Here is a 56,432-nt window from a genome sequence, read left to right as displayed (position 1 = left end):
CCGCAATTCTCGGAAATACACTTTTGGGCTGGAGACAGGACAGCGGCAACGATATCATCATAGCACGCCTGCAAACAAGGCTTGTTAATTACATCAGGGACGACGCTACAGGCGCTATAATCAGCGGCAGTGAAGTCAAGGAAAAGTTTATGACCTATGAGTGGACTCTCACACGTACTACAGGAGTTATGACTGCTTCATCAACCGGAGTAACCGCTCAGACCTGTCCCCACTGCGGCGCTCAGGTCAATATCAATCAGACTGCCGAATGTCCGTACTGCGGCTGTATAATCACAACAGATACCTTCGATTGGGCTATAAGCAATATCACCGCCCTTTCTCAGCAGACGAAATGAACGGACATTTGCTGATATGCGATAATTCGCCCGGTCTCGGAAGGCTGCTCTCACGCAGATTTATGAATATGGGTATCATGGCGGAGTGCTGCAAAAGCTCTCTGTCAAGCATAAAAAGCAGGATATCCGAAGGAAAAATATGCGGTATCATATTATTTGCCTTCCGACCTGACGAAAAGCTGCTGGATCTAATAAGACAACTGTCCGAAAGCGGTATATCCGTATTCGCAGGACTTTACACCTCGTCCGCTTCTGTACACGACTGCTTTCGCAGAGCCGGTGCTGAAAAATGCTTCATTATGCCTTATCCCGTAAGCAGCCTGTGCTTCGCGGTAATGCTTTATGCAGACAAAGGCAAAAGCCTGCTTTCACGGCTGGAGCTGCTTATAGAGGAGCTGGGCTTTCCGCGGAGGCTAAGCGGATTTTACTACCTTGCAAAGGCTGCCGAAATAGCGCTGGATTCTCCTGAAAGGCTATGGGGCGGCATGAACGGCATATATGAGGAGATAGCGCAGACCTACTCGACCAAGGCTTCTCTTGTGGAAAGAGCTATGCGCAACCTCGCCGACCACGCATTCAAAAGCGGTGCTTCGGCACGGCTGACAGAACACAGGCTTACGGAAAAGCCCACCAATACCGAGCTTATATGCGCTCTGTGCGACCTTTTCAGCCGTCTGTGACCGATATACTGCTCTTTTATAAAGCTGTATATCAAAATCAACTCACAAATTCAAAAATCAGCAATTTTTGATTGACATTTTCACCGATCTGAGTTATAATTATCTTAATAAAATGTTTAATACGGAAGGAAGGTATTAACAAAATGGCTAACGAAAAAAATCCTAAAGTTCTTATAGTTGACGATGACAAGAACATCTGCGATCTTCTCAGACTTTATCTCGAAAAAGACGGATACAGCGTCCTTCTTTGTCACGACGGCGACGATGCTGTTGTAAAATTCAAGGCTCTCAGCCCTGATATGGTGCTTCTTGATATAATGCTCCCCGGTAAGGACGGATGGCAGGTATGCCGCGAGATCAGAAAGATCTCCAACGTTCCGATCATTATGATAACCGCTAAGGGCGAGACTATCGACAAGGTCATCGGTCTTGAGCTTGGTGCTGACGATTATATCGTAAAGCCATTCGACGCTAAGGAAGTTATTGCCCGTATCAACGCCGTTACACGCCGCGTAGGAACAGGTATGGCTGAGCCCGAGCAGAAGGAAGTGCATTACGATAAGCTCTCTGTAAATATGGACAGCTATGAGCTGAAAGTAAACGGAAAGAATATAGACACTCCTCCTAAGGAGCTTGAACTTCTTTATTACCTTGCTTCCAATCCGAACAGAGTTTATACCCGTGACCAGCTTCTTGACGAAGTATGGGGCTTTGAATACTACGGCGACTCCCGTACCATAGACGTTCATATCAAGCGTCTGCGTGAAAAGCTTGAAGGCGTTTCAGATAAGTGGACCCTCAAGACTGTATGGGGCGTAGGCTATAAATTCGAGGCTGACGAAGAAGAATAAGTTCTCATTAATTTCAGAACAACAAGGGGACTGTCTGTCCCCTTATTTTGTATAGGGGTGATCCTGCTTGAAAACCAAAAAAAGCTCTTATGACAAGCTTTTTATATTCCTGATTTTTATAGTCCTGTCAGTAAATATCGTTATCGGCGTTATTATTATAACTATAAGCTCATGGATCTATAAGTCATCAAAGCTTGACGAGCTTCAGTCTATCGGCGATCTCTTTATAAGCTGTATGCAGGATAATTATGCCGAGACACGCGATACGCGTTCAGATCTTATCAAAACCCTTCATAAGAAGTTTTCAAGCAAATACCACCTGATGATATACATCTACGACGAAAACGGCAACTGCGTACTGTCTGATGCCGATTATAAGGAAACGCCAAAAAAGGTACTCAAAAAAAGCGACAGGATATCCGAAGCCGAAATGAACAGCCTCGACGCAAATGATTTCCTTGATCTTGAAACAAAGAATATCGCCGCAAATGAACCTTATATGCTGTACGGAAGCTGCTTTCTCCTGAAAGGAAACGGCGATCTTGTGCCTATGCATATGTACGCAAAGATATACAGCAAGTCCGACGGCGTTAATTCCTTTGCTATGAAAATAGCTTTATTCTATACCCTCATATGTGCCCTCAGTGTATCCATACAGCTCCTTCTCATAAAGAGAAGGCTCAATAAGCTTGACGAGTATGAAAGAATATTCTGTAGAATATCCGAGCAGTACGCAAGACGCGACTTCTCAGAGACTATCCCTACAAATGTCCCGTTTACCTCGTCTGAGATAGCTGACTACGTCAATGCTGTAGCAGCCGATGTTGCAAAGAGCGAAGAAACAAGTAAGACATTTATCGCCAATGTATCCCATGAGCTGAGAACTCCTATCACAACTATAGGCGGATTTGTTGACGGTATCCTTGACGGTACTATCTCAAAGGGCAGACAGAACGAATACCTTGTGCTTGTTTCAAAGGAGATAAAGCGTCTGCGAATACTCATCTCCTCAATGCTCAATATGTCAAGATTTGAAACAGGCTCTCTCAGACCGAATTTCCGTGACGTAAACCTGACAGAGATCGTTATTCAGACAGTTCTCATGTTCGAGAAAAAGATCGAGGACAAAAATCTTGAAGTAGAGGGTCTCGGAAGCGAAAGAATGACCTGTGAGGTCGATGCAGACCTTCTCCAGCAGGTAATATACAATCTTGTGGAAAATGCGGTAAAATTCATAAACAACGGCGGTACACTTTCATTCCGCTTTGAGCGTTCCGTAAACGGTATGTGTACCATAGGTATAAAGAATACGGGCGAGGGTCTGAAAAATGACGAGATAACGCAGGTATTCGACCGCTTCTACAAGACAGACTCTTCACGAGGCAAGGATACTACAGGTCTTGGTCTCGGACTTGCAATTTCACGTAAGATAGTTCATCTCCACCACGGTCATATAGTTGTAAAGAGCGTGTACGGAGAATATACCGAGTTTCTTATTCAGCTGCCTGAAAAGCAGCCAAAAGCGAAAGGATAAACAATGGACGAAAGAGATAATTTCTACCGCGATCCCTCCGAAAATGACAGGCAGCAATATACCCCTCAGCATGAAAAGCCTGCCGATGAAAGCGGAGCAAACGGTATCCGGAATACAGAGCAGCATGGTGTATTCACCAGCAGCACTCCCCCGCCCCAGTATCAGAACCGTTTTAATCAGCCAAACGGCTATTCTCAGCCGCAGAACAACTACAATAACGGCTATCAGGGCGGCTATGGTCAGCAGCAGAACGGCTATTACGGTCAGCAGCAATACGGACAGCCGCAGAGACCTGTGTACGATAAGTTCATGTATGAACCTATCGGCTTCGAGGAACTGGAACACGGTCAGAACAACGGCAGCCCTGACGGTACAGAAACTTTCCAGAAAAGACCTAAGGGACAGTCTGCTGTGCTCATAATGTTCGTAATACTCATTATAATCGCAGCCCTGCTGGCTGTATTCGGCATAGTCTATGATATCATCAACAGCGAGAAGGTCGTTGATAAAATAGGCTCTCCAAAGCCTATAGTCCTGTATAAGGAGTCAAAGCCAAAGGGTGCTCTCGATGAGGAAAAATACAAGGACGAAAACGGCAGATATACTCCCGAAGGCGCAGCTGCCCTCGTAAAGCCTTCTATCGTGAAGATATATACCTATAAGGATTACGGCAACTTTACTTCAAAACACCCTATGGGTACAGGCTCGGGCATAGTTCTCAACGAGGACGGCTATATTGCTACAAATGCCCATGTTCTCGAAGCAGACGGCTATCACGTTGTTGAAACGGTGGACGGTGATACCTACGCCGCAAAGGTAATCGGCAGAGACTCAAAGACGGATATCGCTGTTGTAAAGGTAGAGGCTGACGGGCTGAAACCTGCTACTCTTGGCAACTCAGATGAAGCTGTTGTAGGTGAGCAGGTCATTGCTATCGGTAACCCTGCAAACCTTGCAAGCACTGTTACCGACGGTATCGTTTCAGCTGTAAACCGTAAAATAAGCAGCGATACAGGCGGCTTTGAAATGGACTGCATACAGACAAACGCCGATATAAGCCCCGGCAACTCGGGCGGCGCTCTTGTTAATATGTACGGTCAGGTCATCGGCATTACTTCTTCAAAGTATGTAAGTGCCGAATTTGAAGGTCTCGGCTTTGCTATCACTATCAATGAAGCTTCCCCTGTTATTGAGGAGCTTATCAAAAACGGCTATGTGGGCGGACGCTTCAAAATAGGCATACAGCTCTATGATATGAGCTCTGAGGGCAATATCAAGAAAATTCAGGAAGAGCTCGGCTTTGATCTTCCCAAGGACTTCAAGGGCGTTTATATCCTGAAGATCGAAAAGGACTATGATATTGCAAATACAGCCCTCAAACCGGGCGATTTCATCACTGCTATTAACGGCACAAATGTGACCACCTATCACGAGCTTTACGACGCTATAAAGAGCCAGTACAAGGTCGGCGACAAAGTCCCTGCTACCTGTGCTCACCTCGATAAAGACGGCGAAATAACCTATTATGACATCGAATTCAAGCTGGTAGAGGATACCTCGGGAAATTATTGATCCCACAGCTTTTCGGGGCGCTTTGAATTTACACCTGCAACTCCTCCTGCTGCACCGAAAACGGTCAGCAGAAGGAGTTTTTTTATGCCTGTATGTTGACCGAGTATCATTATCCCTGCTGCTGATATTATAACGTACAGGAAAACTCCGCAGAGAGTACCGCAGATAAGTCCCTTTCTGCGCCTGTATTTGCCGCAGATATACGCGGCTGTATATGCCCCCGCGGCAAGACTCGCCCCTGCAAAGGCTTTTGTCAAACCTGTATCCTTCATCAAAAAGTACATTGCCGACGCAGAAAAAAATGCTGCTGCCCCCATACACACAGCTCCAGCCATAACAGATATAAGCATACTGAATATCCAGCTTGACCACAAGCTTTTCCTTTGTCTGCGCATAAAAAACCTCCGCTGTAGAATTATTAATAATTCTATGCGGAGGTATTATCTTTTATTCTTCGTCGTTCTTCTTTTTCTTTGACTTTTTATCGTCGTCGTCAACTACCGCAGCAGCCTCAACTGTTGATGATGTCTTTCCTGCTGCCTTAGCTTCCTTTAAACGCTCAGCAGCGGAAACATTCTCTGTGATAGCCCAGTTCTTTATTCTGAGCTTGTGCTTTGCACCGCCTGTCTCAATAACAACTGTATCCTCGCCTACGCTTACAACGATACCAACGATACCGCCGCCTGTAACTACCTCATCGCCTACCTGAAGGCTCTGCTGCATTTCCTTGAGCTCTCTGTCGCGCTTTTTCTGAGGTCTGATAGCCACAAAATAAAGCAGAACGAACATTACAAGGAGCATGAGAGGCATTGTGAGGAGGCTTCCTGCACTTGGCTGCTGTGCGTTAGCAGCATTTGTTGTTTTCTCTGCTTCCTCAGCGAAAGCAGTCATAGCTGTATATCCAGCCATTGCAGCTGTTGAAACAGCAGCTGTAACAGAAGCTATTAACTTGTTGATCTTCATATACTTATTCTCCAATCGTTTTGATTTGTATTTCATACGCTCTATATTATATCATATCCACGATTTTTTTGCAAGTACTTTAAGGCGATTTTTCGTATTTTTTTATCATATGTATACAGAAAAGCCGCTCCCTTTACGGGAACGGCTCTTGTATCTTTGATATCTGCGATCAAACGAGCTTGATGATAGCCATTTCAGCAGCGTCACCACGGCGAGGACCGATCTTTACGATCTGTGTGTAACCACCGTTCTTATCAGCATACTTTGGAGCGATCTCGTCGAAAACCTTCTTCGCAACGGACTCCTTAGTGATGTATGAATATACCTGACGCTTGGAGTGCAGATCATCATTTTTACCGATAGTGATCATTTTTTCTGCAACTGCACGTACTTCCTTAGCTCTTGTTACGGTAGTTTCGATCTGACCGTTCTCAAGCAGGAAAGTTACCATGCCTCTGAGCATAGCCTTTCTATGATCAGATGTTCTGCCCAGCTTTCTTGTACCCGGCATTGTATTCACTCCTTTTTATAGTTGTGCGCTTTACGCACATTTTAAGATTTATTCCTCTTCTGATGAGAGATCAAAGCCCAGTGACTGGAGCTTTTCCTTAACCTCATCGAAGGACTTCTTTCCAAGGTTTCTAACCTTCATCATTTCTTCCTCTGACTTATTGATCAAGTCATCCACGGTATTGATTCCTGCACGCTTCAGACAATTGAATGAACGTACAGATAAGTCAAGATCCTCAATGGTCATCTCAAGGATTTTTTCCTTACCCTTCTCGTCCTTTTCAACAAGGACCTCAGCAAGTCCAGCCTCTTCTGAGAGGTCGATGAACAGCTTCAGATGCTCGTTGAGGAGATTGGCTGCCTGTGATAATGCTTCCTTAGCTGAGATAGTACCGTCGGTCCATACCTCCATTGTAAGCTTATCATAGTCTGTGACCTGACCGAGTCGTGTATCCTCTACGGTATAATTGACTTTAAGAACAGGAGTATAGATGCTGTCTACAGCGATAACATCAACTGGGAGGTTGATCTGCTTTTTGTTTCTTTCTGCTGAAACATAGCCTCTGCCTCTGTCGATAGTGATCTCCATATAGAGCTTAGCGTCCTTGCCAAGTGTTGCGATATGCATACCGGGATCCAGGATATTTACCTCTGAATCTGTCTTTATATCACCGGCAGTGATCTCACATTCGCCCTCTGCCTCTATATATACTGTCTTTGGGCCTTCTCCGTAAAGTTTTGCCGTCAGTCCTTTAATACTGAGGATTATTTCCGTAACGTCTTCTTTTACGCCCGGAATAGTTGACAACTCATGGTGAACTGTACCATCCTTGCCGGAAAGCTTTACAGATGTTACAGCCACACCAGGAAGTGAGGAGAGCAGCACACGCCTGAGGCTGTTTCCAAGTGTAATACCGTATCCACGCTCCAGCGGTGCTAAAACGAATTTGCCGTATTTGCCGTCACTTTTAAGCTCGACAATATCAATATCAGGCTTATTAATTTTTTCCAGCATAAAAACCCTCCTATTTCGCAATTAATGTTAATTTCGTAAACTGATTCTTCAAGCAGATCCTCTGTCGGATTACTTGGAGTACAGCTCGACGATGAGGTGAGTAGCTACCTCGTAGTCAATATCCTCAGCTGAGGGAAGACGATTAACTGTAGCAGAGAAATCGTCCTTATTAGCTGTGAGCCATACAGGAACGAGTCTGTCCTTAGTTTCCTCTACTGTAGCCTTGAACTTTTCAGAAGTTCTGTCTTTCTCCTTGAGAGCGATCACATCGCCAACCTTAACTCTATAGGAAGGAATGTTTACTTTCTTGCCGTTTACTGTATAGTGGCTGTGTACAACGAGCTGTCTTGCTTCTCTTCTTGTGAGAGCGAGGCCCATTCTGTATACAACACTGTCAAGTCTGGATTCGAGAACAGTGATAAGGTTATCACCGGCTTTACCCTCCATCTTTTCAGCGATTGAGAAGTAATGTCTGAAAGGCTTCTCAAGTACGCCGTAGATAAACTTCAGCTTCTGCTTTTCCTTGAGCTGGAGTCCGTATTCAGAGATCTTCTTTCTGTTGTTTGCGTTCTTGAAACGGATTGACTCCTTCTTGGAAACGCCCATTACAGCAGGGCTGATGCCCAGATATCTGCACTTTTTAAGAATTGGTTCTTTCTGTACTGCCATTTTAATACACCTCCAATTTGATCAGACACGACGTCTCTTAGGCGGACGGCAGCCATTGTGCGGGATAGGTGTTACGTCCTTGATCATTCTTACCTCAAGGCCTACTGTCTGAAGTGCTCTGATAGCTGCTTCACGACCTGCACCGGGTCCCTTTACGTATACTTCTACATTCTTGAGTCCGTGCTCCATAGCAGCCTTTGCAGCTGTTTCAGCAGCTGTCTGTGCTGCGAAAGGAGTTGACTTCTTTGAGCCTCTGAAACCGAGCTCGCCTGCGCTTGCCCATGAAATTGCGTTTCCGGCTGTATCTGTAATAGTTACGATCGTATTATTGAAAGTGGACTGAATATGAACTGCGCCGCTTTCGATATTCTTACGTTCTCTACGTCTTCTGATAGTAGTAACTTTTTTACCTTTCTGCTGTGCCAAAGCTCATAACCTCCTTACTTCTTCTTGTTTGCGATAGTCTTTACAGGACCCTTACGAGTTCTTGCGTTTGTCTTTGTTCTCTGTCCTCTTACAGGGAGACCCTTACGATGACGAACGCCTCTGTAGCAGCCTATTTCAACAAGTCTCTTGATGTTAAGAGCAACTTCACGGCGGAGGTCACCCTCAACTGTGTAATGCTCGTCTATATAGTCACGAAGCTTAGCTACGTCCTCCTCAGCAAGATCCTTAACTCTTACGTCAGGATCAACGCCTGTTGCTGCGAGGATATTTGTTGCAGTCTGACGACCGATTCCGTAGATATAAGTGAGACCGATTTCGATTCTCTTATTCTTTGGAAGGTCAACACCGGCTATTCTTGCCATATTATAATTGCACCTCCATTAATGCGTAGGGCTATCAACCCTGACGCTGCTTATGCTTTGGGTTTTCGCAGATCACCATGATTCTGCCTTTACGTTTGATAACCTTGCACTTTTCGCAAATAGGTTTTACTGAAGGTCTGACTTTCATTGAAAATACCTCCTTTAGCGGATAACGGATATACTTGATATCCTGTATTCTTACTTAACGCGCCAGGTAATACGACCCTTTGAAAGATCATAGGGTGACATTTCAAGCTTTACCTTGTCGCCTGGAACTATTCTGATATAATTCATTCTGAGCTTACCCGAAACGTGAGATAATACCTCATGTCCGTTCTCAAGCTGAACCTTGAACATTGCATTTGGCAGAGCGTCAGTTACAACGCCCTCAACCTCGATTACATCTTCTTTTGACACTTGCATAACCTCCTTTACTCAGCTTCGCTGAACTGTTTCAGCGCATTCCTGAGTTTTTTATCAGTTATATCGTTTAGATCGATCATACTGTCTGTAATGCGGATATGTTTTATATTCTTACGCTTGGGCTTGTCGAGCTTTCTGCTCTTGCCGTCTGCGATAAAGCAATATTTTTCATCAAAGTCTGTGACTGCGAAATATCCTCCGCCGTCCCGACCTGCCTCCGCTCTTACAACAGAGCCTTTAAGCAGCTTCACTGTTATTCCCTCCGTCAGGGCTGTGTCAGAATGACGGGACCGTCAGGAGTTATTGCGATCATATGCTCAAAATGAGCTGAAAGTGAACCACTTTTTGTAACGACTGTCCAGTTGTCTTTCATAACTTTGACATCGTCGCCCTTGACATTTATCATGGGCTCTATGCAGATAGTCATTCCCGCTACCAGTCTGGGTCCGTGACCTGCCTTACCCCAATTCGGTACTTCGGGTGATTCGTGAACTTCTCTGCCGATTCCGTGGCCGCAGTAATTTCTTACGATTCCGTAGCCTCGTGAAGCACAATACTCTTCTACAGCATGAGAAATATCTCCGACCCTTGCGCCAACCTGAGCCTTAGCGATACCTTCATACAGGCTCGCCTCTGTAACCTCAAGCAATGCCTTAGCTTCATCAGAAATTTTACCCACAGGGAAGGTCCAGCAGCTGTCTCCATTGAAGCCCTTGTACGCTGCTCCCGTGTCGATGCTTACTATATCGCCTTCTTTTAATCTGTGGCTTGCTTTAGGGATACCGTGGATTATCTCCTCATTTACTGAGATACAAGCATTCCCTGGAAATCCGTAAAGACCTTTAAAGCAGGATTTGCTGTCGTGACGGGCAAAATACTCGCCAACCAGCTTATCAACATCGAGTGTTGACATTCCCGGCTTTAATCTTTCGCCCGCATACCATATTGCGCCGCAGGTAATCTTACCTGCTTCACGCATTATGGCGAGTTCGGACTTTGATTTTATTGTTATGCTCATTACTTCTCTACCCCTACTGCTGCCAGTGTGAGCTTTGAAGTTTCAGCGACCTCTTCCTGACCGATAACAGTAACAAGCTTGCCCTGCTTCTCGTAATAGTCCTTGAGAGGAGCTGTTTTTTCGTGATAAGTTGCGAGTCTGTCGAGAACGACTTCCGGCTGATCGTCCTTACGAACGATAGTCTTGTCACCGCACTTATCGCAAACACCCTCGACCTTAGTAGGCTTGTATTCAACGTGGTAAGAAGCTCCGCAGCCCTGGCAGACTCTTCTGCCCGAAACTCTCTGCTTGATCGTTTCGTCGGGAACGTGGATCTCGATTACCTTGTCGATCTGGATGTTCATTTTATCAAGAGCTTCTGCCTGAGGTACCGTTCTTGGGAAACCGTCGAGGATAAAACCGTTCTTGCAGTCGTCCTCAGCTATTCTCTCCTTCAGGATACCGATAACGATATCATCTGATACGAGAGCACCGGCATCCATTGCAGCCTTAGCTTTGAGACCATACTCAGTGCCGTTCTTAGCAGCTTCACGAAGTATATTACCTGTAGATATCTGTGGGATATTCAGTGCATCTGAAACTACCTCAGCCTGAGTACCCTTGCCTGCGCCCGGAGCGCCTAAAAAGATAAGGTTCATATTGTCGGTCCTCCTTTACTGTAAGAAGCCCTTATGATGACGCATCATAAGATGTGATTCAAGTGTTCTTGTTGTTTCAAGCGCAACGCTTACTGCGATAAGGATCGTCGTACCGCCCATTGAAAGTGTCTTGAGCGATTCGTCTGCCATCGAGATGAAGATCGGGATAACAGCGATAATGCCGAGGAAGATCGCACCAACGAGAGAAATCTTATTGAGTACTCTCTGGATATAGTCAGATGTTGGCTTACCTGGTCTGATACCTGGGATACCGCCGTTTGACTGACGAAGATTGTTAGCGATCTCAACAGGATTGTACTGGATCGAAACGTAGAAATAGTTGAACGCTATGATGAGCAGGAAGTAGATTATTGCGTAGCTCCAGCTTCTTGTGCTGAAGAAATCACAGAACTTGCTGTAGAAGCTGCCGTCGTGTTTATTCGGCTTAATGATCTGGATTGCTGATGGAAGAGACATAAATGACATAGCGAAGATGATAGGCATAACGCCGCTCATGATAACCTTTATCGGGATATGTGTCTTCTGTCCGCCGTACTGCTTTCTGCCAACTACGCGCTTTGCGTACTGGATCGGGATACGTCTTTCTGCCTCGTTCATGTAAACGATGAAAGCGATCTCGGCAAGTATAAAGAGATAATATGCAATAGTTACCCAGAGGTATTTACCATTCTGATTATTTGTTATACTTGTCTTTGTAAGGTTTATAAGAAGAGCAGCATCGGTAGGGAATCTTGCAGCGATACCTGCAAAGAGGAGAATGGAAATACCATTTCCGATACCCTTGTCGCTTACTCTGTTACCCATCCAAACAACGATGAGTGCGCCTGCAACGAAGCAGGTGATGATTACGAACGCAGCAAATACGCCTTGTCCGCCGCTCATATATTTAAGAGCGTTGCCGATAACATTTCCTTTTTTGTCTTCAACATTTGTCATACGTTTTAATGTAAGATAATATGCGTAAGACATGAATACCGCAAGTACCATAGCAACGAATGCGGTGATCTTGTCGATCTTCTTTCTTCCCTCTTCACCCTCGTCGCGCATTCGCTCAAGAGGTGGCAGTGCATAAGTAAGCAGCTGCATGATGATGGAAGCATTGATGAATGGTGTTATCGAAAGCGAGAAAACTGTGGCCTGTGACATAGCACCGCCGGTGATCGTATTCATGTAATCGAGAAAGCCGCCGTCCTTAGCGTTTGTCTCCATCCATGCCTTTACGACATCAGGATTGAGGAACGGAACGGTTACAGCGCTTCCGAATCTGAACAGTATGATCATGAGTAATGTGTATAAGATCTTTTTACGTATCTCGGGAACTCCCCACGCCTTTCTCAGGGTCTGAAACACATTACATCACCTCAGTCTTTCCGCCTGCCTTTTCTATCTTCTCAACAGCACTCTGTGAGAATTTTGCAGCTTTAACTGTCAGCTTAGCGGTAAGCTCTCCATTTCCGAGGATCTTTACTCCGTCGTAAACCTTCTTTACAAGACCTGAAGCTACGAGAAGCTCTGTGTCAACTACTGTACCGTCTGTGAACTTGTTAAGATCGGAAACGTTAACGATAGCATACTTTGTAGCGAAAATGTTGTTGAAGCCTCTCTTAGGGATTCTTCTTGCGAGTGGCATCTGTCCGCCTTCAAAGCCGATTCTTACGCCGCCGCCGCTACGAGCATTCTGACCCTTATGGCCCTTGCCTGCTGTCTTTCCGTTACCCGAACCATGGCCTCTGCCGATACGCTTTACAGGCTTATTGGAATCGAGTGCAGGTGTTAATTCATGAATTTTCATTTGATTGCACCTCCTTGTTTACGCTTCTGTAACCTCAACGAGGTGTGAGATCTTCTTTATTTTACCGTTTGTCTGCTCGTTGTCGGGCTGTGTTGTAACATCTCCGACCTTCTTGAGGCCAAGTGACTGAGCAGTAGCGATCTGGTCCTTCTTTCTACCAATGAGGCTCTTTACGAGCTTGATATTCTTTGCCATTTCTTACTGCCTCCTTAACCTAAAATTTCCTTAACAGACTTGCCTCTCTTAGCAGCTACATCCTTTGCAGATGTGCAGTTTACGAGGCCGTCGATTGTAGCTCTTACTACGTTGCAAGGATTGTTTGAACGAAGTGACTTTGTTCTGATATCCTTTATACCTGCAACTTCGATAACGGCACGAACAGGGCCGCCTGCGATAACACCTGTACCGGGTGCAGCGGGCTTCATAAGAACTCTGCCTGCGCCGAATGCGCCAACGATTTCGTGAGGGATTGTTGTTCCCTTGAGAGCAACCTTTACAAGGTTCTTCTTTGCGTCCTCGATGCCCTTACGGATAGCATCGGGAACTTCTCCTGACTTTCCAAGTCCGAAGCCGACTGTACCATTTCCGTCGCCTACAACAACGAGTGCTGAGAACTTCATGATACGACCGCCCTTAACTGTCTTTGATACACGGTTGATAGCTACAACCTTCTCAACGAACTCAGGAGCCTGTGTTTCAATATTAGCCATTGTTTTACCTCCCTCTTAGAACTTTAATCCGTTTTCACGTGCGCCCTCTGCGAGTTCCTTGACTCTGCCGTGGTAGAGGTAGCCGCCTCTGTCGAAAACTACTTCGCTGATACCCTTATCAGCTGCGTTCTTAGCGATCATCTCGCCGACCTTGCGAGCACCCTCAACGTTGCCGCCGTTGCCCTCAAAGCCCTTATCCATGCTTGATGCAGAAGCAAGAGTAACACCGTTTACATCATCAATGAGCTGAGCATAGATGTGCTTTGTTGAACGGAACACATTGAGACGGGGACGCTCGGGAGTTCCTGAGATCTTTGCGCGAACTCTGCGGTGTCTCTTTAATCTTGCCTTATTGCTGTCAAATTTCTTAATCATAGCAATTTGCTCCTTTTAATTACTTCTTGCCCTTACCAGCTTTACCTTCCTTGCGGATGATATGCTCGCCTTCGTATCTGATACCCTTGCCCTTGTATGGCTCAGGTGGACGCTTTTCGCGTATTTCAGCTGCAAACTGACCTACAGCCTGCTTGTCGATACCGCTTACGATGATCTTGTTTGGCTGAGGAACTTCAAGCTTGATAGCGTCTGTTTCCTCAAGTACAACAGGATGTGAGAAGCCAAGGTTAAGATTTACCTTGTTGCCGCTCTTAGCAGCACGGTAGCCGACACCCTCGATCTCGAGAGTCTTTGAATATCCGTTTGTAACACCCTCTACCATGTTAGCGATGAGTGTTCTTGTAAGACCGTGAAGTGAACGGTGACGCTTGTCATCGCTTGGTCTTGTAACTGTTATAGTGCCGTTCTCGACTTCAATGCCGAGCTCTGCATTAAACTGTCTTGAAAGCTGACCCTTAGGTCCCTTTACAGTGAGAAGATTGTTCTCATTCTTTACATCTACACCTGCAGGAACGCTGATGGGCATTTTACCGATTCTTGACATGATCAGTATCCTCCTTACCAGATGTATGCGAGGACTTCGCCGCCGACATTGAGCTCTCTTGCCTTCTTGTCAGTTACGATTCCCTTTGAAGTTGAAACGATTGCGATACCAAGGCCTTTTCTTACCTTAGGCATATCTGCGCAGCTTGAATAGATACGCAGACCCGGCTTAGAAACTCTTCTAAGGCCTGTTATAACGGGAGACTTATTATCACCGTATTTAAGCGTGATTCTGATAACACCCTGCTTTCCGTCTTCGATGAGCTGGAAGCCCTTTACATATCCTTCATCTACGAGGATCTGTGTGATGTCCTTCTTAACTCTTGAAGCGGGAACGTCAACAGTGGCGTGCTTAGCAGTATTCGCATTGCGAATTCTTGTTAAAAGATCAGCGATTGTATCAGTTATCTGCATGCCGAATGACCTCCTTCTTGTATTTTACCAGCTTGCCTTTTTAACACCGGGGATCTGACCGTCGTGTGCAAGCTCTCTGAAACAGATACGGCAGATGCCGAACTTTCTGAGATATGCGTGCGGTCTGCCACAGATCTTACATCTGTTGTAAGCTCTTGTGGAATACTTGGGAGTCTTCTGCTGCTTATTGATCATTGCCTTCTTAGCCATTTTATTTCCTCCCTGATTACTTGATGAATGGAGCACCCATAAGTGAAAGGAGCTCTCTTGCTTCTTCATCAGTCTGAGCTGTTGTGATGAAGTTTATATCCATACCTCTTACCTTGTCGATCTTATCGTACTCGATCTCAGGGAAGATGAGCTGTTCCTTGATACCTGTGGAATAATTGCCCTTACCGTCAAATGAATTTGCGCTGATGCCTCTGAAGTCACGTACACGTGGGAACGCAACGTTGAAAAGCTTGTTTACAAATTCATACATTCTCTCGCCTCTGAGAGTTACTTTAACGCCGATAGGCATACCCTCACGAAGCTTGAAGTTAGCTACTGACTTCTTAGCGCGGCATACTACAGGCTTCTGACCTGTGATAGCTGCGAGATCTGTCATGATAGCATCTATAACCTTTGCGTTGTCCTTTGCTTCACCTGCGCCGACATTGATTACTACCTTGTCCAGCTTCGGGATCTGCATAACACTCTTATAATTGAACTTCTTCATAAGTGCAGGAGCAACGTCGCTAACATAAAAATCCTTTAAACTTGCCATGTCGTTTCTCCTTTACTATTATTCAAAAGACTTGCCGCACTTCTTGCAAACGCGGAGCTTCTTGCCGTCCTCTACAACGTGACCTACTCTTGTAGGCTTGCCGCACTTAGGGCAAACGAGCTGTACCTTGCAAGCGTAAACAGGAGCCTCTGTATTGATGATGCCGCCCTTTTCGCCCATTCTTGTAGGCTTTACGTGCTTTGTGATCATGTTGATACCTTCAACGATGACCTTGTCTTCCTTTGGGCTTACCTGAACTACCTTACCGGTCTTTCTGTCACCCTTGCTGTCGAATTTATCCTCATACTTGCCGGTGAGAAGGATTACAGTGTCACCGGTTTTTACGTGTACTTTACTCATAATCGAATGACACCTCCATTAAAGAACTTCAGGGGCAAGGCTCAGGATCTTTGTATACTCCTTTTCACGGAGCTCCTTAGCAACAGGTCCGAAAATACGGGTACCCTTTGGGTTCTTGTCTTCCTTAATAATAACAGCAGCGTTCTCATCGAAGCGGATGTAAGTACCGTCCTCTCTTCTGAGACCCTTTGCTGAACGAACGATAACTGCCTTTACAACATCGCCCTTCTTTACAACGCCTCCGGGTGTTGCTTTCTTAACTGAAGCAACTACTACATCGCCGATATTTGCATATCTTCTGCGTGTACCTCCCAGAACTCTGATACACATAAGCTCCTTTGCGCCTGTGTTATCAGCGACTTTAAGATAAGTCTGCATCTGTATCACAGCGAGTTCCTCCTTTCAAGCTTTAAGCTTCTATCAAAATTACTTAGCCTTTTCAATGATATTTGTTACACGCCATCTCTTATCCTTTGAAAGCGGACGTGTTTCCATAACCTCAACGCGGTCACCGATTCTGCACTCATTGTTTTCATCGTGAGCCTTAAGCTTAACGGTACGCTTGATGATCTTCTTATAAAGCGGGTGTTTAACGTTATCAACGATAGCAACTACGACGGTTTTATCCATCTTATCGCTTACAACCTTACCTACTCTTGTTTTTCTAAGGTTTCTCTCAGTAGACATTAGCTAAATCCTCCCTTTCTTACTGCTGCGCAGCAAGCTCTGCCTCACGCAGAGATGTCTTGATGCGTGCAATATCCTTCTTTACAGCCTTGAGTCTTGCTGTATTATCCAGCTGATTGATAGCGTGCTGGAAACGGAGAGCAAAAAGCTCTTCCTTAAGGCTTGTGAGCTTTTCGTTGAGCTCATCAACTGACATTTCTCTGATTTCTGATGCCTTCATTACTGCTCAACCTCCTGCTCTGCTTTAGTTACGAACTTACACTTGATAGGAAGCTTGTGCATAGCAAGACGCATAGCTTCTCTTGCAGTTTCCTCAGCAACGCCCTTGATCTCAAAAAGAACACGGCCCGGCTTAACTACTGCTACCCAGTACTCCGGTGAACCCTTACCTGAACCCATTCGAGTTTCAGCAGGCTTCTCTGTGATCGGCTTATCAGGGAATATCTTGATCCAAACCTGACCGCCTCTCTTGATATAACGAGTCATAGCGATACGGGCAGACTCGATCTGATTTGATGTGATCCATGCAGGCTCAAGTGCCTGAAGACCGAAATCACCGTAAGTTACCTTATTTCCTCTGTATGCCTTACCCTTAAGACGTCCTCTGTGGACTCTGCGGTACTTAACTCTCTTTGGAAGAAGCATTACTGATTACCTCCTTCTCTTTTAGCGTCACGATTGAAATTTCTGTTTCCGCCGCGTCTGTTGTTGTTTCCGTCACGCTTGTCGTCACGGCGACGGCGGTCATTATTTCTTGTATCGTTCTTTCTCTCGAGCTTTTCTCTCTGAGCAGCAGCCTTAGCAGCATCGCCCTTGAGAACTTCGCCCTTGTAGATCCAAACCTTTACGCCAAGCTTACCGTATGTTGTATCAGCCTCAGCGAAACCGTAGTCGATATCAGCACGGATAGTCTGGAGCGGGATTGTACCCTCGTGGTAGCTCTCGCTTCTTGCGATTTCAGCACCGGCAAGTCTGCCTGATACCTTAACCTTGATACCCTTTGCGCCAAGACGCATTGTTCTGCCGATTGACTGCTTCATTGCTCTTCTGAAAGATACTCTGTTCTCGAGGTCGAGAGCAATCTTTTCAGCAACGAGCTGGCTGTCCATATCAGGCTGCTTTACTTCAATGATATTGATGAAAACCTGCTTGTTCATCATCTTCTCGAGCTGTGCTCTGAGCTTCTCGATCTCTGCGCCGCCTCTGCCGATTACGATACCTGGCTTAGCGCAGTGGATGTGGATTCTAACCTTATCAGCAAAACGCTCGATCTCTATTCTTGGAACACCTGCTGCATACAGGCTCTTCTTGATGAAGTTACGAACGTTGTAATCCTCAACGAGGGCATTGCCGAAGTCAGACTTGTTTGCATACCAACGAGAATCCCAATCTTTTATAACGCCGACACGAAGACCGTGTGGATTAACTTTCTGGCCCATTCTTCAAACCTCCTTGGGATTATTCTTTTTCCTTGAGAACAACTGTGATGTGTGATGTTCTCTTTAAAATTCTATATGCTCTGCCCTGTGCTCTTGGCATGATTCTCTTCATTATAGGTCCTGGTGTAACGAAACACTCTGAAACTACGAGATTATCCTTATCCATGCTGAAGTTGTTTTCAGCGTTTGCCTGAGCGGACTTTACAAGCTTTGCAACGATAGGACTTGCAGCCTTAGGAGTAAGATCTAAAGTAGCTAAAGCGAGATCAACAGGCTTGTTTCTGATAAGATCCAGTACGATCTGCACCTTTCTGGGTGATATACGAGCATTTCTTAAATAAGCTCTTGCTTCCATCTCTGAGCTCCTCCTTCCGCTTATTTCTTACCGTTGTTAGATGTCTTTGAGCCTGCGTGGCCCTTGTAAGTTCTTGTAGGAGCAAACTCACCGAGCTTGTGACCTACCATATCCTCTGTAACGTATACCGGAACGTGCTTACGACCGTCGTGTACAGCGAATGTATGACCTACGAAATCAGGGAATATTGTTGAAGAACGGCTCCATGTCTTAAGAACCTTCTTTTCACCTGCTTCGTTCATTGCAACGACCCTCTTCAGGAGAACTTCCTGGACATAAGGACCCTTCTTGATACTTCTGCTCATTTAATAGTTCCTCCTTTCAGATTATTTGCCGTTGCGGCGCTTTACGATGAACTTATCAGTTCTGTGATGCTTCTTACGTGTCTTATAGCCGAGTGCTGGCTTACCCCATGGGGTTACAGGGCCCGGACGTCCGACAGGTGATTTACCTTCACCACCACCGTGTGGGTGATCGCATGGGTTCATGACAGAACCACGTACAGTAGGTCTCCAGCCCATATTGCGGACTCTACCAGCCTTACCGTAGTTAACGTTCTCGTGATCGATATTTGAAACCTGACCGATAGCAGCCTTGCAGTCGATCGGAACCTTTCTCATTTCGCCTGAAGGAAGTCTAACAAGTGCATACTTGTCTTCCTTACCCATAAGCTGAGCCTGGTTGCCTGCGCTTCTTACGAGCTGTGCGCCCTTACCCGGGTAAAGCTCGATAGCGTGGATAAATGTACCAACAGGGATATCTGCGAGCTTGAGTGCGTTACCTGGCTTGATATCAGCCTCAGAACCTGACTCTACCTTGTCGCCTACCTTTAAGCCGTTAGGAGCAAGGATATATCTCTTCTCGCCATCCTCGTACTCAACGAGTGCGATGAATGCGCTTCTGTTTGGATCGTACTCAAGAGTCTTAACAACTGCGATTACATCGTCCTTGTCTCTCTTGAAGTCGATTACACGGTACTTTCTTCTGTTTCCGCCGCCTCTGTGGCGAACTGTTATACGGCCGTAGCTGTTTCTTCCCGACTTCTTCTTCATTGGTTCGAGAAGGCTCTTCTCCGGCTCAACCTTTGACAGAACCGAGTAGTCAGTTACAGTCATCTGACGTCTCGAAGGTGTCGTAGGCTTATAAGTCTTTATAGCCATTTTAACTTTTCTCCTTTAATGCATTTTTTGCGGGAGCATTACTCCCATAACTCTCTTACTTATTTAATAGTGGGATCAAACCATACCCTCGAAGAACTCGATTGCCTTTGAACCCTCTGTAAGAGTGATGATAGCCTTCTTCCAATCAGGAGTCTTGCCGTAGAATCTTCCGACTCTCTTAGCACGACCGTTGCAGTTCATTGTGTTTACCTTAGCAACCTTAACGTCGAAGAGCTCTTCAACAGCCTTCTTGATCTCGGACTTGTTAGCGTCCTTAGCTACCTTAAAGGTGTACTTTCCTGTCTGAAGATCGTCCATTGACTTCTCAGTGATTACAGGCTTAAGAATGATATCCTGAGCTGTTTTCATTATGCGTACACCTCCTCGATCTTTCCTACTGCATTCTTAACAACGATGAACTTTTCATAGTTGAGAATGTCGTAAACATTAAGTGTATTTACAGCAGCAGTCTTAACACCAGGGATGTTAGCTGCGCTCTTGATAACCTTTGAATCAGCCTCTGCTGTTACGATGAGAGCCTTGCCCTCAACGCCGAGAGCCTTGAGCATTTCAACAACTGTCTTTGTCTTGTAGCCTTCAAGTGTGAGAGCGTCAAGAACGATCATGTTGTTGTCGATAACCTTAGTAGAAAGCGCAGACTTCATAGCGAGTCTCTTTACCTTCTTGTTAAGCTCGTATCTGTAATCTCTTGGCTTAGGTCCAAGTGCGATTCCGCCGTGTACCCACTGAGGAGCACGGGTTGAACCCTGTCTTGCGTGACCTGTACCCTTCTGTCTCCAAGGCTTTCTGCCGCCGCCGCTTACTTCTGTTCTTGTAAGTGTTGACTGTGTGCCCTGTCTCTGGTTTGCGAGGTAATTAACAACTGCAGCGTGCATAACACCTTCGTTGGGAGTGATTCCGAATACTGAATCATTAAGCTCTGTCTCGGAAACCTGCTTACCTGTCATATCAAAAACTGAAATTGTAGACATTTACGCTTCCTCCTTCCTTAAGCCTTTACGCTGTCAACGATATAAACGATACCGCCCTTAGGTCCCGGAATAGCACCCTTGATAGCGATAAGATTATTCTCTGCGTCTATTTTAACGATTTCGAGATTCTGAACAGTTACCTGCTCTGCACCCATGTGACCTGCCATGCCCTTGCCCTTGTAGATTCTTGAAGGAGATGAACAAGCACCCATTGATCCAGCCTGTCTGTGTACAGGACCTGTACCGTGAGTTTCCTTGAGTCTGTGCTGGTTGTGTCTCTTGATAGCACCAGCGAATCCCTTACCTTTGCTTGTGCCGACAACGTCGATTGCGTCGCCTACAGCAAATGTGTCAGCCTTGATGATGTCGCCTACGTTAAGTGAATCGCAGTCTGCAAGTCTGAACTCCTTGAGTGTCTTCTTGCAAGCAACGTCTGCCTTATCGAAGTGACCCTTCATTGGCTTGTTTACTCTCTGTACCTTTACGTCGCCATAGCCCAGCTGAAGAGCTGCATAACCGTCGTTCTCTACAGTTTTCTTCTGTACAACGACACATGGGCCGGCTTCTACTACTGTTACAGGAACAACTTTTCCTGCTTCGTCGAAGATCTGAGTCATACCGATCTTCTTGCCGATAATGCCTTTCTGCATTTTCTTTTCCTCCTGTTAGGTTATTGGTTGATGATTTACACATCAACTTGACCGACGGATCACCGTCATTCCGCTTCCCGAGCGGTATTTTCAAGCGAGATATCGGTTAATTACTTAACCTCCATTACTACGTCTACGCCTGCGGGGATCTCAAGCTTATCAAGAGCAGCAGTTGTCTTCTCTGTAGGACGGATAACGTCTACGAGTCTCTTGTGAGTTCTCATCTCGAACTGCTCACGGCTGTCCTTGTACTTGTGTACAGCACGAAGGATAGTAACAACTTCCTTATCTGTAGGGAGCGGGATAGGTCCTGAAACTCTTGCACCGCTTCTCTTAGCTGCCTCAACGATCTTAGCTGCTGCAATGTCAACTGTAGCATGATCGTAACCCTTGATCTTGAATCTGATTTTTTCGTTGACTGCCATTATTTTCGCCTCCTTGAAATTGATTACGGGGACGCAGATATGAGATATTCACACGTTTCCGTGTGTTTCATGCTTTATCTGACAAAAAAACTCGAAAAACTGGTGTTTTCCGAGCGGTCTTAGCAATATTTGAGCACAAAATGAGCATAGTTCACGCATACGCAAGCTGCGTGAAGAATAACCACAAACTGTGTTCGATATCCCAATCGCCCGGTTTAAAATCGGACATACTCCACGGAAATTACCTGCCATACCGGCAGCAACCTTCCGCTTCAACGCATATCTTCTGCAGTCAGTGCGCATATCAGCGCACTCAACGTAATCAATTATATCATATATACGGGCATAAATCAAGGATTTACAAAAAATGTATTCGTAAATTTTTGATGAACGATAATTTTCTTTTAACTATTTCTTTTTTCACATAAAACACATAGTTCCCGAAAGCTCTGAAAGCCTTCGGGAACCGATAGATCATTCTTCTCTTGCAGCTTTTTCAGCCTTTATAGCTTCAATTCCCTGCTTAACGAGATATGCCGCACCGTCATACAGCTTATGTATGATGATAGCGCATATGAGCGAGCAGAAGAACACCTTAGGTATTATCTCATACCAGTGTTCAAGACGTTCGCCGACTGTCAGGTACTTCTCACAGAAGCCCTGATGACGGACGCTTGTTTCATTCATCTGCCAGCCGCCGTAGAACATATTGTCGAAGATGTAGGATATCATGTAAAGCGAAAGTGTAACGCCCGAGATCTGTCTCAGTACGAACTTCACGCCCTTGTTTGTAGTTGTGATATCAAAGAGAAGCAGGAATACGCAGGTTGCCATAATGTATACGGGGTATGTACCGTAATCGTTGAAGTGCCATGAAAGGAAGTGGTGATCGCCTATTTCGTCAGCAAGTGACTGCTTATATGTGCTGTATGTTATGAACCATGTAGACAGACAAAGCACAGCAAAGATTATAAGCTTGTTGCGTACACATCTCTTAGGCGGACAGTCACGAATGAATGCACCTGTAAAGTAATAAGCAAAATACCATGCACCGTTGAGCTGATCGGGAAGAGCTCTTATCTGATCGTCCCTGTCGAATCCAAGGTAGAAGCTTCTTGCAAAAATGGTAAGTAAAGTTATCGTTGCAACGAGAACGAATTTCTGCAAATTGTTCTTACAGCCGTTGATAGCAAGGTTAAGGAACGGTATGCAGAGGAAGATAGATATGTAATAATTGATATACCAGCCGTACTGTGCGTTTGTGTATGTATCTATATATCCCTTCAGTATCTTCCATGCATCAAACTCCTCATGGAAGTGATGCTCCTTGAATTTGATACACAGTATGCTTATAAAGATATATATAACTATTATTTTTATAAGTCCGAGGTAATATTTTCCGCTGAAGGTCTTGTTCTTCATAAGATAACCCGTAGTTATCATAAACAGCGGAACGCATATGTAAGCCAGCCAGCGGAAGGCTATAGGTCCCAATGCGGAGGAATTGGTGAGCGGTTCGTAATAAAAGCCGTTATACAGGAAGAAGTGTACACTTACAACAAGGAACACCGCAAGAATCTTTACTATGTCTATTCCCGCAAAATATGGCTTTATAGGTGCTGCTGCAACAGCTGTGCCTGCCGCCTGCTCCGTCTTTTTTGTTTTTCCTTTGCTGCTCTTTTCAGCGGCAGCCTTGCTTACCTTTGCTTCCGCTTTTTCTTTTTCGGAAGTTTCGGTATTTTTTTTACTGTCCATTTTGTCGGACCTCCTTCATTTTTCAGAATAATGCAAAACAAACTCACTGTTACATTATATCCTAAATTGTATATTATGTCAATCAGAAATTACTTCTGCCACATATTAGACGTATATCTCACCGAAAACTCTCAGCTTCCGAAAATATATTTCAGAACTGTGAGAACAGTATCTCCGACCTTCTTTGAATCAACCACTTCAAGAGCCTTGTCGGGGCGGTCGGTAATGATATTGTCAACGCCCAGAGCCATCATCTGCTGAACGTCCTTCTGCCTGTTCACCGTCCAGACAAATATGCGCTTTCCGTTATGGTGAGCAGAATTGACAACGCTCTGGTTCACAAAGAGGTAATTCATACTGAGCGCGTCTATATACGGCAGACGGGAATAAGAGGTAGCCGTAGACAGATTAGCTATATATCCCGTTTTTATTTTAGGATTAAGCTTCTTTACTTTTTTGAGCGCATCATAGGAAAATGAAGTAATATAGCAGGAATTGGCTATGCCGTACTCCTCCACCAGCTCAACTACGCGCTGCGCCGTCTTTTTCGGTTCTCCCGAACGCTTTATCTCTATATTGAGCATTATATCCTTTCCAACAAGGTCAAGCACCTCGGTAAAGAGCGGTATCTTCACATCGTCGAATTTTCCTTCCTTGCCGTACCATGCTCCTGCCGAGAACTGCTGGAGCTGCTCATAGGTATAGTTTTTCAGCATACCCTTTCCGTCTGTTGTACGGTCGATGCGGTCATCGTGAAAGACTACAAGCTGGTCGTCCGCCGTAAGCTGGACATCGAGCTCTATATAGTCCGCACCGCTGTCAATGGCAGCCTGAAACGCAGGAAGTGTGTTTTCGGGCGCAACGTGCGAAAAACCTCTGTGTGCCGTTACCTGTGTACGGGACAGAACTCCCACATTCACGTTTACATTTCCCTGATACAATGCCTTGAAGTATGAAAGGTTCATCACAATAGCCGATGCGATAAGCACCACAACTATAGTAACGCTGTGTCTCAGGCGCATTTTATACTCTCTCTTGTTGGGCAGATCGAATTTCTCGCCCTCGTTGTCCTTCATAAACTTATGAGTGAGCCAGCACATGACCACAGGTGCGGAAACGAATGCCGAAACAGCCGTAAACACGCTCCACGCATAGCGGAGTATCCTCAGGGACGTACCAAAAGCCGCATTTACCTTCAAGCCCTTGATAGCGTATACGATAATGAAGCTTATTCCGAAGGTAGCTATAGCTATAATTGCCACAACGGCAAGACTGAAGCCGAGAAGCATCATTATCATCTTGAAACGCTGCCCCTTCATCTTCTCCCTGCTCTTTTTCAGGCACTCACCGAAGGAAGAGCCCGTAAGCACAAGGTAATGTATACTGTAGCAGCCGCTTATGATAAGTATTATGAACAGAAGCTGCATAAGTATATACGCAGCTACAGCTCCCACTCCGTTGACAGAATAGAATATCCTTTTCAGCACAGGCATGAGCGGTGCAACGAACATACCCGACGACAGCGAGATCTGCGCCAGCGGCATGACCGCCATATAACCGAGGAAGGCAAATATTCCCGAGCCCTTGAAAGCCTTTACGAACGACTTTATGCCCGTGCGGAACATTCCGCCGGTAAAGATACGCTGCTTTTTCTCAAAGCAGGAGAAACACGCCGCCAGTGCGGACAGCTCCACAAAGGAGAAAAAGGCGTAAAACAAAAGCATTACGATTATAACGATTATCGTCGCAGGGTGCTTTAGGTAAATAAGTAAATTTTCATCATTAAGGTAGTTTATTCCCGAAAGCTTCATCGTAAGCTTGAGAAGGAGCGCAAGCACAGGCGTTCCTATGGCAAGCAGCATCAGCTTGAATATAAGTTCAAATACAAGAAAATGAGGAACAGCTCTCAGAAAAACACCCGCAGGTTTAAATATTTTTTTCATAGGTTTGCTCCGAACAAATAAATATACTTCAATTATACGCTGTTTTCCGCCAAATGTCAATAAAAAATCCGCCTTTTATCACAAAAGGCGGATGCATATTTCATAATGCTGTCAGCTGTTTTATATCCAAGCAGCCGGCTCTATATATTTTTTTATTTTAACATTTCAATAATCAATGGTTTTCCATTGAAAAAATCCGTTTTTTTGCCCCTTTATAGAGGGAGTTTTTCAGCCCACGATACCCGAACGCTCTATGCCCTCGGTGAAGTGCTTTTGCAGGAACACATACATGAGCAGCACAGGTGCTATCGAAAGCAGGCAGCCTGCCTCCTTCCACACTATCTGCTCTCTCAGGCTTATCTGCACAGACGGGTCATTGAACAGCTTTATTTTCAGCTGACTGTCCAAATTCGTAAGCATGAGTGCAACTGTTTTCGGAGCTGTAAAGAAGGTATTGCTCACATAGTAATCATTCCAGTACCACACCACCGAAAACAGGAAAACCGTCAGGAAAGCAGGTGCAGCATTAGGAGCCATTACCTTCACAAAGGTCATAAATGGTCCGCAGCCATCGATATAAGCCGCGTCCTCAAGCTCTCTCGGCAGCCCTTTGAAGAACTGTCTGAAAATAAGTATCATAAGTCCTGCACGTATGCCGTTTGCAGTCATAGCAGGCAGATACATGGTAAGTCTGCTGTCAATAAGGTTAACTGAAAACAGTCCCTTTATGCCGAAGTATCTGAACTGAGTATACAGGGGCAGGGATATGACCTGTGTGGGCACAAGTATCATCATTATAACGATACCGAAAAGCAACTTCTTGCCCTTGAATTTAAACCTTGCAAAGCCATAGCCTGTAATTGCACAAGCAACCACCTGCACCAGTGAGCAGCCTATATTCAGCAGCACTGTATTTTTCAGAGTCTCCCAGTAGTCCATTGCATCTATGGTCTCTCTGATTATATCGAGAGTATAATGCCTCGGTATCCACATTACAGTAGGGTCGCTCATATCTCCCCTTTCTCTGAAAGCACAGCTTATCATGTAGATAAGAGGATACAATATAACGAAGCTCAGCCCCACCAGTATAACAAAGCGGAAAAACGGCCACACTCTGTCCTTTACAGACTTTCTTCTGAGATAGGCTCTCTCCTCCGCAGACATATTCTCCCGCTGCTTTCTGCGCCTTTCTCTTTGGCTGAGGCTTTTTTCGGGAACAGCTTTAACATCGTCCATTCATATCCCTCCTCAGTCGTTTTCGTAATAGATGAAACGTCCTATCGCCCATGCCATAACGGTTATCACCGCAAGGACTATACCGAAGTATATCCACGCCATTGCCGAAGCCGCACCGAATTCCCACTGATTTTTCATTGATACGATACGGTTCATAACGCTGTTCATAGGGTTAGTGAACGAATCTATTATTGTGAATATAAGATTAGCAAGTATGAAAGGGGTCACGTATGGGAAGGTTATCTTCCAGAAATACTCCCAGGCAGTAGCACCTTCAAGCTGTGCAGCCTCTCTTGCCGACGAGGGGATATTCTGCAAAGCCGCAAGAAACAGGAGTATCTGTATTCCCGAGCTCCAAACGATACCGAATATATTATCCGCAACAGCCGAAATGATATCGCTCATTCTGTCGCTGATACCGTAAATACCGAGAAACTGCATAAGCTCTCCCACAAGGTCGGTGGAAAACATAGTCGAGAACTGCTGTGCTCCCGAATTGCCCGTAGAGTCCATATCACCGCTGATTATCTTGAATACGGGACCTGTAGCGATAATAACAGGCAGAAAGAAAACAGCTCTTGCAAGAGTCCTGCCCCTGAACTTCTGATTGAGTATCACTGCGATAAACAGCGAGAAAATGAGTATCAGCGGAGTTTTCCAGAGTGCCTCTATAAGAGTATCGCCCAGATATTCCGTATAGTAAGGGTCTTCCGCAATAGCATTTATGTAATTTCCGAAGCCTGTGAACTTAGTTTTCAGCGAGCCCGGGTCAACTGTGACCTCACAGAAGGAATACCACAGGGACTTTCCGAGAGGGATAAGGAAGAACAGAACCGTTCCCACCAGCCACAGACTTATAAAGCCGTAGCCGTAAAGCGACTTTCTTTTCTCATATGACATTCTGCGATGTTTTTTCACCACAGGAGCTTCTGTTTTTTCGCTCATCAGCCGTCCCCTCCTTCCTCGGAAAGCTCTATATGCACAGCTCCGCAGTCGATAGTGCGCTTTTTCATGTCCACCTTTACGACTGTGCCGTTTTCGTATTCGGCAGTAATTATATCTCCGTCGGTATCATAGCCCGTAATGAAGCTGTCCGACACCTTTCTCAGCACAGGCTCCATAAGCTTTTGATACTTCGCCGCAGTATCCGTCCAGTACCTGTGATCGGCGTAATACAGCGTATCCAGCTCAGTATCTTTAAGGAGGCTCGTCTCCTCGTATATCATATCAAAGCTGAGACTGCTCCCCGTAGCCGCCGCCATGAGCATGAGCCTTTCTGGGTCGGGATCACCGTTTACGGCTTTTGTGGAATACGGTATGAGTCCGTGGAGCACCAGCTGATAGAACGGTATATCCTCATCAAACAGGTCAAATCTGCTGGAACTGCTCGGTACTCCCGTGATACAGCTCACATAGGGCAGAGCATAGGCATTCGCACCGTCTGCAAGTATGCCGTTCCCCAGCTTGTCATCTATCTTCTTATAGCTGTCCGCCAGCATTTTTTCAGCCTTTGCACGGGAAATATTCTTCTTGCCGTAGTCTCCGTAAAGAGAAGTAGTAAGGCTTGCAAGAGATACGCCGTCAAGACCTGCCTTTGAGTAGTTTTTAGCGATATCACCGAATACCTTCCCGTAATAGCTGGGCGAAAGCAGTGACATATTCTTTCTGAAGCCGTCAGGGATACCGTAGGCGCGGTCATAGCTTACTATCTGCGAATAAGCTCCCGATACTCTTACAGCCGTATCCGTAAAGGAGTAGTAGCCGTTGCCCGAAAGAAAATCCCTGTTATCCGAAACAGGATAAAGAGCATAGCCCTTCTTGTCCGCAAGGTCGGTAAGCTTTTTGAAATCACTCTTGCCGCCAAGCTTTCCCGATGGCTCGGCATCAGTGTCCACCTTGTTCTTTATGCCGTCATTTGTCCAGTTCCTGTAGGATATGACCATATCCTCAACGCCCTTTGCACTCAGGTCGCCGATAATGCCTGCCGCCTGAGAATAGTCCGTAACAGAGGTCTTCATATCAACAGGTATGCCGAGGATATTCTTCTTTTTCATAGTACCGCCGTAAAGTCCGAGATAAAGGGCGGAGCTGTCGGCAGTACATTTCTTTGCGACTCCCTGCTCCTCCATGAGATACTGACGGTAACGGGCAGCTACGTCTGTATAGTCCGCACCTTTTTTCGAGATAGGATAATACAGCATCTCGATATCGTCGGACTTTATAGCACCCTTTTCAAAGACGGTATATCGCTCATTGCTGTTGCCCGACATATAGAAGCTGTCCATAGCACGAAGTATAAAGGTAAATCTGCAAATATTATAGCTGCTGTTGGACTGCTTCGACACATTTGCCGTGATATAGGCATTGGAGTCGCCTTTCGACGCAACAGCGAGCAGAGCGTTGTCCTCCTTGACTATGCCGTAAACAGGCAGATATATCTGCTCGGTCACAGCTCCCCTTGTCTGAGGTACAGCCGTAACATCGTTTCCGTAGACTCTCTGCTGATATATATTTGTCTGGAAACAGCGGTTATTATTGAAGCGCACAAGCGCACCGCTGCCATCGGGGATAACGAAATATCCCTCCTCCTTGTCGGAGGCAGCACCAAAACAGCCGAGAACGGTCATTTCCGTAGCGATATTGCCGTTCTTGCTCTCCTCTATCTCCGATACCTTTACGCTTGCCTTCAAATGGTCATCTTCGAGGGTATACTCCACGGGATATTTAAAGCCTGCCTTATCGTAGTTATAGACCACACGTATGCCGTCCCTGATATCGCTGACCGTGAACTTGCAGTCCCCCTCGCTGCCCGACCTGAGCATATTATTTCCCGAGCGGGTAAGGGGTACACCGTATCTCAGCATATTCGATGACCTGAGTTCATCTGCAAGCAGAGATGTGGCAGTCCTGTCCTGAGCCGCTTCAAGGGGAGATGACCACCATATATAGCCGTTTTCCTTATTTTCAATGCCGAATATGGCACTTCTGTCATCAACTATCATGCGGAGCTTGTCGTTTTCCGCACCGTATCTGAAAACGCCGAGGAAGTGTACGCCATCAGCTGTCAGCCACGCAAATTCGCCGCTTTCAGCCTTGTATACCTTCTTTCCGTCCTCTTTTCCGCTGTAGGAGAGCGTAATATCAGGCTTTTTCATGTCCCTTTGCAGAAGCTCCAGCGTTTTTCCGTCAGCCGAAACAAAGGCGTATTTACTGTCAAGGGAGGAGATTATCTTCCTTACTCTTACTATCTTCGATGCATCTTCATCGGTAACGATAAAAAATCTTCCTGCATCGCTTATCCACAGCTTTCCGTCATCGCACTTACTGCCGCTTTTGAAGGAGGCTGCGGCTTTTCCTGTCTTTGTATCAACAGCCACAAGTTCCCCTATCTTTTTCAGCTCGTCTATCTTGTCGGAAACCAGCTTCTGCTCCTCGGTATAGTCCTTTTTGCTCTTAGGCTTTCCGCCCACGGACTCCCAAAGCTTATCATCGAAGTCCTTGTCCTTGCGGTAAATGTCATAGCCGTCGGCAGTTCCTACCTTTTCAAGGTATTTTTCCGCATCCTCAGCGGAAAGCTCCACCTTCTCAACGGTCTCCGAGCGTTTTGCCTTTTCGTTCTCTCCGCTGTCCGAATCAGAGGTCTCAACGGATAATTCCATATCCTCCTCAGCAGCAAAAGTCCTGCCCGACATAGTCAGGGACGCTACCGCAAGGAAACACAGCAGAAGCTTTCTTATATTGCCCATTCCGCCGCCTCCTCAGACTCTTGCCCTGTAGGACAGCTCGGTGTAGATAGTGGATATGAATATGTATACCTGCTGTATCAGCGACATAAAGAGCACCAGCAGGAAAAGCATTATAAGCATTGCGGCAACTGTCAGGACTACCGCAAATACGGTCTTGCCGAGAGAATACTGATGCACCGACTTCACAGCCGAAAACAGCAGCAGCACCGTCCAACCCGTGCCAATTATCTCTATGACTTGCATGAAGATGTATTCATCGCGTATAAGTATATGAGAAAGCCCCACATTTATATAAAGCTGCACTGCATAGGGTATGAGCGCATATGCACTGTAAATACAGATATTCTTCAATGTTCCCTCACCGTCAAGGAGAGTGCAGACAGCCCAGTTTCCTATGACCCACGCCCCGAAAAGCACGAAGCTGCGCACTATATAAGGGATAATATTGAAGATCTTGTCATAGCTTATGTAGAACTGTGCGCCGTAAAGTCTGCCGTGGAATATCTGTCCGAAAAAGAGCAGAACTATGATGAACATGGCTATTTTCAGCGAACCCGACTTTTTCCAGCGCATATCCTCAAAGCCTTCAAAGGGGTGGGTCACTGCATATTTTACCCATTGCTTCTGAGTAAGATCCATCATGTCTGCTTCTCCTCCTTTTCCGATATTTTCTCCGCAGCTTTCCGTGCTCTGCGTTTTTTCCTTATCCTGCCGCAAGCGATCAGACCTGCGGTAAGCAGCACAAGTCCTGCGGCTATAGCCGTAAAATGCTCTTTCAGGAACTCCCTGCGGTAGCCCTCGAAAGCCTTATTGTATATATCTCCCGAATCCGAAAGCTTCGCGTACTTCATCGCGCCCTTATAGTCGCCCTTGCGGAGAAGTGCCGAAGCTATGCCGACATAGGCTCTGTGATAGTTTCCGTCACGCTTCAGAACGTCCTGCCACGGTCCGAGAGCCTCCTCGTAATATCCTGCGTTGTAAAGCGCAGCAGCCTTGTGGACTGCCTTTCCGAAGGAAGTCTCTCTGAAAATAGTCACCGTATCCTTTGAGGAGTCCAGAACATACAGATCATTGTCAAGGGACTCCAGTGCCGCCGCATGGTCGAAGCCGCCTGTCTGCTTTGCCACTGCACCTGTAATGAACAGCAGATTGCAGTCCTCATCGTACTGAAATACCCTGCCCGTAGTAAAGTCAAGACAGTTTATGCAGCCGTCCTCAGCCACATCTATATCCACTATCGCAGGCGAAAGCACTTTGTTCTGCGAGGTGTCGTAAACAGGTCTGAAGTCGCCGAAGGAAAGCTCCAGATCCGCAAAAATATTCTTTCCTGCGGCATTGAGCTTCTTCACGGTATCTGTTGTCTGCGTAGACGATGAGGTACAGGTGAAAATAAAATCGCCGTCGATATCAAAGCTTGTGATGCCTGTGGGGACAGTTCTTTTTCTTTTAGCCTTCTTTTCATCGGACATGAATATGCTTCTTATGTAGTTGCTGACTATCTTTGCTGTAGGCTCTACACGATTTGCGCCGTAAAATCCCATGAAACTGCCGTCAGGAGCGAACATAGCCGCACCTGTGGTTATATTGCCGAGAACTACGTATACATTCCCAGCCTTGTCCGCAAGAACTCTCTGAGGCAGAAAAGTCCTTTTCTGGTCATAGACCTCGGACTCTGGCTTTTTTATCTCGCCCTGTACATTTCCGTACTTATCGGAAATAAGCACACGGGAATTGTCGCTGTCCGCGATGTAGATATAGTCATTTTCAGCCGAAACATAGACTCCCATAGGCTTATTGAGCGTAGTTTTCGAACCGTCGGGCATAGTGAAGCTGTCATACACTTTCACAACATCGTCAAAGTCGGGATTTACAGCCACTATGCGGTCGTTTCCCGTATCTACGATGTAAAAGATGTGCTCATGGTCGCAGAATATGTCGCTTGGACTGTCAAAGGCTCCCACGCCAAGATCATATCCCGATACTGAACGCTCCGCAGAAAATCCTGCCTGCGAGGGGACAGCCTCGCCCCAGCGGTCGTAGTTATAGGAGTCATAGGGCTCTGCCGCAGATACAACAGAAGCCGTCATAGATATGCAGAGTGCGGCAAGTGCCGATATTACGCCCATGAGCTTCTTTTTCATATTCACTTGTCACACTCCTTTCGTTTTAGCCGTTAGCCTTTAGCCCTTAGGGAGCGGCTCTGCCGCTTTTTCAGGCGGATAATATCCGCCCGAACACGGGCTGTCGAGACGCCAGCCCCTACAGCGCAGAGCCTGCGCACCCTTCCACGTTATCGCTTGTAAACTCGCTCACTCTTTACAAAATCACGCCTTGTACTTCGCTTACGGCACATCTTTTCACGGGCTGATGTAGACATCAGCCCCTACAGCGCAGAGCCTGCGCTCCCTGCCACGTTGACGCTCGTAAACTCGCTCACTCTTTACAAAATCACGCCTTGTTCTTCGCTTACGGCACATCTTTTCACGGGCTGATGTAGGCATCAGCCCCTACATTTTAATCCGTCTGCGCAAGCAGACACCACAATTCCTAATTCCAAATTTAAATGCAGCTAATGGCTAAAGGCTAAGTGCTGACGGGCGAACACTGTTCGCCCCTACGCTAATCTTTGATGCCCGAATGAGCCATAGTTTCGATGACCTGTCTCTGTGCCAGCATGAATATCACGATAGGCGGTATCAGCAGGAACACTGCTGCTGCCATTGCAACGCCTGCTCTTGCAAGTCCCGAAGCAGCCGCCTGACTTACAACGGTAGGCAGGGTCTTGTACTCCTCTCTGAAAACAACCGAGCCTGTCTGGATATTCCATGCGCCCTGAAATGCAAATATAATAAGTGTCATAAGTGCAGGCTTCTGATTTGGCATGACTACCTGCCAGCATATGCGGAATAGTCCCGCACCATCCACCTTTGCCGCTTCTATCATGGAGTCCGGCACCTGACTTATTGACTGACGCATAAGAAAAAGTCCCATAGGCGAAGCTATAGCAGGAAAAATAAGTGCCGTATAGGTGTCTATCATGTGGAGCTTCGCCATAACGATATACTGCATTATGTATATGACATTGCTCTGATAGAGAAGTGCGACAACGATTATGCCGTTTATTATCTTTCCGCCCGGGAACTTGCACTTTGCCAGTACAAATGCCGCCATAGACGAGAAAAAGCACTGCAATACAGTTACCGCAGCGGTAACGAAAACGCTGTTGAATACGTATCTTGAAAAGGGTACGCGGTTCTGGTGCAGTACCCTGAACATATCCCTGAAATTGTCAAGAGTAGGTCTTGCCGCATAAAGTCTCGGCGGGAACACAAAAAGCTCCTCTATAGGCTTTATGGACATTACTATTGTAAGATATATAGGCAGAGCCATGAAAAGTCCGAGAATGGCAAGAATAAGGAATATTGCAACACTTCCCCCTGTTTTTCTGCCTGCCTGTCGGTTTGAAGCGTGAAGCTTCGCCGTATTTACCTGTGCCAAAGCTCCGCCTCCTCAGTCCATATATTTGCCCAGCACCTTGTTTATGAGCTTGTTGCAGGCGAACATGGCAACAAAAAGCACCATGCATATCGCCGAAGCATAGCCCATTTCAAAACGCTGCCAGCCGTAATCGAATGCGTGTGTCATAATAGTATGAGCCTTATAATCCGTACTCGGGAAGCCTACAAGGTTCTGCGCTACGGTGCCTGCGGTGAATGAGCTTACTATCTGCATTACAGCCGCAAACATGAGCTGCGGTCCCATTGACGGTATAACTATGTATATAAGCTCCTGCCAGCGTGTGCGTATTCCCTCGATAGCACCAGCCTCATACATGGAGCGGTCTATATTCTGAAATCCTGCACGGAGCGCAAGGAAGCCTGCTCCGAGAGATATCCAGAGCTGTACCACTATAGTTACTCCGAGGACGTATCTTCCGTCCGTGAGCCACTGCACAGGCGAATTTATAATACCCAGATTTATGAGGAACGAGTTCACATAGCCGTTCATATCGCCGCTGAAAATAAGCTGCCACACCGTATATACATTAGCCATGGACGGTGCATAGAATATGAGGGTGAAAACTGTTTTCAGCTTCGGGTGCATCTCGTTTATGAGCCACGCCAGCAAAAAGCACAGCACATAGCTCACAGGACCTGTAAAAAGTGCGAATACCAGCGTAACTCTTATGGACTTCATAAATATCTTATCAGAAAGGAAAAGAGTGGTGAAATTTGAAAGTCCTACAAATTTCGGGGGCTGTACCATGTTGAAATCGGTAAAGCCCATAGGGAGCGACATAACTACGGGTATTATCGTAAATACGATAAAAAATATCATAAACGGAGCTATCATTCCGTAGCAGCCCTTATTCTTCTTTATATCGCGCCAGAGCATAGTCCGCCTTTCCTTTTTGGTGCGCTTTCCGATATTTTCTGCTGAAACAGCCATTTTTTCACACTCCCTTCTTTTTAAATTCGGAATTCATAATTCGGAATGCGGAATTAATTTGTTGGCTTACTCCGAAAAATTCAAGCGATTAATTGATCTGTCCGCCAAATGGCGGACACCAATAATTCCTAACTCCTAATTTCTAATTCCGAATTATTATCTATCCAAGTCCGAGGTCTTTGCGTTTTCGGGTTATTTCCTCGTTTATGTCCCTGTTGTACCATATAAGCGTATCGCGTGGATTTGCCTTCTCGTTGATAGTCTCTCTGAAAGCATTCATTATATTTCGCGTAACAGCATATGAAGCAGGTATTATTGGTATCTCCTCAAGTTCCTGCTGCTGGGCTCTGAGCCTTGCAAGCTCGTCCTCCGACCATGAAAGCTGTCCCAATGCCTCAACATTTGCAGTATCGAAGCGTCCGAGAGTACCGAGAAGTCCCTCTATCTGCGAAGCATACTGCACCTGGGTATCCGTATCGGTGAACCATTTTATGAACTTCCATGCGTTTTCCTTGTTCTTTACCTTCTTGAATATAACAGCTCCCGCACCGTTGGAATTAGCCGCATGAGATACCGTACCGCCCGCCCTTACAGTTCCGGGGACGGGACAGAAGTCCCACAAGCCGCTTATTTCGGGCGAAGCCGCCGTAAGCTGATTGAAGAAGGTATAATTTGCAATAACTATAGGATATTCTCCCGTTCTGAAACGGCTGAAAGCATCGTAGGTCTGCTCAAAGCTGTATTTTGTATAGAAATCCGTCCACTCCTCAAAGGACTGCACAGCCTCTACAGAATTGAAGGTAGAAGCAGTCTGCTCCTCATTATAATAGTTCACGCCCTTTTGCAGCATGAGCATCGCAAAGGTATGTCCCGTTTCGGTGGCAGGAGATATATTATTGGGCGGCAGAACAAGTCCTGCCGACATATAGTTCCTTTGCAGGGCAGGCAGCATATCTATGAGCTTTTCCCATGTTTCGGGAGGAGAGGTATACCCAAGCTCGGTCAGTACGTCCTTTCGGTAGAACATCATGGGGAAGCTCTGACTTATGGGCAGTCCGTAACAGCCGCCATTGAAGCTGTACTGCGTCATGGCGTTCTTCTGGAAACGCTGCTTTACGTCCTCATAGTCGCCAAACTGTGATATATCGACTAATAGTCCTCTTGCAGCAAGATTCACGGGGAATTCTCCGCCGAGAAAAAGCGCCACATCGGGCCCCTTTCCCGCAAGTGTAGCCTCAACTACTCCGCCTGTCACAAGATTTACTGAAACAGGTATTCCCGTTTCCTGTGTGAACTGATTTTCCGTCATTTCCTTGACTACCTGAGCCTGATCGCGACCCAGAGATACCCACACCTCTATTGCGTCCTCTCCCGTAACATCGGAGAGGGTGGTGTAGTCCTCAAAGAAAGAGCCGATAAAGGCATCGAAGCCGAATTTCAGCGATTTTCCAAGCTTTTCCTTACAGCTTGTGAATTTGCGGTCAGCAGTCGCAAACTCTATGTAGTCCACTTCAAGAGGCTGGTCGCGGTTATCTCTCAGCCATGCGGAAAGCGAAGTGATGCTGTCCTTTATCTGCGATAGGTAGGACGGTATCTTCAAGGGCTTATCAACGCATTTATCAAGTATTACCGCCATATTCTCCAGTGCAGCCGCCTCGGAACCGCTTGAATCGGAAAGCTTTTCTATGCCCTTCTGTACGTCCTTCAGCTCCGCGGAAATGCTTCTGAATTTATCCACTAATTCTGGTATCTTCTCATGTACGTAATAGTCCGTATACTTATCGGGAGTAGGTCCTGTTATCATCAGCACCTTTCTGTAATAGGTGTTTAGCTCCGAAACATCGCCCTCCAGCCTGCGAAGGTACTCGCTTATATCGCTTGGTACGGCTTCAAGGGTGATAGTGTGGTCTTTTCCGCCCTCAAGCCATACGTAAACATTCTCGCCGCCGCTTTTGGGACTTACAACAGACCAGTCCGTATCGTAGCGGAATTTCACGCTGTCAAGCTCACTGCACGGTACTTCGCCATCGATATATATTCTTCTTGCCGAGCAGAAGCCGCGTATCTGGTCCTGTCTCGCCTTTATGCCTATCTTGTACCAGCCGCCGCTGCCAACCTTGTCAGAAGGTATATCCCACGATGCCGACTGCAAAGCCTTTCGCCAGCTGCCGCTGCCTATGGTATTGTATACCACCTTGCATGGGTCAGAAGGCGATGCAAGATAGCTTGTATTATCATATGTAGGGTAAAGTGTGGGGTCTGACTTATATGCAGCACTCTCACCTTCTATCCTGAAGCTTGCCGAAGCAGTGTTTTCTATTGTCACATCAGCAGCTACAGCCGATTTATAATGACTGTAGTCAGGAAGCTCCTTGGGATTGCGGAAGCAAAGACTCTCTATAGCCAGCTGCGCACGCTCGGAGCTGAGTTTAAGAGTGTGCTTTCCCTTGCTGAGCGCGAAAAATAAGGGTTCTCCGAAAAGTCCGTCCCTGTCGCCGAAAAAGCACTTCTGCCACATCTCACGCTGCACCTGAGCAGGCCTTACCTGATTTCCGCGGCTGTCGGTATAAATATCCTTTTCGTTCACCCATACTCTGCTGAGATACAGCCTTGAAGCCGTATCATAGGGTACTTCACCGTCAAGCTCCATTTCAAGCTCTATTGAGGAACTGCTTGATATCATCGGGCAGTAGCTTACTTCAAGGGAATATACTCCCTCCTCGGCGACCTCGAATTCATATGTCACCTCTCCCGAAAGACTGTTCCACAGCAATACTCCGTTTCGGACACCGCCCTTAGAGTCGGTGTAGCTGCCTGCGTAAATATCACCTCTTTTGTGGGAAATAAAGCTGTTTCCTTTTATAAATATATCGTCATCGGGGCGGCTGTCGGCTAAATGAAGGTCATAGTAATCGCTGAATGTGGTCATATTCATGTCGGACTCGTCTATGTGATAGTAGTCATCAGCCATTGCCGCAGCCGTTGCTGCCGACGGCTCATCTGCCTCCGCAGCCGCTTTCAGCACGGTCACAGAGCTTCCCAGCGAGAAAATACAGGTCAGAAATGCCGCTGCCGCAGCTCTGAAAGCTCTCTTCATTCAGCTTCACCGCCTTTCTTTCAAAACCTATAAATAAAAAAGCGCAAGCTCCCTGCGTCGGGAATTATGCGCACGGACAGCTCTTACGCAGTCGGAAAAAACTGCATATATCCATTAAAGAAAGTATATCAAATTTATTTTATATTGTCAAGAAATTGAATGTGTCCGTATAATAAATAATATTTTTTACCACAAGTATTTTAGCTAAATTATAGTTTTTTATAACAGAAATACACAATCAGCGCAAAATATAATTGTAAGCTATGACAACATCTTTCGGCTCATTGATTTAATTTAATGCCCGAATTTCACGATTATTAAAAAACTGTAAAATCTTATCGACATTCTACTTTTTGTATTGACATTTGATGCTATTTATGCTATGATACAAGTGTAGAAGAAGTAACAGTTCCACTACTTGACTCCAATTAACAAGGAGAGATATACTTGGCAAATGTTCTTGAAGTAAAAGGACTTACAAAGCAGTACACCAAGGTTCTGGCCGTTGACAAAATTTCCTTTGAGATCGGCGAAGGAGAGATATTTGCTCTCATCGGTCCCAACGGCGCAGGAAAGACAACCACTATAAGAATGATATCTACTTTGCTGAAGCCCACAGACGGCGATGCGATCGTCGCAGGGCACAGCGTTATAAAAGCTCCTGAAAAGGTCCGGGAATGTATAACCTACCTCCCCGACGAAGCAGGTGCATATAAACAGATGACAGGTATAAAGTACCTGAGATTCATGGCAGGACTTTTCACAACGGACATAGACGGCATAAATGCCTGTGTTGACCGTGCGAAAGCGATCTGCTGTCTCGGCGACAGGCTCAACGATAAGATAGGAAGCTACAGCCGAGGAATGATACGCAAGCTTTTACTTGCAAGGGCTGTAATGACAAAGCCTAAGCTTGCTATACTTGACGAGCCTACAAGCGGTCTTGATGTACTCAATGCTATCGAGATACGCAAGATGATAAAAAAGCTCGCCGAGGAAGAAGGAATGTCCTTCCTTCTCTCATCACACAATATGCTTGAGATAGAGTTCGTTTCCGACCGTGTGGGTATCGTCTCAAAGGGACATCTTATGGTGACGGGCAGGACTGACGAGCTGAAGGAACGCTATAACGCTCCTAATCTTGAGGAAGTTTTTGAAAGGGTGGTGAACGAGAATGAAGTTCATTAACCTTCTCAAAAAAGAACTTTCCGAGCTGATAAACGCTCAGATGATATTCTCATTGATATTTTCACTGGCAATATTTATGATAATGGGAAATGTTATGCAGTCCGTAACAAAGGAGATCGCCGAGGACAGCGTTCACCCCAAGATAAATATATGCGACCTTGATTATACCGACTTCACAAAGGATATGATAGAGTCATTCAGGATCAACGGTTCAGATGTCAATATCGTATCGGTCAAAAATGAGGACTATGCATCAGCGTTCAGCGGCAGCGATATGAAAAGCTACGTGGTGCTCCCGAAAGGCTTTACCGATGAATTGAAAAACGGCAAAAAGCCTGTGGTCATCTCCGTGAACAATATAAAGTCTGCTTCAACATTCAGCAGCTTTACAGGCGGCACGGAAGGTACCACATCTCTTATAAATTCCTATATCTCGTATGAGCTTGCAGAGCAGCAGGGCGTTTCGGAGGATAATCTGAAAATAATCGAAGCTCCGCTCAGCGTAGAGGATCATACCGTAGTAGCTGATAAATCAGCAAAAATATCGAGCAGTACAATACTCGGTAAGATATCGACTCAGAATATGATACTTCCTATCATCGTTCTTGTGCTCCTGATGCTTACATCTCAGTCGCTTATTGCTTCGATATCAAATGAAAAAATAGACAAGACCCTCGAAACCCTCCTTTCCACCCCTGTAACTCGAGGTTCTGTTATAACAGCCAAAATGCTTGCAGCAGCTATAGTTGCTCTCATAAATGCAGGCGTTATGATGTTTGGCTTCTCAGCATACACAAAAGGAATGACAGACGCTATGACAAGCGACCTGGGAGTAACTCAGGCTATGACTGAGTCCTTCTCCGCAAACGACGCCTTCAAACAGCTTGGTCTCAACCTTTCGGCTGTGGATTATGCACTGGTAGGTGTTCAGTTATTCCTTACCATCATGATATGCCTTGCGATATCCATTATCCTCGGCGCACTTGTCAATGACTCAAAGTCAGCTCAGACAATGCTCCTGCCGATAATGATGCTGGTAATGATACCGTGGCTCATATCTGTTTTCACAGATATTAGTTCACTTCCTACAGCAGCAAAGCTCCTTGTGTATGCAGTCCCCTTTACACACACATTTACCGCGATACCAAACCTTATGTTCGGAAAGATGACAGATTTCTGGCTGGGTTTAGGATATCAGTTTGTAATATTCATCGTCGTGATGTTCTTCGCTCTGAAGCTTTTCAAGTCAGACAAGATACTCACGATATCTCTGAACTTCGGTCAGAAGTCCAGATTCAAAAAATCAAGAAAAACCACCGAGGATTGAGCCTCTTCCCTTTCCCCATGAAAAGACGCAGCAGTTTCGATAGCACCGAAACCGCTGCGTTTTTTTGTTATGTACTTTTCCGTATAAAGTAAAAAGCTATGCACGAAGCATAGCCAAGAAAAATGAAATGAATAAATATAGAAGGGGAATTGGGGGATTACTTAATCCACTTATAATATACCAATCCAACCTTAAAATAATCTTAAAGTTATCTTAAATTACGCTGAAATTTTATTTTAAGGAACAGGCTGTTTCAAGAGCTATTTCCATCATATCACGGAAGGTAGTCTGTCTCTCCTCTGCTGTGGTGGAAAGCCCTTTCAGCGGACAGTCGGATACGGTGAGTATGCACAGTGCATTCTTCCCTGCTCTCGCAGCGTTCATGTAAAGTGCAGCTGCTTCCATTTCTATGGCAAGCACGTTCATTTTCTGCCAGTCTGCAAGACTGTCGGCATCATCATAGAAGGTATCGCTGGACAGTATATTTCCTACATGAAATCTGCTGCCCTTTGCCTCGGCTGCCTTTACAGCAGCTGATAATAAGCTCCATGAAGCTGTGGGAGCGTAAGTCCCCGGGAGCCTGTACTGTGAAGCATAGGCGGAATTTGTGCTGGCGCTCATTCCGATAACTACGTCACGAAGCTGCACACTGTCCGAAACAGCTCCTGCTGTGCCTACTCTGATGATATTCTCAACATCGTATTCGTTGAAAAGCTCGTATGAATAGATACCGATAGAAGGCATACCCATGCCGCTGCCCTGTACGGATACGGGAACGCCCTTGTAAGTGCCCGTATAGCCAAGCATACCTCTTACCTCGTTGTAGCATACAGGTGCATCAAGGTAATTTTCGGCGATGAATTTTGCTCTCAGCGGGTCTCCCGGCATGAGAACTGTTTTGGCGATATCGCCTTTCTTTGCGTTGTTGTGTGGTGTCGGCATAATTAGCCCTCCTTTTTAGCCGTTAGCCCTTAGCCATGAGCCGTTAGCCTGCGCAGCTTTGCTGCTCCTAATGGCTAAAGGCTAAAGACTAAGGGCTGTTATTTGTCAGCTCCTTTTGAGGAGCTTGTTTACTGTAATGAGCAGCGACTTGTAGTTCATCGCAAAAACAGCTGCGGCAAAAACAAGTGCGCCGAATATATAGAACCTTACTTCAGTCATCATTACGGCACACATCAGAAGAAGCAGTGCTGTATTTGCAAGGTTCTTGACTCCGTTGAAGCGGAAGGGCACATAGTATCTTGCGTCGATTATACGCGCCCAGAAGCATATGAGATAGCTGAGCAGAGTTGCTATGGCAGCTCCGTTTATGCCCCATATCGGTATGAGGAAATAGTTCATGGGAATATTCACTATGCAGGCAGCAAGCGCGGTATAGCATGAATTCTGCGGGTGCTTTGTGGCTGAATAGATACTGCCGAGAAACTGATTTAAGCTCATAAACAGCACAGCAACTACAAGTATGGGAGTATAAAGATATACGGTCGAATACTCCGAATAGGTGCTTGATACCATGAATATTGATGTTACAGGCTTGATAAGCAGGAGAAGTCCTGCGGAAGCCACGAAAAGCATTGCTTCATATGCGGAATATACCTTTTCGTAAAACTTGTTTCTGTCCGCAGAGGAATTCTCATTTATGGCAGACATACTCCATGCCTGATAGAATATAGTCGATACCATTGAGATAAGATTTGGTATTACGTTTGCGCAGTCGTAGATACCTACGGCGGACTTTCCGAGCTCGTGATAGTCGCTGTGCATCTTATTGATGAAGAGTCTGTCTGAAAGGCTCGTTATGGTCCACATTACTATTGTAGGCACAAAGGGTCCCGCAAACCTCATCATCTCGCCTGCAAGCTCCTTGCTGAAGTAGCGTATCCCTGTATATTTCTTCAGATTTGCAGCTGCAAAAAGGAAGATTATGGAGAACAGATCGGAGAGTATAGTTGCAAGCATGAAGCCCTTTACGCCCCAGTGCAGTACGGAAATGAATATCACATTGAATATAAGCAGTGTAAGCACCGCCAATATACCGTCTATTGAGAAAAGCTTTACCTTGTCTAGTGCGCGGACGAACTGCTGACACAGCATACGGAACGACGACGTTATGATGTATACCACAAGCAGCAGCGAATAGCCCTTTACGAAGTCAAGTGCAGGGACAGCGGCAAGCAGCGGCATTACAAAAGCCATTATCAGCATACCGACCGCAGTCATTACAGCGGAGGTATTGAATACCTTTCTCTTGTCGTACTCCTTATCAAGTCCGAAGCGTATGAGATACTCCTGCAAAGCAAAAGTAAATATAGGCTGCAAAAACAGAGCCATTGTGACGAGAAGTCCCTTTATTCCGAGATTATGCGAGCTTAAATTGGCTGTATAAAGTCTGTTGAGCAGTAAAACAAGTATCTTTGAGCCGAACGTACCTATGGCAAAAATCCCCGTATTAAAGACAAGTTTTTTATATTTATTCATTTTTCACACTCCGAAAAATATTATACGGTTATTGAATACACATTATATTATAACATCTAATTGCTAATAAATCAACATATGCGGTGATTTTTTCGCGCATAAAATCAGAACTTGCAGCTAAGAACTCAGAGCTGAAATAATCCGGCATCACGCTGTAGGAGCAAGTATATCCATAAAATTCCTCAATATAAAAAATACAAGGAATAAAGCCAGTATAGTCCACCATATCCACTTTTTCCGCGGAAGCAGCTTTACTTTATCATTCCATATGCCTATAACTGTTTCTGCGTAGAACAGAAACGCCAGCAGCACAAGAAACGGTATGGTAGGATTGCATCTTACCGCCCTCCACAGCTGCCCGTTCAGAAGAGCGATAGTGCTCCTTGTGTTGCCGCAGCCCGTACACCATACGCCTGTAAGCCTATGTATGGCACATTCGGGCAGTAAACGCGCTGCTGCGGCCAATGAGTTTCTGAATATATATATAAGTACAGCAGCACACGGAAACAGGACCGCTGTCATTATCCTCGCTCGTTTGCTCATATTTCACCTTTATCGTAATATTTATTTTATCAATATCACAAGTATAGCATTTTTGTTTTTTATTGTCAACAAAGGAAAAGGCTCTGCCACACAGGGCAGAGCCAAAAATTAAGGAGGTTGTATTTATATACGAAAATATCTGAATATCATTATTTATGCGCTGATAAAAGCTTCTATCAGCTCTGCTCGCTTACGAGAAGTGATACACGGTTCTGAATAAGGTCGATAACCTCATCCGCAGTCTTTTCTCCCTTGAGATAAGCCATTATTTCTTCCATAAGTATCATGCTTACATCAGGATCCATAGAATCGCTTATCTGTGTTGTGTTCTTGATGTAATCTACGATAAAGTCCTTTTCCTTCTCGTTAAGAGGATCTATCTTGATCTCCTTGCCGTCGTTTGTATAGTAAGTAAGATCCTGTTCAACTGTCTTGCCGTTTTCGTCCTTGTAGGTAGGCTTCTTCATACTCTTTTCTGCCATCTTGTCAAATTCAGACTTGAGTGAAGGGAAGCCGTACATTCCGCCGTTTTCCTCGTCTTCATCGTCAGACTTTGTAAAGAACATCTTTATGAACTCCCAGCACTCATCCTTGTACTCGGAATTTGAAAGGATAGCGAAGTTCTCTTCAAGACATAAAACGCTGCCCTTGCCGTTTGAAGATGGGTAGCCGACAAATGAAATGTCGCCTTCAAACTGACCCTTGAGTGTTTCTGTATAATCAACAAAATTGCCTATGTACATATTCTGAAGAAGTACCTTGTTCTCCTTGATGTTGTCGCCGCCGAACATTTCCATCATTGCGTTATGATCGTCCATGTCCATCACTTCTTCCTGTCCCGGGAACTGATCTATGAAATTGAGAAGCTTTCTTACATCAGGAGTATCAAAATTGCAGGTACCCTTTTCGTAGTCGATAGCATCACCGAGTACAGCAACGACCATTGAAAGCATACTTTCCTTACAATCAAGAGTTGTAAATCTCATATTCTTAGGTAAGTTTTTGTATGTATCTATCATCTCATCAATTGTCCAGTTTTCCTTATCACAGTTTGACTTCTTTGCAGCTAATGTCTGTACAGAGAATGAAGGAGAGAGAGAATAGAGCTTTCCGCCAATTTCACAGGCATTAAGCACATTAGGCATGATATCGTCCTTGCTCATATCAGCGTCCTTGTCAAGCATCTCATAAAGATCCATGAAGAGGCCCTTCTTGTAAAGGCTGTCGATGATACCGTGGTTGTATGAAACGATTATATCAGGAGCCTTTCCTGAAACGATATCCTTCTTGAGCTGTCCCTCACCTGAAGCTGTTGCCATTCCATCGTCATCGTATTCATCGTACTTGCTGTAATCTTCGATCTTAAATCTTATGCCGTCATGTGATTTATTGAAAGTAGCTACCTTCTGCTTTACCTCCCAGTCGTCATAAAGTACGCCGATAGAGATGACCTTTGTATTTTCGAGCTCGGAAGCATCACGCTTTGTAAGTCTGTAGATGCCGTTCTCGCTGCCTGATGAATAATCACTGTAGTATATGATGAACTCTCCGTTAGCAACAGGGATAAATGCGCTTACATATCCGGAACCCATATCAGAGTCTACCCAGTTGATGATCTCTGTGGTCTTGCCGTCCTTATTGGCTCCTGAAATACCCTTTTCTGTTGATACAAAGTAGCTGTACTCATCATTGCCCTTGAAAATTCCATTAAGGCTTGAATTTCCGAGATCCTCAAACTTCAGTTCCTCGCCTGTAGGCTTGAAGTTCTCGCTGTCGATAAACTTAACACATTCACCTGAAGAACCGCCGCCGAGAATAGCAAATGTCTTTTCGTCGATAGGAGAGATATTATTGATCCAGTCCATACCGTCAAGGTCTATCTCCTGGTCAACGTTTCCGTCAGAATTAATCACAACATAGTGCTCCTCAGCATTGCCGTATATTGTAAGTATAGCCTTTCCGCCGCTGCAAGCACAGAAATTGCCTACGCTTAATCTTCCTTCGCCTTCCCCTTTATAATCGTCAAGGCTCTTTATTTCATTCTCTGATTTGACCTTTCCTTCAAGATCAACTGTGTAGATCTTGTATGTCTGCTTGATATTGCGCTCAAGCTCTTCATAATCAAAGTGTTCATAATCAAAGTTAGGATCGTCATAGTTTGGCTTTTCCATATCACCGTAATCGATAAATGTTACCATTACAACTATATTTCCGTCAGGAGCAAGACCTGAAGCAATATTCACGTCTTCGCTGTCCTTTATGCCAAGATCCATCTTGACTTCCTCAAAGTTTGTAAAATCAGAATCAGCAATATAGAATGAAGGTGAAGTTGATTCATAATCGTATTTGCTGATAAAAATACGACCGTCGCTGAGCTGTTTCATATCACGTACATCTTCAAACTCGACATCTGTGTCGATGAGCTCTGCACGGTAAGAAGCTGCCATAAGCTCCTGAGCTGTCTTTTTCTCAGCCTTGCTTTCGCTCTTCTTACCGCATGAAGCTGCTGATCCTGCTATTACGGCAAGTGCTGCGGATAATGCTGTGATACGTTTTGAAAAATTTTTTTCCATAGTATTCCCTCGTTTCAATTTTTTATAAATACTTTCTTTTGTTTGCCTCTGCTTTCAGCTTTGGCTTTCTTTTTCTGCGGTCTGTTTATCTCTTTTTGAGAGCTTGTTTTTAAATTCGCTCCACTTTACCGACATATAGTCGGCAAAGGCTTTTTTCAGACCTGCTTTTTTTCTATTATATAACCTGAGAGCCTTTATAAAAAGAACTATCAACGTTATAATCGGTATAATAAGAAGGAGCCTGCGTCCTCCGTAAATGAATGAAAGCTTGACGTCAGTCATCCTTGATGCGTTTTCCCAGTAGGGATAGACCACATCTTCCTTGACCACTACAACATCAGCTATTTTTTTCAGCGCCTTTAGCCTTGTCTTTGGTTCATAGCGCTTAACATTGTCTACAATGCTTATCTTGCCCTTATATGTTTCTGTTTCGACAAATGCTTTCTTTATGGCATTGTATGTAAAATTCTCTACGGGATCGGGAGAAACGCACTCAAAACAAGTGACCTTATTTACCTCCGAGCCTTGTTTATTATAAGACGAGCTGTCGTCAGAGCCCTTGTTGAAAATAAGCCCGGCAGCATCATACGAAATATATGCCTTTGGTTTCTTGCCTGCACAGCTCTTCTCGGCTTTTGTCTCGGGGAGAGCTATTACTCCCGAAACATAAAGCTTAACATTATTTATATATATATTCTGACCTATGATATTGTCAGAACCGTAAAGTAAAAATGCTGCCTGCTCATCTATGACGATGCCGTTATGCATAAGGTCATCATCTTCAAAGAACGAACCGCTTAACATCGTGAAATTTCTGAATGAAAAGAAATCTCCGCCCACAGCAGTAATTTCAGCCTCAGATGTTCCCGGACCGTCACCGCTGAGGGTTGCACTTCCGACAGGAACACTGTAAGCACATTCTATAAGCTTTTGTCCCTCCTCGGGAGTTACAGACGCTTCTGAAAGCTTGGACATGATCATTTGTTGGGCAGATCTCACACTGTTGATATCAAAACCTGCGTCCTTACTGAAGTAGCAGCTTACCTGTCCGAAGCTGTCCTTGCTCTCGCCTTTCCAGCGTTCCCACGCATAATTGTATCTCTGAGCCCTTGCAGCGGAGCTGCCCACGGCTGTGAGTATTATCGCTCCTGCTACAGCAGCTGCATTTATCGCCGCTATTATCTTATGTCTCAGCTTGATTTTTGATCTCATAAGGTCCACCACCTTATTTATCCTTCATGCGGACCTGAGCACCGGATTTGATAGGCTTGCTTGATGCGGTTATGATATAATCTCCTCTGCCTATACCGCCTGAAACGGCACATGAAACAGAGTCCTTAGCCTCAACATTGACATTTACTTTCTCTGCGTAATAACGGTTTCCGAGAGGTGTGTTCTTTGAGCGTACTATATAAACATAGTGACCATTCTTATCATCAGGATAAACAGCGCTTCTCGGAACGATAGCGTCATATGTTCCGCTTCCGAGCGGTATTGCCAGCTCGATGCTGTCGCCTGATGCAACATCTCCTGTTACATCAAAGGTAAGCTCCTTCTGCTTTGAATTTTCGGGATTATTCTTTATCTCTTTAAGAACAGCCTCTATATCGCCGCCGTAGTTGTTTATGACATCAGCCTGTACGCCCTTCTTTACCTTCTTGACAACATCGTTATCAACATATACCTTTACAGTAAAGCCGTCATCAAAAAGGTCGATAACCGCAAGCGGCTCACCGTCTGTAGTTGTTGCATCGGGCTGTACGTTTATTGAGCTTACAACGCCCGAATACTTTGACTTGACCTCGGAAGACTTGCCTTCCTTCTTCATCTTGTCGACCTTTTCCTGCTGCTTATCCACAGCCTTCTTCTTTGCCTCAATATCAAGTGCGTTTTTCTTGTTTGTTATACTGTCCTTCTGCTTATCCTTGTTAAGGTCGATTATAAGATCTTCAAGTGAATTCTGCTTTTCGACAACAGCCGCAGCAAGTGTCTCATAGCTTTCTGAGCCTTTTTCGCCGTATGTAGCTTCATAATCTGCTATCCTGTTTTTAAGATCGGTTATAGGGCCTTCGATCTCTGAAAGACGTGAATTCAGATTGTCGCGTATGGAATTCTTTGCATCATTATAAACCTTTTCAGCAGCTTCTCTTGCAGCCTGCTTTTCATCGCGCTCAGCCTTTGCAAGCTCAATATTGCCGCCCTCGGTTCCGAGAATTGTCTGATATGTTTCTGATGCACTCTTGTACTCAGCGTCAGCAAACTCAAAATCGCTCAATAATACAGGAAGGTCGCCTACAAGCTCATAAGGAGCTTCATCATAGGAATTTATTCTTATAGCCTTTATAGCTGTCGAAAGCTTCTCCTGCTCTGATGTAAGTCTTTCAAGCTCGGACTTGTTTGAGTTGTTTTCTGACTTTGCGCGTTCAGCATTTGCTTCATTTGCTCTTGCGGCATCGCGCTTTGCGATAGCTGAATTCAGAGCATCGCGTGCTGCCTTTATGCTCTGGTTTTCTTTTGAATAATCAACAGGATCCTGAAGAAGTGCTGTTTCATAATCAAGCTTTAATTTTTCAAGATCTGCCTCGGCTTCTTCAAGCTTTTCGTTTGAAACTGTATTTATCGTAAAGAGCACATCGTCCTTTTTTACTTCCTGTCCCTTTTTAATATGTATCTTCTCAACGACTCTGTTGCCCTCAACGGTAACTTTATAAGACTGATTTGCCTCGATAACGCCCTTTCCTTCAAGACGCTCTGTAAGCTTTCCTGATGAAACATTCTCTGTAGATATCTCAGGCAGCGATCTGTTCATTATTGTATTGGAGAAGAATGTAAGAACAAGCATTATCGCAAGAAAAATGATAATGAGCGTTTTTATGATCTCTCTCCTCCTTGAAGGCGACATTTTTTCTTTTTCTTCGCCCTCAAGCTTTATATCCTTAACTTCTTTTGTCTCATTCATATTATTACTCCTTCTGAGAGAATAGCTCTGACAACTGTTTTTATATAATATTGTATACTTTTCAACTTTTTATCAACTCAGCCCTTTATTCCGCCTGAATAGGTTATGCCCTCAACGAGGTAATCCTCTCCGTAAAGGAACATCAGTACGGTAGGTATCATGTACACCGTTCCCACTGCAAAGGCAAGTCCTATATCTCCTGTATTTATCTGTGACAGGAATACCGAAAGCGGGTGGTATGTGCTTTCCTTCATAAGTACAAGCGGCTGTTCGACCATGTTCCAGTAGTCGATGAATACAAGCATAGCTATGGAAACTATAGCGCCCTTGCAAAGAGGTACATAGATCTTTGTGAGTATCTTGAATTCGCCTGCACCGTCAAGCTTTGCAGCCTCGACATATGAGATCGGTATACGTCTCATTACCTTTGTAAGCAGGAATATGCTGAACGGCGAGAATATAGCAGGAAGTATTATAGCCTTTCTCGTTTCGAGCATTCCGAACTTATCGGCTACAAGGAAATTAGGTACAAGAGTTACCTGATAAGGCATTATCATAAGTATTATGTATGCAAAGAAGATAATACTCTTGAATTTATTCGGATATCTCGAAAAACCGTATGAAGTAAGTATCGCAACAAGCATCTGGAATACTGTTATCGGCAATGTGAGCATTACGGAATTCCAGAACTTGATGAGATAATCCGAATTCTGTATCAGTACAGCTTTGTACTGGTCAAATGTGACCTTATCGGGAATGAATTTAAGATTGACATTACTTGATATGAATGTCTTTTCCTTTTCGGTCATATTTGACAGCATCGCACCGTAATTCGCTGTTATCTCGTTTGATGTCATAAACGAATTGGCAATGGTGAGGATCGTCGGAAAAAGGAACAATACAGCAACAAGCAGTATAAAGACGAGAACTATTATATCAAACATCTTTTTGCGTGCTTTTATTCCCGGAGTAGATACTTTAAAGCTCATCAGTTCTCCACATCCTTTCCGAAGATATTCTCCGCGATGAGGAGTATAGCCATTACTACTATCATTACAAGTGCAAAGAGCACGGCTGCTGCTGAAAGCTTCTGATAATCCAGACTGTTGAAGGTGTTGTTCATAAAGTGCTGGAGCATATAGAGCTTATCCTGCGGATAATTTCCCGTAAGCAGGTATACCTCTCTGAATATCTTGAACGAGTTTATCATTGAAAGGATAAGTACGAAAAGAATAGTCGGTGAAAGGTATCTCAGCTTGATATGTACGAATTTGTAAAAGCCGCTCGCACCTTCAAGGTCTGCTACCTCGATTATATCACGAGGTATAGCACAAAGCGCAGACATGAACAATATCATATTGTATCCAAGGTTCTTCCAGAGGAACATACATATTATAACTACCTGTCCGTAAGGAGACTTTATCCAGTCTACACCGTGACCGCCGAAGGACTCTATTATCTGATTTATAGTTCCGTGATTATGGAAAAGTACCTGCCATACAAGAACTACAGATGCCGTAGGTACCATGAGCGGACTCAGGAAAAACGTTCTGAATATACTTTTTCCGGGGATATTCCTCTCAAGAAGCATCGCAAGTCCAAGAGAAAGTATCACCGAAAGCGGCACCGACACAAGTGAGAAGAACGCTGTATTCTTTACCGCCTTTGTGAATGCCACATTGCTGAAGAGCTTAGTGTAATTTTCAAGTCCTACAAACTCTTTCAGTACAGGGTTGTTGATTAGAGAATAATATATTACTATGCAGAACGGAACAAGGAAGAATACCATTACTCCTATAAGGCTCGGCATTATACAGACATTGCTGAAAACGCGCTCTCCCCTTCTTCCGCACTGATTTTTTGTATTTTTTTTCATTTGAATACAACCTCACAAAAAATCTTTTGTCCTGAAATTATCTTTTCCCGTCATCTTTTCAGGTCTCTGTATAATAAGTGTCCGCAAAAACATAAAAAGATGACGCAAAGATATATTTTTTTGTTTTAACTGACTTTAAACGATGCTCTATTATATTACCCCTCCATTCACAAGATACTCCCCGAGTATAATCCCTATATCATACTCCGCATTTTCAGTCTTGATGTCAGCACGAAAGCAGCGTATGCATATAATAAACAAATGAAGCCGCTATTTTTGTGCATTGATACAAAAAATTTTTTAGATCTGACAAAATCAAAGCTGAAACAACATCTCTCAATTATCTATAATATAATATTGACAAAGGTTTGTCAAGTTTATAGTAAGACTTTTTCGATTTTTTTGTGAAAATCTTAATCTTTTTCAAGACATTGCTGCTTATGTAAAAAATTTTTGTAACATATTCTAACGGTATATTTCCGTTAGCCTCAGACCATGTTAACAGTATACAACACCTGTATGACATTAACGTGACTTTTAAATTACAAAATCGTCACTTTTCTGTCAATCTGCAACTCCCTATTATATTAGACGCAAAATCTACCTGTTTTGTGACAACTTTTTTATTATTTTTTCGCCGCAAGCCATTTAATCAGCATTTTGTCCCGTGAGCAACCGTGCCAGGCAAAAAAATTAGTCAATATGACTTTTTTTCAATTATGCTATTGACATTCAGCTTAGAATGTGATAGAATATTTTCTGTTGAAACGCCGTGCGGGTGTAGTTCAATGGTAGAATGTCAGCCTTCCAAGCTGAACACGTGGGTTCGATTCCCATCACCCGCTCCATTATTTAGCAGCTATGGCTGCTAATCTTTTCTATGCGCCTTTAACTCAGCTGGATAGAGTAACTGCCTTCTAAGCAGTAAGCCGCTGGTTCGAATCCAGCAAGGCGCGCCATTCCGAAACTCTCCGTTACTTGACTCCATCTAATGGAGAGCTTCGTTTTTATTTATTGAATATGGTGGGTGTAGCTTAGCTGGTTAAAGCGTCGGATTGTGGTCCCGAAGACCGTGGGTTCGAATCCCATCTCCCACCCTCAATGATATAACAAGTACTCAGAGCACAAGAATGTGTTCTGAGTACTTGTTATATCTACTTGATTATAAAATAAGTTCGCAACGCTTCATGGTGAGCTAAAGTGTTTGCCGCAAGTAGGATAGATAAATTTGTTTCACTTTACCTCCCCTATTGCCAGTAGCAGCTCATATATACATAAAGGTGCTGTCAATCTTTATTGTATATCTCTGAGGTTCTCTCAGAGCCGTTCGCACGGAAGTATCATTATCACTACCCCTTGTCATCGCCCCTCAAGGACTGCTTGAGATTAGAAGAATTGTGTTAATCGCTGATCTGTTAGTTTACAAGACGTAGATCATGAGCGCACATCTTCTTTGGCTATCGATGTTCACCGCACCGACAGGGTGTTAAAGTACATGAAGCGTTTACGGTTATTCAGTTGTCAAGTTTCATTTTAGAAAACAAAAAAACAAGCCCTTCAGACGTCGCAAAATGACTGAAAGGCTTGACAAGGTTCTATTATAAGTGTTATAATGAAGCATGTATAGCAATATGCATCACAACACAAAAATAGCATTCTCACTAAGTCATTCAGACATTCCCGTGTCTGTATGATTACGAGGCGTAGTCAGTCGCCAAACTGTCTATGCCTTGTGGGGGTGCTTTTTTATTAGCCAATCGCATTATATCATATTTATATACCTCATATCAACCCCTTCCGCCAAAAAATTTTAATTTATTTTTTCTTAGCAATTTTTGGCTGAATATAGCAATAACCGCCTTTCAAATGTAAGGCGGTTATCTTTTTTGGCAGTCTTTTTATGGTATCTGTATTTCTTTTACATCAAACGAATACCCTTTCCGCTCGTAATCAGCAAGAATTTTATTAAAGTATTCACCATAATTTGTTTCGTCTATTGTTCCGTCTATTAAACGCTCTGGATTAGGATTAGTACATTGCGCCACTTTTCCATTTTCAAAACGAACCTCAAATGAATTTATTTCATATTCAGTTTCTTCAGAAAAGTTTTTTGAGATTTTGATATTACAAAGAACTGTTTTGATGGTATTTTTTGCAGCAATTCTTTCTCATACCCACTGGACGTTAATCCAGTTTCTCCATTATCATAGCACTTGAAATCACTCAAAAAACTTCTTCTTTGGGAAGTAAAGCGTATACTCCTAAAATGTTTTCCTTGCTTTCTTCTGAACATATAGTACTGTATATATGATCTTTAATAGCCTTTATATTCTCATCGGTAAGCTGATCTTCTCTTAATATATTTGCCAAAATATCATCAGTACTATATTCATACATCTTGGAATCAGTCTCAAACTTGTATCCCATTTCCTCAAGGTCAGCTTCATACTTAGAATACTCCGCTTTAACTTCAACAATTATTTTTTCTGTATCTGCACACTTTATTGTGCAGTCATAGTCTATTTTTTTGATTATAATCAGATTCTGATGTATTATAAAATAATTTAAAATCTGTCGGATATACTCCAAAAATATCGGTTTTAATTTTATCAAATGCATCAACCATCTTATAATTATTGTCGATATCTGGCTGTGTTATCTTTTCTGTTTCTTTCTGCATTTCTGCAGTAGAACTTGTTTTTTCTCTACTCTTTGACTTCTTCGACGAATTATCTCCACAAGAACAAAGACTTAATACTGCTACTAATACTATTACTATATATTTTGTTTTTTTCATGACTTACCTCCTTGTTTTATTTAGAATATCATATAATTAAATCAATGTCAATCGGCATCTTAGAGAAAAGAACTGGCTTAAAATCCTCTTATTTGGTATAGGCGTAAAATGTGCTATTATAGCACAATTTCTTCTCGCTGCAATTCTTCCTTTATCTCTCGTTTGTACTTATAATATGTGTTTCGGCTTAAATTAGTCAATTTGCAACATTCTATATCATTCAAAGTACCTCCGAACGTTTTACAATGCTTCCTGATCAGTTCCTTTGCAGGAGCTTCTTTTTTTACAATCAGCTTGCTACCTTTTGCCAATCCAATCTGCTTACCATTCAGCCGAGCTGTTTCAATGCCCTCTTTTGTACGCTGCCGAATATCCATTACCTCTTTTTCAGACTGCTCAAATGCAAGCTCTATCTGCTTTGCTGCAAGCAGCTTCAAGACCTTGTTTGTAGCTTCAATATAAACATCTGCAATATCATTGCCTACAAGCTCCACGCCGCCGCTCAGAGCTTGCTTGTAGTTCTCAGTATTAACATAAGGCTCCTTAAGAAATACAAGCTCTATGCCCTTGTCAAGTAGCTCCATGTACCGCTCTATGCCTTCTTTAGCGTTACGGCTCATTCTGGATACACTATCGAATACAATAGTATCTCCCTTGCGAACCACCTTTGAAAGTTTGAGCCATGCATGACGGTTTATTACAACACCTGTATATACTTCCTTGAAGATCACTGCATTTGGAAAAGAAGCAAGGATATTTCTTTCTTGCCGTTCTATGTTCTGTGTTGGTTTTGATATGCGGCAATATCCGAATACCAATAATATCATCTCCATTCGTATTAAATCTAACGAACATTTCTTTTTATACTAATTATTATAACTCAGAAAGAATAAAAAGTATGTATGCTAAAATAAAACTGAGCCAAATATGGCATAAATGATAATAAAAAAGTGAGCCACTAATAATAAAAATCCTGTATAATAAGAGAAAGAGCTTGTGTACAGGAGGAACAAGGAGTGGCAATAGCAATGGAGATCTATGAAAAGATCAGATATTATCGGGAGCATACTGACTTCAGTCAGCGTAATGTAGCAAAGATACTTGGCATATCACGCAATACAGTAAAGAAATACTGGAAAGGACAAACAGTTCCGTGGGAACGTAAGCCCGGCAGCGGCAGGAAAAATGATATAATCACCGATGAAGTCAAGTCTTTCATTATCATGTGCCTTGAATCTGACAAGAAAGCGCCACAGAAGCAGCACCATACAGCTCATAAGATATATGAACGCCTGGTTGCTGAATGCGGCTTTGAAGGCTGTGAAGCCTCTGTAAGAAGAACTGTAGCAGAACTTCGCTGCAATACTCATGATATATTTGTACCGCTGTCATACGACCCTGCTGAAGCTGTACAAGTCGACTGGGGTGAAGCAACTGTTATCCTCGATGGCTGCAAACAGAAGATACAGATCTGGTGTATGCGAGAATGCTACAGCGGAGATATATTTGTAACTGCCTTCTATCGGCAGAATGAAGAAAGCTTTCTTGAAGGAATAGTTAAAGGACTTGAACATTTCGGCGGCACTCCGCAGAAGATCATCTTTGACAATGCTCGTGTCGCTGTAAAGGAAGGCTTCGGACATCATGCAAAAGCGACCGATAAGTATCTTGCTCTTGCGGCTCATTATTCGTTCAGACCGGTGTTCTGCAATCCTGCACAGGGACACGAAAAAGGTCTTGTAGAAGGTCTGGTGGGTCTTGTCAGAAGGAATTTCTTCGTACCTGTGCCGAATATATCAACTATCGAGGAGCTTAATACCAAACTGCTCGAATATTGCAATATGTACAGGTGCCATAGGATATCCGGCAAAAGCATGACAGTCGGAGAAATGGCTGAAAATTGCAAAGGCCACTGGATACCTTTGCCACCGTACCGCTTTGATACTTCAAACACAATTCAGGTCAAGGCTGATGATTTCTCACTTGTTAGATTCGATCACAACAAATACTCAGTGCCGTATCAGTACAGTTCAAAAACAATAACAGTCAAAGGCAGCGGCAACAAAGTCATAATGCTGTTCTGCGGTAAAACGATCGCTGAATACGACAGAGATTACCGTCATGATAAGACTCACTATCGCCTTGAACACTACATAGGACTTATCGAAAAGCGTCCGAGAAGTGTTTACAATGCTTCACCGATAAAGGAAACTGTTCCCAGAGAACTCTATGGTTTTCTTATGAAGCTGGATAGCCCAAAGGAGATAGTCAAGGTATTGAGACTGTATATTGATACCGGCGATGAATTATTGAAGCACCTGTCTTATGCTGATTCATATGATACGCTGTACGCCTGCGTTATCGGTAAAACAGTAAATAATGCGCCGATAGAAACATCGGTAAAGATAATACTGCCAGATCTTAAACGATACGATTCGCTGCTGAAAGGCGGTGATGCAGTATGAACAGCGTACAGAAAGAAACGATCAAGCTATATGCAAAGCAGCTCAGAGTGCCTACTTTCAATAACTATGATAAGGTAATCCGCCATCTTTCAGCTGATGACGGTTATGAGCAGTTCCTGATAGAACTGATGAAACAGGAACTTGCAGAGCGCTCGGTAACAGGTCAGAAACGCAGGATAAAAGCTGCGAAATTCCCGTCAATGAAAACACTTGACGAGTTTGATATGACAAGGCTTGAAAATGTCAGCGAAA

The 56,432-nt window shown here is 44.5% G+C and carries 64 protein-coding genes and 3 tRNA genes (1 of these 67 running past the window's edge); 12 read left to right on the top strand and 55 right to left on the bottom strand.

The genetic code is table 11. From position 1 onward, the window contains the following. The 5 genes from BUB28_RS11170 to BUB28_RS11150 form a co-directional block, all read left to right on the top strand. Positions 1-356: the 3' portion of a TIM44-like domain-containing protein gene (locus BUB28_RS11170; protein WP_072951448.1), read on the top strand. It extends 247 nt beyond the left edge of the window; only the last 356 of its 603 coding nucleotides appear in the window; its start codon lies beyond the left edge, outside the window; it ends in the stop codon at positions 354-356. Next, positions 353-1,036: a sporulation initiation factor Spo0A C-terminal domain-containing protein gene (locus BUB28_RS11165; RefSeq protein ID WP_072951447.1), complete on the top strand. Its 684-nt coding sequence runs from the start codon at positions 353-355 to the stop codon at positions 1,034-1,036. Before BUB28_RS11170 ends, BUB28_RS11165 begins: the two co-directional genes overlap by 4 nt. Before the next feature lie 143 nt (positions 1,037-1,179). Beyond that, positions 1,180-1,887: a response regulator transcription factor gene (locus tag BUB28_RS11160; protein ID WP_072951445.1), complete on the top strand. Its 708-nt coding sequence runs from the start codon at positions 1,180-1,182 to the stop codon at positions 1,885-1,887. Positions 1,888-1,954: 67 nt separating this feature from the next. Beyond that, a complete protein-coding gene (locus BUB28_RS11155) occupies positions 1,955-3,421 on the top strand; it encodes a sensor histidine kinase (protein ID WP_072951444.1) in 1,467 nt (488 codons plus the stop codon). 3 nt (positions 3,422-3,424) lie between these two features. Further along, positions 3,425-4,993: a S1C family serine protease gene (locus BUB28_RS11150; RefSeq protein ID WP_072951442.1), complete on the top strand. Its 1,569-nt coding sequence runs from the start codon at positions 3,425-3,427 to the stop codon at positions 4,991-4,993. Here BUB28_RS11150 and BUB28_RS11145 read toward each other — a convergent pair. The 44 genes from BUB28_RS11145 to BUB28_RS10930 all read right to left on the bottom strand — a co-directional run bounded on the left by BUB28_RS11145 (position 4,987) and on the right by BUB28_RS10930 (position 37,974). Beyond that, the gene (locus tag BUB28_RS11145; RefSeq protein WP_072951440.1) at positions 4,987-5,388 is read right to left on the bottom strand and encodes a TIGR04086 family membrane protein; all 402 of its coding nucleotides are present in this window, start codon (positions 5,386-5,388) and stop codon (positions 4,987-4,989) included. The two genes, BUB28_RS11150 and BUB28_RS11145, sit on opposite strands and share 7 nt — an antisense overlap. 52 nt (positions 5,389-5,440) lie before the next feature. Next, complete coding sequence (gene yajC / locus BUB28_RS11140; protein WP_072951438.1) at positions 5,441-5,956, bottom strand: preprotein translocase subunit YajC; 516 nt, start codon at positions 5,954-5,956, stop codon at positions 5,441-5,443. A 169-nt stretch (positions 5,957-6,125) separates the two neighbouring features. Then, entirely contained in the window at positions 6,126-6,467 is a 342-nt protein-coding gene (gene rplQ / locus BUB28_RS11135) for a 50S ribosomal protein L17 (RefSeq protein ID WP_028517942.1), read from the bottom strand. Positions 6,468-6,515: 48 nt separating this feature from the next. Further along, a complete protein-coding gene (locus tag BUB28_RS11130; RefSeq protein WP_028517941.1) occupies positions 6,516-7,481 on the bottom strand; it encodes a DNA-directed RNA polymerase subunit alpha in 966 nt (321 codons plus the stop codon). Positions 7,482-7,550: 69 nt separating this feature from the next. Further along, complete coding sequence (rpsD, locus tag BUB28_RS11125; RefSeq protein ID WP_072951437.1) at positions 7,551-8,150, bottom strand: 30S ribosomal protein S4; 600 nt, start codon at positions 8,148-8,150, stop codon at positions 7,551-7,553. 21 nt (positions 8,151-8,171) lie between these two features. After that, positions 8,172-8,576 (bottom strand): 30S ribosomal protein S11, encoded by a 405-nt coding sequence (rpsK, locus tag BUB28_RS11120; protein ID WP_009984961.1) that lies wholly within the window; start codon positions 8,574-8,576, stop codon positions 8,172-8,174. Positions 8,577-8,590: 14 nt separating this feature from the next. Next, positions 8,591-8,959, bottom strand: coding sequence for a 30S ribosomal protein S13 (gene rpsM, locus BUB28_RS11115; protein ID WP_028517939.1), 369 nt, complete (start codon positions 8,957-8,959; stop codon positions 8,591-8,593). 34 nt (positions 8,960-8,993) lie between these two features. Further along, positions 8,994-9,107 carry a 50S ribosomal protein L36 gene (gene rpmJ / locus BUB28_RS11110; protein ID WP_009984964.1) on the bottom strand — a complete coding sequence of 38 codons (114 nt, stop codon included), beginning with the start codon at positions 9,105-9,107 and terminating at the stop codon, positions 8,994-8,996. A 50-nt stretch (positions 9,108-9,157) separates the two neighbouring features. Further along, the gene (infA, locus tag BUB28_RS11105; protein ID WP_009984966.1) at positions 9,158-9,376 is read right to left on the bottom strand and encodes a translation initiation factor IF-1; all 219 of its coding nucleotides are present in this window, start codon (positions 9,374-9,376) and stop codon (positions 9,158-9,160) included. Positions 9,377-9,390: 14 nt separating this feature from the next. Beyond that, positions 9,391-9,633, bottom strand: a complete 243-nt coding sequence (locus tag BUB28_RS11100) for a KOW domain-containing RNA-binding protein (RefSeq protein ID WP_081373491.1) — start codon at positions 9,631-9,633, stop codon at positions 9,391-9,393. Positions 9,634-9,647: 14 nt separating this feature from the next. Continuing rightward, positions 9,648-10,400: a type I methionyl aminopeptidase gene (gene map, locus BUB28_RS11095; RefSeq protein ID WP_072951433.1), complete on the bottom strand. Its 753-nt coding sequence runs from the start codon at positions 10,398-10,400 to the stop codon at positions 9,648-9,650. Further along, positions 10,400-11,038 carry an adenylate kinase gene (locus tag BUB28_RS11090; RefSeq protein ID WP_028517936.1) on the bottom strand — a complete coding sequence of 213 codons (639 nt, stop codon included), beginning with the start codon at positions 11,036-11,038 and terminating at the stop codon, positions 10,400-10,402. The genes map and BUB28_RS11090 overlap by 1 nt, the downstream gene beginning before the upstream one ends. Before the next feature lie 15 nt (positions 11,039-11,053). Then, a complete protein-coding gene (secY, locus tag BUB28_RS11085; RefSeq protein WP_072951432.1) occupies positions 11,054-12,409 on the bottom strand; it encodes a preprotein translocase subunit SecY in 1,356 nt (451 codons plus the stop codon). A gap of 1 nt (position 12,410) precedes the next feature. After that, the gene (rplO, locus tag BUB28_RS11080; RefSeq protein WP_072951430.1) at positions 12,411-12,851 is read right to left on the bottom strand and encodes a 50S ribosomal protein L15; all 441 of its coding nucleotides are present in this window, start codon (positions 12,849-12,851) and stop codon (positions 12,411-12,413) included. Between the two features lie 18 nt (positions 12,852-12,869). Beyond that, positions 12,870-13,046, bottom strand: a complete 177-nt coding sequence (gene rpmD, locus BUB28_RS11075; RefSeq protein ID WP_072951428.1) for a 50S ribosomal protein L30 — start codon at positions 13,044-13,046, stop codon at positions 12,870-12,872. Between the two features lie 14 nt (positions 13,047-13,060). Then, the gene (gene rpsE, locus BUB28_RS11070) at positions 13,061-13,561 is read right to left on the bottom strand and encodes a 30S ribosomal protein S5 (RefSeq protein ID WP_024860939.1); all 501 of its coding nucleotides are present in this window, start codon (positions 13,559-13,561) and stop codon (positions 13,061-13,063) included. A gap of 15 nt (positions 13,562-13,576) precedes the next feature. Next, on the bottom strand, positions 13,577-13,936 hold the full coding sequence (gene rplR / locus BUB28_RS11065; RefSeq protein ID WP_024860940.1) for a 50S ribosomal protein L18: 360 nt from the start codon (positions 13,934-13,936) through the stop codon (positions 13,577-13,579). 19 nt (positions 13,937-13,955) lie between these two features. Next, on the bottom strand, positions 13,956-14,501 hold the full coding sequence (gene rplF, locus BUB28_RS11060; protein WP_072951427.1) for a 50S ribosomal protein L6: 546 nt from the start codon (positions 14,499-14,501) through the stop codon (positions 13,956-13,958). A 14-nt stretch (positions 14,502-14,515) separates the two neighbouring features. After that, complete coding sequence (gene rpsH / locus BUB28_RS11055; RefSeq protein WP_019680111.1) at positions 14,516-14,914, bottom strand: 30S ribosomal protein S8; 399 nt, start codon at positions 14,912-14,914, stop codon at positions 14,516-14,518. Positions 14,915-14,938: 24 nt separating this feature from the next. Beyond that, positions 14,939-15,124, bottom strand: a complete 186-nt coding sequence (locus tag BUB28_RS11050) for a type Z 30S ribosomal protein S14 (RefSeq protein ID WP_072951425.1) — start codon at positions 15,122-15,124, stop codon at positions 14,939-14,941. Between the two features lie 16 nt (positions 15,125-15,140). Further along, positions 15,141-15,680 carry a 50S ribosomal protein L5 gene (gene rplE / locus BUB28_RS11045; RefSeq protein ID WP_072951424.1) on the bottom strand — a complete coding sequence of 180 codons (540 nt, stop codon included), beginning with the start codon at positions 15,678-15,680 and terminating at the stop codon, positions 15,141-15,143. Positions 15,681-15,698: 18 nt separating this feature from the next. Further along, positions 15,699-16,040 carry a 50S ribosomal protein L24 gene (gene rplX, locus BUB28_RS11040; RefSeq protein WP_072951422.1) on the bottom strand — a complete coding sequence of 114 codons (342 nt, stop codon included), beginning with the start codon at positions 16,038-16,040 and terminating at the stop codon, positions 15,699-15,701. An 18-nt stretch (positions 16,041-16,058) separates the two neighbouring features. Beyond that, entirely contained in the window at positions 16,059-16,427 is a 369-nt protein-coding gene (gene rplN, locus BUB28_RS11035) for a 50S ribosomal protein L14 (protein WP_009984984.1), read from the bottom strand. Between the two features lie 39 nt (positions 16,428-16,466). Then, on the bottom strand, positions 16,467-16,727 hold the full coding sequence (gene rpsQ / locus BUB28_RS11030) for a 30S ribosomal protein S17 (protein ID WP_019680108.1): 261 nt from the start codon (positions 16,725-16,727) through the stop codon (positions 16,467-16,469). 19 nt (positions 16,728-16,746) lie between these two features. Continuing rightward, complete coding sequence (rpmC, locus tag BUB28_RS11025; protein ID WP_028517930.1) at positions 16,747-16,947, bottom strand: 50S ribosomal protein L29; 201 nt, start codon at positions 16,945-16,947, stop codon at positions 16,747-16,749. Beyond that, entirely contained in the window at positions 16,947-17,372 is a 426-nt protein-coding gene (gene rplP, locus BUB28_RS11020; protein WP_009984988.1) for a 50S ribosomal protein L16, read from the bottom strand. The genes rpmC and rplP overlap by 1 nt, the downstream gene beginning before the upstream one ends. Then, positions 17,372-18,166: a 30S ribosomal protein S3 gene (gene rpsC, locus BUB28_RS11015; RefSeq protein WP_028517929.1), complete on the bottom strand. Its 795-nt coding sequence runs from the start codon at positions 18,164-18,166 to the stop codon at positions 17,372-17,374. Before rpsC ends, rplP begins: the two co-directional genes overlap by 1 nt. 19 nt (positions 18,167-18,185) lie before the next feature. Beyond that, complete coding sequence (rplV, locus tag BUB28_RS11010) at positions 18,186-18,521, bottom strand: 50S ribosomal protein L22 (protein ID WP_019680104.1); 336 nt, start codon at positions 18,519-18,521, stop codon at positions 18,186-18,188. A gap of 20 nt (positions 18,522-18,541) precedes the next feature. After that, a complete protein-coding gene (gene rpsS, locus BUB28_RS11005; RefSeq protein ID WP_009984992.1) occupies positions 18,542-18,826 on the bottom strand; it encodes a 30S ribosomal protein S19 in 285 nt (94 codons plus the stop codon). 21 nt (positions 18,827-18,847) lie between these two features. Continuing rightward, positions 18,848-19,681 carry a 50S ribosomal protein L2 gene (gene rplB, locus BUB28_RS11000; protein WP_072951420.1) on the bottom strand — a complete coding sequence of 278 codons (834 nt, stop codon included), beginning with the start codon at positions 19,679-19,681 and terminating at the stop codon, positions 18,848-18,850. A gap of 75 nt (positions 19,682-19,756) precedes the next feature. After that, positions 19,757-20,050 carry a 50S ribosomal protein L23 gene (gene rplW / locus BUB28_RS10995; protein WP_072951419.1) on the bottom strand — a complete coding sequence of 98 codons (294 nt, stop codon included), beginning with the start codon at positions 20,048-20,050 and terminating at the stop codon, positions 19,757-19,759. Beyond that, a complete protein-coding gene (rplD, locus tag BUB28_RS10990; RefSeq protein WP_072951417.1) occupies positions 20,050-20,673 on the bottom strand; it encodes a 50S ribosomal protein L4 in 624 nt (207 codons plus the stop codon). Before rplD ends, rplW begins: the two co-directional genes overlap by 1 nt. A 17-nt stretch (positions 20,674-20,690) precedes the next feature. Further along, a complete protein-coding gene (gene rplC, locus BUB28_RS10985) occupies positions 20,691-21,323 on the bottom strand; it encodes a 50S ribosomal protein L3 (protein WP_072951415.1) in 633 nt (210 codons plus the stop codon). Between the two features lie 110 nt (positions 21,324-21,433). Beyond that, positions 21,434-21,748, bottom strand: coding sequence for a 30S ribosomal protein S10 (gene rpsJ, locus BUB28_RS10980; RefSeq protein WP_019680098.1), 315 nt, complete (start codon positions 21,746-21,748; stop codon positions 21,434-21,436). Positions 21,749-22,222: 474 nt separating this feature from the next. Then, the gene (locus tag BUB28_RS10975; RefSeq protein ID WP_072951414.1) at positions 22,223-23,503 is read right to left on the bottom strand and encodes an acyltransferase; all 1,281 of its coding nucleotides are present in this window, start codon (positions 23,501-23,503) and stop codon (positions 22,223-22,225) included. A gap of 131 nt (positions 23,504-23,634) precedes the next feature. Next, positions 23,635-25,446 carry a glycerophosphodiester phosphodiesterase family protein gene (locus BUB28_RS10970; RefSeq protein ID WP_072951412.1) on the bottom strand — a complete coding sequence of 604 codons (1,812 nt, stop codon included), beginning with the start codon at positions 25,444-25,446 and terminating at the stop codon, positions 23,635-23,637. 228 nt (positions 25,447-25,674) lie between these two features. Further along, positions 25,675-26,682, bottom strand: coding sequence for a carbohydrate ABC transporter permease (locus BUB28_RS10965; protein ID WP_072951410.1), 1,008 nt, complete (start codon positions 26,680-26,682; stop codon positions 25,675-25,677). A gap of 12 nt (positions 26,683-26,694) precedes the next feature. Next, positions 26,695-27,627, bottom strand: coding sequence for a carbohydrate ABC transporter permease (locus BUB28_RS10960; RefSeq protein ID WP_072951409.1), 933 nt, complete (start codon positions 27,625-27,627; stop codon positions 26,695-26,697). Next, complete coding sequence (locus BUB28_RS10955) at positions 27,627-30,428, bottom strand: DUF5696 domain-containing protein (protein ID WP_072951407.1); 2,802 nt, start codon at positions 30,426-30,428, stop codon at positions 27,627-27,629. The genes BUB28_RS10960 and BUB28_RS10955 overlap by 1 nt, the downstream gene beginning before the upstream one ends. Positions 30,429-30,440: 12 nt before the next feature. Further along, positions 30,441-31,070, bottom strand: a complete 630-nt coding sequence (locus BUB28_RS10950) for a Yip1 family protein (protein WP_072951405.1) — start codon at positions 31,068-31,070, stop codon at positions 30,441-30,443. Then, the gene (locus BUB28_RS10945) at positions 31,067-32,575 is read right to left on the bottom strand and encodes an NHL repeat-containing protein (protein ID WP_081373490.1); all 1,509 of its coding nucleotides are present in this window, start codon (positions 32,573-32,575) and stop codon (positions 31,067-31,069) included. The genes BUB28_RS10950 and BUB28_RS10945 overlap by 4 nt, the downstream gene beginning before the upstream one ends. 472 nt (positions 32,576-33,047) lie before the next feature. After that, the gene (locus BUB28_RS10940; protein WP_072951403.1) at positions 33,048-33,926 is read right to left on the bottom strand and encodes a carbohydrate ABC transporter permease; all 879 of its coding nucleotides are present in this window, start codon (positions 33,924-33,926) and stop codon (positions 33,048-33,050) included. Positions 33,927-33,938: 12 nt separating this feature from the next. Continuing rightward, a complete protein-coding gene (locus tag BUB28_RS10935; protein ID WP_081373489.1) occupies positions 33,939-34,877 on the bottom strand; it encodes a carbohydrate ABC transporter permease in 939 nt (312 codons plus the stop codon). 160 nt (positions 34,878-35,037) lie between these two features. Then, complete coding sequence (locus BUB28_RS10930) at positions 35,038-37,974, bottom strand: extracellular solute-binding protein (RefSeq protein WP_072951401.1); 2,937 nt, start codon at positions 37,972-37,974, stop codon at positions 35,038-35,040. 447 nt (positions 37,975-38,421) lie between these two features. Between BUB28_RS10930 and BUB28_RS10925 the strand changes: the two genes are divergently transcribed. Continuing rightward, positions 38,422-39,162 carry an ABC transporter ATP-binding protein gene (locus tag BUB28_RS10925; protein WP_072951400.1) on the top strand — a complete coding sequence of 247 codons (741 nt, stop codon included), beginning with the start codon at positions 38,422-38,424 and terminating at the stop codon, positions 39,160-39,162. Further along, positions 39,149-40,489, top strand: coding sequence for an ABC transporter permease (locus BUB28_RS10920; protein ID WP_072951398.1), 1,341 nt, complete (start codon positions 39,149-39,151; stop codon positions 40,487-40,489). The genes BUB28_RS10925 and BUB28_RS10920 overlap by 14 nt, the downstream gene beginning before the upstream one ends. Positions 40,490-40,720: 231 nt before the next feature. On the opposite strand, the gene deoD is transcribed toward BUB28_RS10920, so the two are convergent. The 8 genes from deoD to BUB28_RS10880 form a co-directional block, all read right to left on the bottom strand. Next, complete coding sequence (deoD, locus tag BUB28_RS10915) at positions 40,721-41,431, bottom strand: purine-nucleoside phosphorylase (protein ID WP_072951397.1); 711 nt, start codon at positions 41,429-41,431, stop codon at positions 40,721-40,723. A 105-nt stretch (positions 41,432-41,536) separates the two neighbouring features. Next, complete coding sequence (locus BUB28_RS10910; RefSeq protein WP_072951395.1) at positions 41,537-42,967, bottom strand: oligosaccharide flippase family protein; 1,431 nt, start codon at positions 42,965-42,967, stop codon at positions 41,537-41,539. Positions 42,968-43,114: 147 nt separating this feature from the next. Beyond that, positions 43,115-43,432 carry a DUF2752 domain-containing protein gene (locus BUB28_RS10905; protein WP_207647106.1) on the bottom strand — a complete coding sequence of 106 codons (318 nt, stop codon included), beginning with the start codon at positions 43,430-43,432 and terminating at the stop codon, positions 43,115-43,117. A gap of 254 nt (positions 43,433-43,686) precedes the next feature. Continuing rightward, positions 43,687-46,083, bottom strand: coding sequence for an extracellular solute-binding protein (locus tag BUB28_RS10900; RefSeq protein WP_072951392.1), 2,397 nt, complete (start codon positions 46,081-46,083; stop codon positions 43,687-43,689). Between the two features lie 54 nt (positions 46,084-46,137). Further along, positions 46,138-47,295, bottom strand: a complete 1,158-nt coding sequence (locus tag BUB28_RS10895; RefSeq protein WP_072951390.1) for an ABC transporter permease — start codon at positions 47,293-47,295, stop codon at positions 46,138-46,140. Positions 47,296-47,308: 13 nt separating this feature from the next. Next, positions 47,309-49,042 carry an HlyD family efflux transporter periplasmic adaptor subunit gene (locus BUB28_RS10890; protein WP_072951388.1) on the bottom strand — a complete coding sequence of 578 codons (1,734 nt, stop codon included), beginning with the start codon at positions 49,040-49,042 and terminating at the stop codon, positions 47,309-47,311. A gap of 77 nt (positions 49,043-49,119) precedes the next feature. Next, on the bottom strand, positions 49,120-50,031 hold the full coding sequence (locus tag BUB28_RS10885) for a carbohydrate ABC transporter permease (protein WP_072951387.1): 912 nt from the start codon (positions 50,029-50,031) through the stop codon (positions 49,120-49,122). Further along, the gene (locus tag BUB28_RS10880; RefSeq protein ID WP_081373487.1) at positions 50,031-50,918 is read right to left on the bottom strand and encodes a carbohydrate ABC transporter permease; all 888 of its coding nucleotides are present in this window, start codon (positions 50,916-50,918) and stop codon (positions 50,031-50,033) included. Before BUB28_RS10880 ends, BUB28_RS10885 begins: the two co-directional genes overlap by 1 nt. 774 nt (positions 50,919-51,692) lie before the next feature. On the opposite strand from BUB28_RS10880, the gene BUB28_RS10875 reads away from it, so the two are divergent. The 3 genes from BUB28_RS10875 (at position 51,693) to BUB28_RS10865 (ending at position 52,016) form a co-directional block, all read left to right on the top strand. After that, positions 51,693-51,766, top strand: a tRNA-Gly gene (locus BUB28_RS10875). 34 nt (positions 51,767-51,800) lie between these two features. Next, positions 51,801-51,877: transfer RNA gene (locus BUB28_RS10870), tRNA-Arg, on the top strand. 63 nt (positions 51,878-51,940) lie between these two features. Further along, positions 51,941-52,016 (top strand) — tRNA-His (locus tag BUB28_RS10865). A 1,125-nt stretch (positions 52,017-53,141) separates the two neighbouring features. Here the strand turns inward: BUB28_RS10865 and BUB28_RS17290 are convergent. The 3 genes from BUB28_RS17290 to BUB28_RS10850 form a co-directional block, all read right to left on the bottom strand. After that, positions 53,142-53,345: a hypothetical protein gene (locus tag BUB28_RS17290; RefSeq protein ID WP_072951385.1), complete on the bottom strand. Its 204-nt coding sequence runs from the start codon at positions 53,343-53,345 to the stop codon at positions 53,142-53,144. A gap of 85 nt (positions 53,346-53,430) precedes the next feature. Further along, positions 53,431-53,715 (bottom strand): hypothetical protein, encoded by a 285-nt coding sequence (locus BUB28_RS10855; protein ID WP_072951383.1) that lies wholly within the window; start codon positions 53,713-53,715, stop codon positions 53,431-53,433. Positions 53,716-53,831: 116 nt separating this feature from the next. After that, positions 53,832-54,548 carry a recombinase family protein gene (locus BUB28_RS10850; protein ID WP_242939986.1) on the bottom strand — a complete coding sequence of 239 codons (717 nt, stop codon included), beginning with the start codon at positions 54,546-54,548 and terminating at the stop codon, positions 53,832-53,834. A gap of 183 nt (positions 54,549-54,731) precedes the next feature. Here BUB28_RS10850 and istA point away from each other — a divergent pair, with 183 nt between their 5' ends. Together istA and BUB28_RS10840 are read left to right on the top strand one after the other, a co-directional pair. Further along, positions 54,732-56,180 carry an IS21 family transposase gene (gene istA / locus BUB28_RS10845; protein ID WP_081373486.1) on the top strand — a complete coding sequence of 483 codons (1,449 nt, stop codon included), beginning with the start codon at positions 54,732-54,734 and terminating at the stop codon, positions 56,178-56,180. Then, positions 56,177-56,432 (top strand): ATP-binding protein (locus tag BUB28_RS10840; protein WP_242939985.1); only part of this gene is annotated, 256 nt, incomplete at its 3' end. The genes istA and BUB28_RS10840, both read left to right, overlap by 4 nt.

This window comes from Ruminococcus flavefaciens, from assembly GCF_900143025.1.
Lineage (GTDB): Bacteria > Bacillota > Clostridia > Oscillospirales > Ruminococcaceae > Ruminococcus > Ruminococcus flavefaciens_I.
Note: the sequence above shows the minus strand (reverse complement) of the source record. Positions and strands in the feature narration are given on the sequence as shown.

What these genes read in the sequence shown, in the direction of transcription:
- BUB28_RS11165 (WP_072951447.1), top strand. Translation starts at nt 353, where the DNA reads ATGAACGGACATTTGCTGATATGCGATAATTCGCCCGGTCTCGGAAGG.
- BUB28_RS10885 (WP_072951387.1), bottom strand. Translation starts at nt 50,031, where the DNA reads ATGAGCTTTAAAGTATCTACTCCGGGAATAAAAGCACGCAAAAAGATG.
- BUB28_RS10950 (WP_072951405.1), bottom strand. Translation starts at nt 31,070, where the DNA reads ATGATGGATCTTACTCAGAAGCAATGGGTAAAATATGCAGTGACCCAC.
- rpsJ (WP_019680098.1), bottom strand. Translation starts at nt 21,748, where the DNA reads ATGGCAGTCAACGAAAAAATCAGATTCAAGATCAAGGGTTACGATCAT.
- BUB28_RS10970 (WP_072951412.1), bottom strand. Translation starts at nt 25,446, where the DNA reads ATGAAAAAAATATTTAAACCTGCGGGTGTTTTTCTGAGAGCTGTTCCT.
- BUB28_RS11150 (WP_072951442.1), top strand. Translation starts at nt 3,425, where the DNA reads ATGGACGAAAGAGATAATTTCTACCGCGATCCCTCCGAAAATGACAGG.
- BUB28_RS10880 (WP_081373487.1), bottom strand. Translation starts at nt 50,918, where the DNA reads ATGAAAAAAAATACAAAAAATCAGTGCGGAAGAAGGGGAGAGCGCGTT.
- rpsQ (WP_019680108.1), bottom strand. Translation starts at nt 16,727, where the DNA reads ATGTCTACTGAGAGAAACCTTAGAAAAACAAGAGTAGGTAAGGTTGTA.
- BUB28_RS10975 (WP_072951414.1), bottom strand. Translation starts at nt 23,503, where the DNA reads ATGGACAGTAAAAAAAATACCGAAACTTCCGAAAAAGAAAAAGCGGAA.
- BUB28_RS11145 (WP_072951440.1), bottom strand. Translation starts at nt 5,388, where the DNA reads ATGCGCAGACAAAGGAAAAGCTTGTGGTCAAGCTGGATATTCAGTATG.
- yajC (WP_072951438.1), bottom strand. Translation starts at nt 5,956, where the DNA reads ATGAAGATCAACAAGTTAATAGCTTCTGTTACAGCTGCTGTTTCAACA.
- BUB28_RS10960 (WP_072951409.1), bottom strand. Translation starts at nt 27,627, where the DNA reads ATGAGCGAAAAAACAGAAGCTCCTGTGGTGAAAAAACATCGCAGAATG.
- rpmD (WP_072951428.1), bottom strand. Translation starts at nt 13,046, where the DNA reads ATGGCAAAGAATATCAAGCTCGTAAAGAGCCTCATTGGTAGAAAGAAG.
- BUB28_RS10965 (WP_072951410.1), bottom strand. Translation starts at nt 26,682, where the DNA reads ATGGACGATGTTAAAGCTGTTCCCGAAAAAAGCCTCAGCCAAAGAGAA.
- BUB28_RS10935 (WP_081373489.1), bottom strand. Translation starts at nt 34,877, where the DNA reads ATGGCTGTTTCAGCAGAAAATATCGGAAAGCGCACCAAAAAGGAAAGG.
- BUB28_RS11160 (WP_072951445.1), top strand. Translation starts at nt 1,180, where the DNA reads ATGGCTAACGAAAAAAATCCTAAAGTTCTTATAGTTGACGATGACAAG.
- rplR (WP_024860940.1), bottom strand. Translation starts at nt 13,936, where the DNA reads ATGATTAAGAAATTTGACAGCAATAAGGCAAGATTAAAGAGACACCGC.
- rplF (WP_072951427.1), bottom strand. Translation starts at nt 14,501, where the DNA reads ATGTCAAGAATCGGTAAAATGCCCATCAGCGTTCCTGCAGGTGTAGAT.
- BUB28_RS11090 (WP_028517936.1), bottom strand. Translation starts at nt 11,038, where the DNA reads ATGAACCTTATCTTTTTAGGCGCTCCGGGCGCAGGCAAGGGTACTCAG.
- BUB28_RS10900 (WP_072951392.1), bottom strand. Translation starts at nt 46,083, where the DNA reads ATGGAAAAAAATTTTTCAAAACGTATCACAGCATTATCCGCAGCACTT.
- rplX (WP_072951422.1), bottom strand. Translation starts at nt 16,040, where the DNA reads ATGAGTAAAGTACACGTAAAAACCGGTGACACTGTAATCCTTCTCACC.
- deoD (WP_072951397.1), bottom strand. Translation starts at nt 41,431, where the DNA reads ATGCCGACACCACACAACAACGCAAAGAAAGGCGATATCGCCAAAACA.
- rplV (WP_019680104.1), bottom strand. Translation starts at nt 18,521, where the DNA reads ATGGAAGCAAGAGCTTATTTAAGAAATGCTCGTATATCACCCAGAAAG.
- rpmC (WP_028517930.1), bottom strand. Translation starts at nt 16,947, where the DNA reads ATGAAGGCATCAGAAATCAGAGAAATGTCAGTTGATGAGCTCAACGAA.
- rplD (WP_072951417.1), bottom strand. Translation starts at nt 20,673, where the DNA reads ATGTCTACAATTTCAGTTTTTGATATGACAGGTAAGCAGGTTTCCGAG.
- BUB28_RS10910 (WP_072951395.1), bottom strand. Translation starts at nt 42,967, where the DNA reads ATGAATAAATATAAAAAACTTGTCTTTAATACGGGGATTTTTGCCATA.
- rpsE (WP_024860939.1), bottom strand. Translation starts at nt 13,561, where the DNA reads ATGGCTAATATTGAAACACAGGCTCCTGAGTTCGTTGAGAAGGTTGTA.
- BUB28_RS11050 (WP_072951425.1), bottom strand. Translation starts at nt 15,124, where the DNA reads ATGGCTAAGAAGGCAATGATCAATAAGCAGCAGAAGACTCCCAAGTAT.
- BUB28_RS10920 (WP_072951398.1), top strand. Translation starts at nt 39,149, where the DNA reads ATGAAGTTCATTAACCTTCTCAAAAAAGAACTTTCCGAGCTGATAAAC.
- rpsD (WP_072951437.1), bottom strand. Translation starts at nt 8,150, where the DNA reads ATGGCAGTACAGAAAGAACCAATTCTTAAAAAGTGCAGATATCTGGGC.
- BUB28_RS10850 (WP_242939986.1), bottom strand. Translation starts at nt 54,548, where the DNA reads ATGGAGATGATATTATTGGTATTCGGATATTGCCGCATATCAAAACCA.
- BUB28_RS10930 (WP_072951401.1), bottom strand. Translation starts at nt 37,974, where the DNA reads ATGAAGAGAGCTTTCAGAGCTGCGGCAGCGGCATTTCTGACCTGTATT.
- rpsC (WP_028517929.1), bottom strand. Translation starts at nt 18,166, where the DNA reads ATGGGCCAGAAAGTTAATCCACACGGTCTTCGTGTCGGCGTTATAAAA.
- rplC (WP_072951415.1), bottom strand. Translation starts at nt 21,323, where the DNA reads ATGCAGAAAGGCATTATCGGCAAGAAGATCGGTATGACTCAGATCTTC.
- rplB (WP_072951420.1), bottom strand. Translation starts at nt 19,681, where the DNA reads ATGGCTATAAAGACTTATAAGCCTACGACACCTTCGAGACGTCAGATG.
- BUB28_RS17290 (WP_072951385.1), bottom strand. Translation starts at nt 53,345, where the DNA reads ATGGGATACAAGTTTGAGACTGATTCCAAGATGTATGAATATAGTACT.
- BUB28_RS10895 (WP_072951390.1), bottom strand. Translation starts at nt 47,295, where the DNA reads ATGAGATCAAAAATCAAGCTGAGACATAAGATAATAGCGGCGATAAAT.
- rplW (WP_072951419.1), bottom strand. Translation starts at nt 20,050, where the DNA reads ATGAAAACAGCTCAGGATATCATTCTTAAGCCTGTAATCACTGAGAAG.
- rpmJ (WP_009984964.1), bottom strand. Translation starts at nt 9,107, where the DNA reads ATGAAAGTCAGACCTTCAGTAAAACCTATTTGCGAAAAGTGCAAGGTT.
- rplO (WP_072951430.1), bottom strand. Translation starts at nt 12,851, where the DNA reads ATGAAAATTCATGAATTAACACCTGCACTCGATTCCAATAAGCCTGTA.
- map (WP_072951433.1), bottom strand. Translation starts at nt 10,400, where the DNA reads ATGAGCATAACAATAAAATCAAAGTCCGAACTCGCCATAATGCGTGAA.
- BUB28_RS10955 (WP_072951407.1), bottom strand. Translation starts at nt 30,428, where the DNA reads ATGGGCAATATAAGAAAGCTTCTGCTGTGTTTCCTTGCGGTAGCGTCC.
- rpsM (WP_028517939.1), bottom strand. Translation starts at nt 8,959, where the DNA reads ATGGCAAGAATAGCCGGTGTTGACCTTCCAAAGAATAAGAGAATCGAA.
- rpsS (WP_009984992.1), bottom strand. Translation starts at nt 18,826, where the DNA reads ATGAGCAGAAGTATCAAGAAGGGTCCTTATGTCCAGGAAGTTCTCCTG.
- BUB28_RS10855 (WP_072951383.1), bottom strand. Translation starts at nt 53,715, where the DNA reads ATGAAAAAAACAAAATATATAGTAATAGTATTAGTAGCAGTATTAAGT.
- rplQ (WP_028517942.1), bottom strand. Translation starts at nt 6,467, where the DNA reads ATGCCGGGTACAAGAAAGCTGGGCAGAACATCTGATCATAGAAAGGCT.
- rpsH (WP_019680111.1), bottom strand. Translation starts at nt 14,914, where the DNA reads ATGCAGATAACTGATACAATCGCTGATCTTTTAACAAGAATTCGCAAT.
- rplE (WP_072951424.1), bottom strand. Translation starts at nt 15,680, where the DNA reads ATGGCAAGTTTAAAGGATTTTTATGTTAGCGACGTTGCTCCTGCACTT.
- BUB28_RS11130 (WP_028517941.1), bottom strand. Translation starts at nt 7,481, where the DNA reads ATGCTGGAAAAAATTAATAAGCCTGATATTGATATTGTCGAGCTTAAA.
- BUB28_RS10890 (WP_072951388.1), bottom strand. Translation starts at nt 49,042, where the DNA reads ATGAATGAGACAAAAGAAGTTAAGGATATAAAGCTTGAGGGCGAAGAA.
- rplP (WP_009984988.1), bottom strand. Translation starts at nt 17,372, where the DNA reads ATGCTTCTTCCAAAGAGAGTTAAGTACCGCAGAGTCCACAGAGGACGT.